The sequence below is a fragment of the Pirellulales bacterium genome (assembly GCA_035939775.1).
Taxonomy (GTDB): domain Bacteria; phylum Planctomycetota; class Planctomycetia; order Pirellulales; family DATAWG01; genus DASZFO01.
Genome location: DASZFO010000064.1, coordinates 1 through 57,671, shown reverse-complemented (window position 1 = coordinate 57,671; position 57,671 = coordinate 1). Strand labels below are relative to the sequence as shown.

General features: G+C 61.7%; 47 protein-coding genes (1 of these 47 running past the window's edge). 21 read left to right on the top strand and 26 right to left on the bottom strand.

Annotated features, from left to right (window positions below; all coding sequences use genetic code 11):
- On the bottom strand, positions 1-570 hold the 5' end (the start) of the coding sequence (locus VGY55_03345; protein ID HEV2968998.1) for a M20/M25/M40 family metallo-hydrolase. The gene continues 4,044 nt to the left of window position 1, outside the view; 570 of the gene's 4,614 nt are visible here — the first part of the coding sequence; its start codon is at positions 568-570; its stop codon lies off the left edge, out of view.
- Positions 571-815: 245 nt separating this feature from the next.
- Here VGY55_03345 and galE point away from each other — a divergent pair, with 245 nt between their 5' ends.
- The gene (galE, locus tag VGY55_03340; protein HEV2968997.1) at positions 816-1,823 is read left to right on the top strand and encodes a UDP-glucose 4-epimerase GalE; all 1,008 of its coding nucleotides are present in this window, start codon (positions 816-818) and stop codon (positions 1,821-1,823) included.
- Between the two features lie 46 nt (positions 1,824-1,869).
- Here galE and galK read toward each other — a convergent pair whose 3' ends face one another.
- The gene (galK, locus tag VGY55_03335) at positions 1,870-3,078 is read right to left on the bottom strand and encodes a galactokinase (GenBank protein ID HEV2968996.1); all 1,209 of its coding nucleotides are present in this window, start codon (positions 3,076-3,078) and stop codon (positions 1,870-1,872) included.
- Positions 3,079-3,241: 163 nt separating this feature from the next.
- Between galK and VGY55_03330 the strand changes: the two genes are divergently transcribed.
- Positions 3,242-4,141, top strand: a complete 900-nt coding sequence (locus VGY55_03330; protein ID HEV2968995.1) for a carbon-nitrogen hydrolase — start codon at positions 3,242-3,244, stop codon at positions 4,139-4,141.
- A 277-nt stretch (positions 4,142-4,418) separates the two neighbouring features.
- Here the strand turns inward: VGY55_03330 and VGY55_03325 are convergent, their stop codons facing one another.
- Complete coding sequence (locus tag VGY55_03325) at positions 4,419-4,658, bottom strand: hypothetical protein (protein ID HEV2968994.1); 240 nt, start codon at positions 4,656-4,658, stop codon at positions 4,419-4,421.
- A gap of 125 nt (positions 4,659-4,783) precedes the next feature.
- Between VGY55_03325 and VGY55_03320 the strand changes: the two genes are divergently transcribed.
- The 6 genes from VGY55_03320 (at position 4,784) to VGY55_03295 (ending at position 11,426) form a co-directional block, all read left to right on the top strand.
- Entirely contained in the window at positions 4,784-5,833 is a 1,050-nt protein-coding gene (locus VGY55_03320; GenBank protein HEV2968993.1) for an agmatine deiminase family protein, read from the top strand.
- A gap of 324 nt (positions 5,834-6,157) precedes the next feature.
- Positions 6,158-6,730 carry a DUF1559 domain-containing protein gene (locus VGY55_03315; protein HEV2968992.1) on the top strand — a complete coding sequence of 191 codons (573 nt, stop codon included), beginning with the start codon at positions 6,158-6,160 and terminating at the stop codon, positions 6,728-6,730.
- 117 nt (positions 6,731-6,847) lie between these two features.
- Complete coding sequence (locus VGY55_03310) at positions 6,848-8,590, top strand: DUF1559 domain-containing protein (GenBank protein HEV2968991.1); 1,743 nt, start codon at positions 6,848-6,850, stop codon at positions 8,588-8,590.
- Between the two features lie 158 nt (positions 8,591-8,748).
- The gene (locus VGY55_03305) at positions 8,749-9,264 is read left to right on the top strand and encodes a DUF4870 domain-containing protein (GenBank protein ID HEV2968990.1); all 516 of its coding nucleotides are present in this window, start codon (positions 8,749-8,751) and stop codon (positions 9,262-9,264) included.
- Between the two features lie 207 nt (positions 9,265-9,471).
- A complete protein-coding gene (locus tag VGY55_03300) occupies positions 9,472-10,953 on the top strand; it encodes a DEAD/DEAH box helicase (protein ID HEV2968989.1) in 1,482 nt (493 codons plus the stop codon).
- 140 nt (positions 10,954-11,093) lie between these two features.
- On the top strand, positions 11,094-11,426 hold the full coding sequence (locus VGY55_03295; protein ID HEV2968988.1) for a hypothetical protein: 333 nt from the start codon (positions 11,094-11,096) through the stop codon (positions 11,424-11,426).
- Between the two features lie 6 nt (positions 11,427-11,432).
- Here VGY55_03295 and VGY55_03290 read toward each other — a convergent pair whose 3' ends face one another.
- Positions 11,433-13,109, bottom strand: coding sequence for a SpoIIE family protein phosphatase (locus VGY55_03290; protein ID HEV2968987.1), 1,677 nt, complete (start codon positions 13,107-13,109; stop codon positions 11,433-11,435).
- A 1-nt stretch (position 13,110) separates the two neighbouring features.
- On the opposite strand from VGY55_03290, the gene VGY55_03285 reads away from it, so the two are divergent.
- The 4 genes from VGY55_03285 (at position 13,111) to VGY55_03270 (ending at position 18,905) form a co-directional block, all read left to right on the top strand.
- Positions 13,111-13,269, top strand: a complete 159-nt coding sequence (locus VGY55_03285; protein HEV2968986.1) for a hypothetical protein — start codon at positions 13,111-13,113, stop codon at positions 13,267-13,269.
- Positions 13,270-13,619: 350 nt separating this feature from the next.
- Positions 13,620-15,191 (top strand): citramalate synthase, encoded by a 1,572-nt coding sequence (gene cimA, locus VGY55_03280; GenBank protein HEV2968985.1) that lies wholly within the window; start codon positions 13,620-13,622, stop codon positions 15,189-15,191.
- Positions 15,192-15,215: 24 nt separating this feature from the next.
- Positions 15,216-15,647, top strand: coding sequence for an aspartyl protease family protein (locus VGY55_03275; GenBank protein HEV2968984.1), 432 nt, complete (start codon positions 15,216-15,218; stop codon positions 15,645-15,647).
- A 45-nt stretch (positions 15,648-15,692) separates the two neighbouring features.
- Entirely contained in the window at positions 15,693-18,905 is a 3,213-nt protein-coding gene (locus tag VGY55_03270) for a valine--tRNA ligase (protein HEV2968983.1), read from the top strand.
- A gap of 10 nt (positions 18,906-18,915) precedes the next feature.
- Here VGY55_03270 and VGY55_03265 read toward each other — a convergent pair whose 3' ends face one another.
- Positions 18,916-20,334, bottom strand: coding sequence for an aspartate aminotransferase family protein (locus VGY55_03265; protein ID HEV2968982.1), 1,419 nt, complete (start codon positions 20,332-20,334; stop codon positions 18,916-18,918).
- 64 nt (positions 20,335-20,398) lie between these two features.
- Complete coding sequence (locus VGY55_03260) at positions 20,399-22,006, bottom strand: FAD-dependent oxidoreductase (GenBank protein ID HEV2968981.1); 1,608 nt, start codon at positions 22,004-22,006, stop codon at positions 20,399-20,401.
- An 84-nt stretch (positions 22,007-22,090) separates the two neighbouring features.
- On the opposite strand from VGY55_03260, the gene VGY55_03255 reads away from it, so the two are divergent.
- Positions 22,091-23,728, top strand: a complete 1,638-nt coding sequence (locus VGY55_03255; GenBank protein ID HEV2968980.1) for a hypothetical protein — start codon at positions 22,091-22,093, stop codon at positions 23,726-23,728.
- A 26-nt stretch (positions 23,729-23,754) separates the two neighbouring features.
- On the opposite strand, the gene can is transcribed toward VGY55_03255, so the two are convergent.
- A complete protein-coding gene (gene can / locus VGY55_03250) occupies positions 23,755-24,402 on the bottom strand; it encodes a carbonate dehydratase (GenBank protein ID HEV2968979.1) in 648 nt (215 codons plus the stop codon).
- Positions 24,403-24,704: 302 nt separating this feature from the next.
- On the opposite strand from can, the gene VGY55_03245 reads away from it, so the two are divergent.
- From VGY55_03245 to VGY55_03230, 4 genes are all read left to right on the top strand, one after another.
- Positions 24,705-24,914: a hypothetical protein gene (locus VGY55_03245; GenBank protein ID HEV2968978.1), complete on the top strand. Its 210-nt coding sequence runs from the start codon at positions 24,705-24,707 to the stop codon at positions 24,912-24,914.
- Positions 24,915-24,992: 78 nt separating this feature from the next.
- Positions 24,993-27,533: a c-type cytochrome gene (locus VGY55_03240; protein HEV2968977.1), complete on the top strand. Its 2,541-nt coding sequence runs from the start codon at positions 24,993-24,995 to the stop codon at positions 27,531-27,533.
- Positions 27,534-27,540: 7 nt separating this feature from the next.
- Entirely contained in the window at positions 27,541-27,831 is a 291-nt protein-coding gene (locus VGY55_03235; GenBank protein HEV2968976.1) for a hypothetical protein, read from the top strand.
- A gap of 5 nt (positions 27,832-27,836) precedes the next feature.
- The gene (locus VGY55_03230; protein HEV2968975.1) at positions 27,837-28,364 is read left to right on the top strand and encodes a DUF1697 domain-containing protein; all 528 of its coding nucleotides are present in this window, start codon (positions 27,837-27,839) and stop codon (positions 28,362-28,364) included.
- Positions 28,365-28,496: 132 nt separating this feature from the next.
- Here VGY55_03230 and VGY55_03225 read toward each other — a convergent pair whose 3' ends face one another.
- The 16 genes from VGY55_03225 to VGY55_03150 form a co-directional block, all read right to left on the bottom strand.
- The gene (locus tag VGY55_03225; GenBank protein ID HEV2968974.1) at positions 28,497-30,455 is read right to left on the bottom strand and encodes an ATP-binding cassette domain-containing protein; all 1,959 of its coding nucleotides are present in this window, start codon (positions 30,453-30,455) and stop codon (positions 28,497-28,499) included.
- An 82-nt stretch (positions 30,456-30,537) separates the two neighbouring features.
- Positions 30,538-30,870, bottom strand: coding sequence for a hypothetical protein (locus VGY55_03220; protein HEV2968973.1), 333 nt, complete (start codon positions 30,868-30,870; stop codon positions 30,538-30,540).
- A 9-nt stretch (positions 30,871-30,879) separates the two neighbouring features.
- Positions 30,880-31,125, bottom strand: a complete 246-nt coding sequence (locus VGY55_03215; GenBank protein HEV2968972.1) for a hypothetical protein — start codon at positions 31,123-31,125, stop codon at positions 30,880-30,882.
- 86 nt (positions 31,126-31,211) lie between these two features.
- On the bottom strand, positions 31,212-32,714 hold the full coding sequence (locus tag VGY55_03210) for a hypothetical protein (protein HEV2968971.1): 1,503 nt from the start codon (positions 32,712-32,714) through the stop codon (positions 31,212-31,214).
- A 6-nt stretch (positions 32,715-32,720) separates the two neighbouring features.
- Positions 32,721-33,008 carry an acylphosphatase gene (locus VGY55_03205; protein ID HEV2968970.1) on the bottom strand — a complete coding sequence of 96 codons (288 nt, stop codon included), beginning with the start codon at positions 33,006-33,008 and terminating at the stop codon, positions 32,721-32,723.
- Between the two features lie 203 nt (positions 33,009-33,211).
- Complete coding sequence (locus VGY55_03200; protein ID HEV2968969.1) at positions 33,212-34,450, bottom strand: pitrilysin family protein; 1,239 nt, start codon at positions 34,448-34,450, stop codon at positions 33,212-33,214.
- A gap of 73 nt (positions 34,451-34,523) precedes the next feature.
- On the bottom strand, positions 34,524-35,753 hold the full coding sequence (locus tag VGY55_03195; protein HEV2968968.1) for a pitrilysin family protein: 1,230 nt from the start codon (positions 35,751-35,753) through the stop codon (positions 34,524-34,526).
- A gap of 25 nt (positions 35,754-35,778) precedes the next feature.
- A complete protein-coding gene (locus VGY55_03190) occupies positions 35,779-36,336 on the bottom strand; it encodes an N-acetyltransferase (protein ID HEV2968967.1) in 558 nt (185 codons plus the stop codon).
- Positions 36,337-36,834: 498 nt separating this feature from the next.
- Positions 36,835-39,678, bottom strand: coding sequence for a hypothetical protein (locus VGY55_03185; GenBank protein HEV2968966.1), 2,844 nt, complete (start codon positions 39,676-39,678; stop codon positions 36,835-36,837).
- Between the two features lie 108 nt (positions 39,679-39,786).
- Positions 39,787-40,518, bottom strand: coding sequence for an endonuclease/exonuclease/phosphatase family protein (locus tag VGY55_03180; protein ID HEV2968965.1), 732 nt, complete (start codon positions 40,516-40,518; stop codon positions 39,787-39,789).
- Positions 40,518-40,976: a YhcH/YjgK/YiaL family protein gene (locus VGY55_03175; GenBank protein HEV2968964.1), complete on the bottom strand. Its 459-nt coding sequence runs from the start codon at positions 40,974-40,976 to the stop codon at positions 40,518-40,520. The genes VGY55_03180 and VGY55_03175 overlap by 1 nt, the downstream gene beginning before the upstream one ends.
- 237 nt (positions 40,977-41,213) lie before the next feature.
- Positions 41,214-41,657: a hypothetical protein gene (locus VGY55_03170; protein HEV2968963.1), complete on the bottom strand. Its 444-nt coding sequence runs from the start codon at positions 41,655-41,657 to the stop codon at positions 41,214-41,216.
- Between the two features lie 288 nt (positions 41,658-41,945).
- On the bottom strand, positions 41,946-44,273 hold the full coding sequence (locus VGY55_03165) for a hypothetical protein (protein ID HEV2968962.1): 2,328 nt from the start codon (positions 44,271-44,273) through the stop codon (positions 41,946-41,948).
- Between the two features lie 141 nt (positions 44,274-44,414).
- Entirely contained in the window at positions 44,415-44,843 is a 429-nt protein-coding gene (locus VGY55_03160; GenBank protein HEV2968961.1) for a hypothetical protein, read from the bottom strand.
- A gap of 51 nt (positions 44,844-44,894) precedes the next feature.
- Positions 44,895-45,152 carry a hypothetical protein gene (locus VGY55_03155; GenBank protein ID HEV2968960.1) on the bottom strand — a complete coding sequence of 86 codons (258 nt, stop codon included), beginning with the start codon at positions 45,150-45,152 and terminating at the stop codon, positions 44,895-44,897.
- Between the two features lie 332 nt (positions 45,153-45,484).
- Positions 45,485-46,294 carry an inositol monophosphatase family protein gene (locus VGY55_03150; protein ID HEV2968959.1) on the bottom strand — a complete coding sequence of 270 codons (810 nt, stop codon included), beginning with the start codon at positions 46,292-46,294 and terminating at the stop codon, positions 45,485-45,487.
- Between the two features lie 466 nt (positions 46,295-46,760).
- Here VGY55_03150 and VGY55_03145 point away from each other — a divergent pair, with 466 nt between their 5' ends.
- Entirely contained in the window at positions 46,761-47,582 is an 822-nt protein-coding gene (locus VGY55_03145) for a hypothetical protein (GenBank protein HEV2968958.1), read from the top strand.
- Between the two features lie 15 nt (positions 47,583-47,597).
- Here the strand turns inward: VGY55_03145 and VGY55_03140 are convergent, their stop codons facing one another.
- Positions 47,598-50,195, bottom strand: coding sequence for an NPCBM/NEW2 domain-containing protein (locus VGY55_03140; protein ID HEV2968957.1), 2,598 nt, complete (start codon positions 50,193-50,195; stop codon positions 47,598-47,600).
- A gap of 295 nt (positions 50,196-50,490) precedes the next feature.
- On the opposite strand from VGY55_03140, the gene VGY55_03135 reads away from it, so the two are divergent.
- The 3 genes from VGY55_03135 (at position 50,491) to VGY55_03125 (ending at position 56,059) form a co-directional block, all read left to right on the top strand.
- Positions 50,491-51,765 (top strand): hypothetical protein, encoded by a 1,275-nt coding sequence (locus tag VGY55_03135; protein HEV2968956.1) that lies wholly within the window; start codon positions 50,491-50,493, stop codon positions 51,763-51,765.
- On the top strand, positions 51,765-55,265 hold the full coding sequence (locus tag VGY55_03130) for an AAA family ATPase (GenBank protein HEV2968955.1): 3,501 nt from the start codon (positions 51,765-51,767) through the stop codon (positions 55,263-55,265). Before VGY55_03135 ends, VGY55_03130 begins: the two co-directional genes overlap by 1 nt.
- Before the next feature lie 185 nt (positions 55,266-55,450).
- Positions 55,451-56,059: a DUF1559 domain-containing protein gene (locus tag VGY55_03125; GenBank protein HEV2968954.1), complete on the top strand. Its 609-nt coding sequence runs from the start codon at positions 55,451-55,453 to the stop codon at positions 56,057-56,059.
- Positions 56,060-56,159: 100 nt separating this feature from the next.
- Here the strand turns inward: VGY55_03125 and VGY55_03120 are convergent, their stop codons facing one another.
- Both VGY55_03120 and VGY55_03115 read right to left on the bottom strand, forming a co-directional pair.
- Positions 56,160-56,945, bottom strand: coding sequence for an SDR family NAD(P)-dependent oxidoreductase (locus VGY55_03120; GenBank protein ID HEV2968953.1), 786 nt, complete (start codon positions 56,943-56,945; stop codon positions 56,160-56,162).
- Between the two features lie 182 nt (positions 56,946-57,127).
- The coding region (locus VGY55_03115) for a hypothetical protein (protein HEV2968952.1) at positions 57,128-57,671 on the bottom strand (544 nt) is incomplete at its 5' end.

Genomic DNA, 57,671 nt, shown 5'->3' with positions numbered 1-57,671 from the left:
CAGCGAGCCGGCGGTTTCGCGCGACCATTCGACCTTCTGGTCGGGACTATTCACCGACAATAGTGAACTCGTGCTGTCGTAAATCGCCACCGCATGGCTCGCGCCATCGATCGAGCGAACCGACCAGGTGAAATAGGTCACGGGACGCGCCAACACGTCAAGAGCCTGCGGCAACGCGGGGGTCATGAACGTCAAGGTTACGTGAACGTGGCCGTCGTCGAAGTCGTAGATCGAACGAGTCGGCAAGACTTGCAGGCCGACTTGCGGTAGGGCTGGCACTTCCTTCGGATCATTGCCCATCAGACGGTAGGCTTTGCCGTCGACGCGAATCAGGCTCACCAGCGGGTGGCCGCGGTGAGTCCAATGCCGAGTGACGTCGTCGGTGAGTCGGTCGGCCTCCGACCAGATGCTCAGATAGGGATCGCTCGTGACCAGCGGCACGGCCGGCGGGCGAAACGCGCCGTCGCGCGGAGCGGATTCGCCGCGAATAACGTTCGCTTGCAGCAAAAACGTTAGATTGGCAAGAAGAAGTGCGATGGACGTCGAAAGAGTTGTTGAGTTCTTGTGCATGGACACAGGGTCTTTCCTTGCTAAGAGCGCCTAACAAATCCGGCGGGGACTGTCCGCCTTTTGCGCGGGCACCATCGCGGCGATGGTCGGCGGAGCAAAACGGGGACCGTCCCCTTCTCCCAGCCGGATTTGTTAGGCGCTCAAAACCTTGAATTCTCTGGTCCCGATGCTCTGTGCGCCGGGAATCGCGGAAACTATTATGACCGGAACGTGATGACACAACCAGTTGCCAGCTCGATCGGACCATGAAAATCCTCGTCACCGGCGGGGCCGGGTATATCGGCAGCGTTGTCGTTGAGCAGCTCATCGCCGACGGCGAATCGGTCGTCGTGTTCGACAATCTGTCGCAAGGGCATCGCGCCGCCGTGCATCCGCGGGCCACATTCGTCGAGGGAGATTTGACCGAGCGAGCTGCAATTGATGCCGCGCTGGCCGAGCATCGCCCCGACGCCGTGATGCACTTCGCGTCCCACACGCTGGTCGGCGAATCGATGCAGCAGCCGTTCTTGTATCTCGGTGCGAATGTCGTTGGCGGGCTTAACCTGCTCCAGAGCATGAGCGAGCACGGCGTACGGCGCTTCATCCTTTCGTCGACGGCGAACCTGTTTGACGCGCCGGAGCGGATTCCGATCGCCGAGGACGAGCGGATCGTGCCGGGCAGCCCGTATGGCGAATCGAAACATATTCTCGAGCGGATGCTCTACTGGCTCGATCGAGTTCAAGGGTTGCGCTATGCCGCCCTGCGATATTTCAACGCCGCGGGCGCGAGCGCCGATCGCGGGGAAGATCATCATCCGGAATTGCACTTGATCCCGATCGTGCTGCAAGTCGCCCTCGGACAGAGAAAGGACGTCACCATCTTCGGCGACGATTATGCCACGCCGGACGGCACTTGCGTGCGCGACTATATCCACGTGGTCGATCTGGCCCAGGCCCACGTCCTGGCGCTGCGGGCGCTCGATGGCGGCAGCCGCGTCTATAATCTAGGGAACGGCCAGGGCTTCAGCGTTCGCCAGGTGATCGAAACGGCTCGGCGGATCACGGGGCATCCCATTCCCGCTCGGACCGGTCCGCGGCGGCCCGGCGACCCGGCGGTGCTCGTGGCGGGCAGCGACAAGATTCGCCGCGAACTCGGCTGGCATCCGCGCTATCCGAAGCTCGAGCAGATTGTCGAGACGGCCTGGGCTTGGCACCGGCGACATCCCGACGGATACGGACGAAGTGGCAACGGACAAGTGGCAAGAGACAAGTAGCGGAATTCGCAAGAATTCCGATGCCCCTGCGCTGAATTCCGACGATTCAGCTTCCGTGAGTCAACGGCAAGACTCGCGCTCCTCCGGCGGGGCGCGTCGAGAAACTCGTGGCCTCGATGCCCGTTTGCTCGCGGTAAGATTGGCCGATCGAACGGGCCACGGCATCCACTGCGTCCGCTCGCACGAGGCTTACCGTGCAGCCGCCGAAGCCGCCGCCCGTCATCCGCGATCCAAGCACTCCTCGCTCCGGTCCAAGTGCAGCGGCAAAATCGACCAGCAGGTTCAATTCATCGCAGCTTACCTCGAAATCGTCGCGCAATGATGCATGACTGGCGTACATCGCCGCGCCCACCGCGGGCCAATCCTCCGCGGCGATCGCTCGGGCTGCCGCCGTCGTTCGCTCGATCTCGCCGACTACGTGCCGCGCGCGGCGGAAGATTTCCGGGCCGAGTTCGTTGCGCCGGCGGTTCAAGTCGTCTAGCGTCGCCTCGCGCAACGTCGGCATCCCGAGAATCCGGGCCGCCGTTTCGCACTCCGCGCGCCGCTTCCCGTATTCGCCGCCGGCCAGCGAATGCCTCACGTGGCTATTGATTGTAAGCACCGTCACTGCATGCTTCGCAAACGGAACGAACTCGAACTCCATCGAGCGGCAATCGAGCAGCATCGCATGATCGTGGCGGGCGCCGGCGACGATGAACTGGTCCATGATTCCGCACGGCACGCCGGCGAATTCGTGCTCGGCCCGCTGGCACAGCAGGGCCTTGGCCGCCGTTTCGAGCGACTCGCCGGCGATCGCTTCGGCAAGCGTCGCGGTGGCCACTTCCAAGGCCGCGCTGCTCGAAAGCCCTCCGCCGATCGGCACAGTCGACGCCACGAGCGCATCCAAGCCAGGAATCGCGAATCCCCGCGCCAAACAGCCGGCCAGCACGCCGCGCACATAATTGGACCACGGCGGCGCGCCGGGCGTCATTTGGGAATGCAAACGGAATGTGGTTTCCTCTTGGAAATCCGCGCTGGCCAGCCGGATTTCGCCCGAATGCTCCGGCGCGGCGTCGGCAGCGATCACGGTGAACCGCTCGATCGCCATTGGCAAGACGAAGCCCCCGTTATAATCGACGTGCTCGCCGATCAGGTTTACCCGCCCCGGCGCGGCGGCGATCCAACGCGGTGGTCGCCGAAATCGCTCGGCAAACCGCGCGGCCACATCTCGCGCGAGTTCATCGAGCGAGTGATTTTCTGAGGCTGAATTCGTCAATTCTCCCTCGTCCTAATCAATGCATTTCCTTGACGGCTGCACGGCGTCGAATAGAATGGCCTGCCCCCTTAGATCGCCTAACAAATCCGGCGGGGACTGTCCCCTTCTCCCCGCCGGATTTGTTAGGCGATCTGGCAGATTCCCGATTGTATCCCCGGATTCGATGAACGCCAAACCCACAGCAAGCTCGAACCCTTCGCCGGAGCGCGTGACGGTCGCGCTCGTGCAAATGAGCTGCGTGGCGCCGAAGCATGCGAACGTCGAAAAAGCTCTCGACCGGATTGCACAAGCCGCGGCGGCCGGTGCGAACGTCGTCTGCCTTCAGGAACTCTTCGCCGGACTCTATCCCTGCCAGAGCGAGGACCATCGCCGATTCGACGAAGCCGAGTCGATCCCCGGCCCAACGAGCGATCTCTTGGCCGCGGCGGCGCGCGAGCACGGAGTCGCGATCGTGGGCTCGCTCTTTGAGCGGCGCGCCCCGGGGCTATACCACAACACGGCCGTCCTGTTCGACGCCGACGGCAGCCTGGCGGGCATCTATCGCAAGATGCACATCCCCGACGATCCGCTTTATTACGAGAAATTCTATTTCACGCCCGGCGATCTGGGATTTCGAAGTTTTACGACGCGATTCGGCCCGATTGGCGCCTGTGTCTGCTGGGACCAATGGTATCCCGAGGCGGCGCGGCTCACGGCGCTGGCCGGGGCAAAGATTATTTTCTATCCGACGGCGATCGGCTGGCTAGCCGACGAGAAGGCGGAGTTCGGCGCGAGCCAGCATTCCGCCTGGGAGACGATGATGCGGAGCCACGCGATCGCCAACGGCCTGTTTGTAGCGGCCGCGAATCGGGTCGGGACTGAGGGTGGGATCGAGTTTTGGGGCGGATCGTTCGTTTGCGATCCAAATGGCAACGTGCTGGCTCGGGCATCGCACGACGCCGAGGAGACGCTGCTGGTCGAATGCGATCTGGCCCGGCTCGACGCTGTGCGCACCCATTGGCCTTTTCTCCGCGACCGCCGCATCGACGCCTATGGCGATCTCACCCGACGTTACTTGGACTGACGTCATTCATCCTTCGGCCCCGACTGCGCTCCGACGAGTTGTACGGCCAAGACATAGACTAATTGCTCTTCTGGATATACATCGAACAGGACCGCGAGATGCGGCTCAAACATGATTCGCGTTCGGCCAGAACGAGATTCGCCTTGCGACATCGGATTAGTGCGAAGGGCTGCATCGATTCGATCGGCTGCGCGAGTGATTGCTTCGCGATCGTTCGATTCGGTCCAAAGGCGCGCCAATTCCGTTTCGGCCGAGGATTTCCAAAGAGCCGACCAATTCATTTTCCCTTCAGGCGGCTCCAAATCTCATCGAGAGTTCGTCCACCCGGCTCATTGCGCCGGCGTTCCAATTCCTCGTCAGAGATTTGCGTTTCCGCCCAGGCGCGAAGCAACTGCCGGTGCAACTCCGCAGGCAGAAAATAGCCGAGGGTGCGGCCCGTTTCGTCGCACAATTCGATCTGTTCCCCCAAATTGCTGAACGTTGATCGAATTGACTTATCGATGACTACCTTCGTCATGGCGGGCGGCTCGAATACGGGGTTTTGAAAGAAACCTCTCTCAACAAGTATCATACTCGACAATCGATCCACCTACCAACGCGAGTTGAAAACCAATTTGTCCTAATCTGACCGCCCTCAGACCAATGAATGTCTCCTCTGGCCTCTCTCCTCTCGCCCCTGCCGCGCTCGGCTATCGAATGCCGGCCGAGTGGGAGCCGCACGCCGCCACCTGGCTCTCTTGGCCGCATAAGCTGGCGTCCTGGCCGGGAAAGTTCGAACCGATCCCGGCGCTTTATGCGCGGCTGGTGCGAACGCTGGCCGCCGCCGAGAAAGTCTGCGTTCTGGCGGGCGGGCATGCAAAGGCTCAAGCGAAAGTGATGCTCGCCGGTGCGCCAAACGTCGAACTGTATGACATCCCGACCGACGACGCCTGGCTGCGCGACAGCGGGCCGACGTTTCTCGTCGGCCCGCCCAGCGCCCCGCCCGCGCTCGTCGATTGGGGCTACAACGCCTGGGGCGGCAAGTATCCGCCGTATGAAAACGATGACGTGATTCCGCGGCTCATCGCTCGCCAGCTCGGCCACGTCTGTTACAAGCCGCGGATCATATTCGAAGGGGGCGCGATCGACACCGATGGCCGCGGCACGTTTCTTACCACCGAGCAATGTCTGTTGAACCCAAATCGCAATCCGCAGCTTTCCCGCGCCGACATCGAACGCTATCTAGCCGGCTATCTCGGTGCCCGCAAGGTGCTGTGGCTCGGCGGCGGAATTGTCGGCGACGACACCGACGGGCATATCGACGAGCTGGCCCGATTCGTCGCTCCGAAGACGGTCGTCGCGGCGGTCGAGGAGGACCCCAAGGACGAAAACTACGAGCCGCTCAAGGACAATCTCGCGCGTCTCAAGTCGCTCACCGATGCCGACGGCGCGCCGTTGGAGGTGATTCCGCTGCCGATGCCGCGGCCGCTCTCCTATGAAGCGCAGCGGCTGCCCGCCAGCTATTGCAATTTCTACATCGCCAACGGGCTGGTGATCGTGCCGCAATTCGGCGACCCGACCGATGGCCGCGCGGTCGAGGTGCTCGCGAAGCTCTTTCCCGATCGGCGAATCTGCCCGCTCCCGGCGATCGATCTCGTCTGGGGCCTGGGGGCATTTCACTGCATCACGCAGCAACAGCCGGCGCTTGCGTGAAGCGGCGGGATTACTTCTGGCGCCGCTAAACTCAAAAGAATCCGACGTTGCGATATGCTGGGATGCAATGTGACGAGACGTACGGAGAGTTCCATTTCCAGAAATTATTGACACGCCCGCCGGCCAGCGGTAGCTTGAACGCCGTTGCTGCCGGTACACTCGTCGAGTCCAACCATTTCTTTTCGCATCCATTCGGAAGGGAGCGGTCTCTTGTCGCGTCTTCGGATTTGGATGGCCTCATGTGTCTGCGCGGGAACATTGATTGGACCGGCAATCGCGGGATGCGCGTCGCGTCCGGCTACGAACGCCTTGGCAAAAAACAACATGCTCGTGATCAAGTTGGCGCTCCTGAATTATCAATCGATTTGGCGCGGATTTCCGCCGCGGTCGATCGAAGACAAGGACGGTAAGCCGCTGTTGAGCTGGCGCGTCGCAGTTCTTCCATATATGGAGGAAAAGAATCTGCATAGACAATTCCATTTGGATGAGCCGTGGGACGGCGAGCACAATAAGGCGCTGATCGAGAGAATACCTGCCGCGTTTGCCAATCCCAATCGGCCGCGCGACGGCAAAACGAACTATCTTTTACCGGTCGGCAATGGCACGCTGTTTGGCAGCGGGAAACGGATGAGAATCAAAGAGATTGCCGACGCCAGCAAGACCATAATGTTCGTCGAAGCCGACGAAGATCGAGCCGTGATCTGGACCAAGCCGAGCGACCTGGATGTCGATATGGATCATCCAAGTTGCGGGTTGGGACATTTTCGTTCCGACGGAATCCTTGTAGAAATGTGCGACGGCCCGGTGCGGACGCTCCGCCCTGGGGTTAGTGAAACGACACTCAAGGCGCTCTTCAACTATCAGGGGGATAAGGCGATCGATCCAAATGATTATTGATGTTGGCATTCCGTCGCCCTTGGCTTCGGGTTAATCGGTCTTTGCTGATCCCATTTGAAAGGCAGGTGAGCTGTGTCTTGCTTTCATTCCTGGCTGACGGCAATCGCTTGTTTTGGGATGTTGATCTCTCCTGCAAGCGTTTGCTTGGCGGACCATCCCGGCGCAACCGATCCGGCTGTGAAATCGCCGGAGGCACCCGAGCATCTCGATCTCACGTTCATACCCGCCGAGGCCGTCGCGGCGATTGTCGCGCATCCGGAGGCGGTGCTGACTGGGCCCGACGCGGAATGGCTGCCGATCGAGATCATCACCGCCGCAGGCATGAAACAGGCGGGGATCGATCCGCTGAAAGTGAAGGAGGCGGTTGTGATTTTCGCCTCGCCGACGAGCGGCACCGACCCGGATTTCGCCGCCGTGCTCCGCTTTTCGGAGCCGTACTCCAAGGCGGCCGTGACGGCAATCCTTCCTCCCGGCAAGGAGATGAACATCGACGGGAAAACGGTCGTCGAAGTGCTGGCGCCGCGCGCGATGTGGCTCTATTTGCCGGATGACAAAACGATCGTGATCGGCATGACGCCGCTGGTGCAAAAGATGCTGGCGGCCAAAGACGTGGATAGTCCGCTGATCCGCTTGCTGAAGAAGGTCGACGTCTCGTCGCACTTGACGGCCGTGTTTTCGATCGATGCCGTGCGCCCGATCATGAAGCAAGCGGTGGCGGCGGTGCCGCCGGTGCCCCCGCCGTTTCAGGATTTTCTGAAGTTGCCCGATCTTTTGTCTGCCATTCTGGTGCGAGTCAACATTGGAGCAAAGTTCAACGGGGAATTGACTCTGCGAAGCATCGATGAAACCTCCGCGCAAGAGACCGAGCGAATCGTCAAATTGGGTCTGGCGATGGCGCAGCAGGCCGTGATGGTCCAGATCGCCGTCACGGGAGGACAGAGCAGCGATCCGGTGCAACAAGCGTCGGCCAAATATGCGACGCGGATGGTCAACCAGATGTTCGCGCGCGTCAAGCCGGTCCGGCGCGGGCAAAATCTGAGCGTCTCGGTTGAGGCGAATTCGAGCGTCGGCTCGATCGGCGTGATGATGGGGCTTCTACTGCCGGCGATGGAGGCGGCGCGCGGGGCGGCCATTCGAGTCCAGTCGATGAACAACATGAAGCAGATCGGTTTGGCCATACTGAACTTCGAGTCCGTCAATCGGCGACTTCCGGCCCACGCCATCTTCGATAAGCAGGGCAAGCCGCTCTTGAGCTGGCGCGTGCAGATTCTACCCTTCATTGAACAAAACAACCTCTTTCAGCAATTCCGCCTCGACGAGCCGTGGGACAGCGAGCACAACAAGACCCTGATTTCGCAAATGCCTCTCATTTATGCGAAACCAAACCGCCCGAACGATGGCAAGACCCCGTTTCAAGTTCCCGTTGGCAAAGGTTTGGCGTTCGAGGGCGCGCAGGGACTTCGACTTCCTGACTTTTCGGACGGCACCAGCAACACGATTTTGCTGGTCGAAGTCAACGACGATCGAGCGGTCGAGTGGACCAAGCCGGATGATCTGGACGTGGACTTGAGCAAACCGCTTGACGGACTAGGCGACGCCGAGCCGAACGGCTTCGCCGTGCTGCTCGCCGACGGCAGCGCGAGAACGCTCTCCAAGTCGATCGACCCGGCGGTGCTCAAGGCGCTGTTCACCCGCGCCGGCGGTGAACCGATCAATCCCAATGACATCGAAGGGAGCGAAATTAAGCGTATCGAGAAGACCCGCGAAAGGCCCGACGGTGGCAAGACCATTGAAGGTGGCGAGAAGATCCTCGAGAAGCGTACCGATCGCAACTCCACCGATCCCAATGCCCGTCCCTAGGTTAGAGGCGAGATTCCCAGTTTTTTTGGAAATATCCGGTCGCGCCGGCCGAAATAAATGACGTAGGAATCAGGACCAGGAGGCCGCGGTGTAGAAACACCTCCGTTCGACTCTCGAGGTTCTTGTCCATCCGTCCACGGAACAATTCGAGGCCATCCATGGCACTAGCTGACGAAATTCACAAGCTCGATGAACTGCGCCAGCGCGGCGCGTTAACCGACGACGAATATACCAAGGCCAAAGCGCGGTTGCTCGATGGTTCCGCGCCGCAACCGGGCGTGCCTCCCGTGCAGACCGCCCCACTGTTCGGCGGCGCCTCGGGCCAACCGGTCGATATCGAGCAGCAAACCCGTCAATGGGCGATGCTCTTGCACATCTCCCTATTGGCCGGATTTGTCGTTCCATTCGGCGGGCTCGTCGTACCGATCATCATCTGGCAGCTCAAGAAGAACGAACTGCCGGGGATCGACGCTCACGGGAAGGTGGTCGTCAACTGGATCATCTCGGCGATCATCTACGCGATCGTTTCCGGGATCCTCTGTGTGGTTCTAATTGGCATTCCGATGCTGCTCGCCCTGGCGGTGCTCCATATCGTCTTCCCGATCATCGGTGCCGTGAAAGCCAACAACGGCGAACTTTGGAAATACCCGCTGTCGATCACGTTCCTGAGCTAGTCCGTCAACGGATGGACACCGGAAATCGCCGCAACAGTGTTGGCGGCTCTGATTTGCCCTGGACTTATTTCGGCGGCACGGTATAAAGGAGTTGTTGAATCCTTTCGGCGCAACAGGCCATTGGATAACGGCCAGGTCCAATGGTTTTCTCTGAACGCGCTTTGCGTTCATCGCATTCGGTCCTGGGACACTCCCACGAGATCGAACATGACTCTTGATATTGCGCGAAAAATGCCTGCTGAGAAGGGGACAGTCCCCTTTTATTCCGAGACAACCTCACCACCCTCACCCCGACCCTCTCCCATCAAGGGCGAGGGAGAGAATGACGGGGACAGTCCCCGGCTGTTTTCGGAATTCGGGCTTGCGCCCCCCATATTGCGCGCCGTTACTGCGGAAGGCTACACCGCTCCGACTCCGATTCAATTGCAGGCGATTCCCCACATCGTGGCCGGCCGCGATCTGCTCGGTTGTGCCCAGACGGGCACGGGCAAGACGGCGGCTTTTGCGCTGCCGATTCTGCATCGGCTGCTTGGCGCCGCAGTAGCACGGTCGGGAGACCGTGCTACAACAAGTAGAAAGCGCAACGTTCGCGTCTTAGTGCTTTCGCCGACGCGCGAACTGGCCGCGCAGATCGGCGATAGCTTTCGAGCGTATGGACGGCATACAGGCATGAGACACACGGTCGTCTTCGGCGGAGTCAGCCAACGGCCGCAGGTGCGCGACTTGCAACAGGGCGTTGACATCCTGATTGCGACGCCGGGCAGGTTGCTCGACCTGATGAATCAGGGGTTCATCGATCTCGCCGCAGTCGAGATTTTCGTGCTGGACGAGGCCGATCGGATGCTCGATATGGGGTTCCTGCCCGATCTGCGGCGCGTGATTGCCAAATTGCCGGCGCGTCGGCAGACCCTGTTGTTTTCCGCGACCATGCCGGAGCCAATTCAGCGGCTCGCCGACACGATTCTCCGAAACCCGGTCCAAGTTCGGATCGCGCCGGTTAAGGCGACCACCGACCTGATCGAGCAGTCCGTCTGCCACGTGACCAGTCTGCAGAAGCCACAAAAGCTCGCTGACTTCCTGACCTCGAATCCGGTCACGCGGGCGATCGTATTCACGCGCACCAAGCACAGGGCCGACCGCGTCACGCGGCAGTTGAATCAGGCAGGAGTTTCGGCCGCCGCAATACATGGCGACAAGACTCAGGCGGCCCGGCAGCGGGCGCTCGCCGGGTTCAAAGCGAATCGGAATGGGATGCAGGTGCTGGTGGCCACCGACGTCGCCGCGCGCGGGATCGACGTCGAGGGGGTCTCCCACGTGCTGAACTACGACTTGCCGCACGAGCCGGAAATGTACGTGCATCGAATTGGCCGAACGGGACGGGCAGGCGTCGCCGGCATTGCCGTTTCGTTCTGCGATCATGAGGAACGCACGCACTTGCATGCGATCGAGCGGCTTATCCGCCAGAAGCTGCGCGTCGACGCGAACCATCCGGCCAGTGCGATCGTTGCCCCAGCTCAGGAGCTGCCAGACGGGGCGAAGAGTTCACAGCAAAAGAGGCAGCCGCGCCGTGGCGGGACCGGGCGAGCCACCGCGAGCCGGATCAAACGAAAGCGGACGCACACGAGTCGCGCCGGCCGTCACCGAGACGAGCGGAAGCGTCGCGGCGGAATTGCGGCTAGCGAGCGTTAGTGCTTCGTCAGCATCTGGATGCGTATGGTAGCTGTTGCTTCCAGCCGCAGGTTTACGGGAGCAGGATGCTCCCGCCACGCAATTCTGCAGATTCGCGGATTTAAAGCCCGTTGCCCCGTTCAATCTGCTACGATGAGGGCATGCTAAAAACCATTGACCAGACTCATCTCGATGCGCTATGCCCTGAACTTCGGCAGTTGTTCAATGCCGAATTGGCGGCGGGCAACCACGCGGTAGAAACTCGCGGCGGCTGGCCAACGGCCGGTGCGCTGTTCGTGCTGCTTGGCGATCCTTTTCACGGCGATTCGGCGATGGCCGACTCGGCGCTGTTCTACACCGAGACGACCCCGCGCACCTGGAAGGCCCACTACTGTCACTTGGAGTCGAAGCAGATTCTGGCGTGTGGCTTCGGCGAGGCCGGATTTGCCGACGACGAAGCGGTTGAGTCGGCGGATTTACACTCGCGGCATTAGCTCGAATCATTCGCGCCCGAAGCAAACCAGGCACATGTCATCGCTTTGGGGGCGGCCGCTGACGAAGCGCTTCACGTCGGCGAGGATTTCCCGGCCGAGGTCGGAAACGTTTTCCACCGCGCGGCCCATTTGAGTGGACAGACGGTCCAGGCCATAAAGCTTGTTGTCGGGATTCATGGCCTCGCTGATGCCATCGGTGAACATCGTGAGAAAGTCGCCGCGGGCAAGCGGGTGCGTGATGGCGGTGTACTGGAAGTCTGCGTCGATCCCCAGCGGCGGCCCTCCGTCGTCGTCCCCTTCACCGACTGCTACGACTTTTCCGCTGCCGCGCCGCAAGAGGGGCGCCATGTGGCCGGCGTTGACGATGGTTGCCTCCTCGCGGGCCGGGTCGATGAGCGTGAGCACAAAGGTCACGAACTTGTCGTCCCAACCGGCCTTGCAAAACGACGCATTAACTCGGCTCACCGCTTCGGCCACCGACGGCTCGCTGGCCAGGCAGTAGCGGACCTCGGACGAAACGCGCGCCATCACCAGGGCCGCGGGAACTCCCTTGCCGGAAACGTCTGCCAGCACGATCGCCAGCCGACCACCGGGCAAAGGAATGTAGTCGTAAAAGTCTCCACCGACCTGATTCGCCGGCTCGTAGAAATCGAAGAAGCAATAGCCCTCGAGTATTGGCGGGGCGCTCGGCAAGAGGCTCTGCTGCACCTTGTGAGCCAGCTCGAGTTCCTTCTCCACCTCCCGTTGCTTGAGAGACCGCTCGTGGAGCTGAGCGTTTTCCAGTGCGAAGGCCGCCTGATTGGCCACACTCGCCAGCACGTCCAGATCGTCCTGCTGAAAGCGTGCCCGTTGGTCGATCGTGTCGATCTGAATCACCCCCAGCGCATCCCCCTCGCTATTCACCAACGGCGCGCACATCATCGAGCGAATGCGGAAATCGGCGATGCTCTGGCTCATCTCGAAGCGCGAATCGGCGGCCGCGTCCGCCGAAAGGATGGCTTGCTTGCCGTCGAGCACCGAGTTGACGATCGTGCGGCTGATGCGGATCATGTCTTCGCTATCGGCCCGCCGCTGCTTGACCGCCTTGATGAGCAGTTGGCCTGGGTTCGCCCCCCGGAGCACGACGAATCCCCGATCGGCCTGCACGAAGATTTTGAACAAACTTTCGAGCAGCTTCGGAAGGACGGAATCGACGGAGAGAGCGCTGCGAAGGTTCTCGGTGATTTCAATCACCGCCCGCAGCTTGACCTCGGGGTTCACGCTCACGCGCACGCCAGCGGTGCCGCTGCTGATGTCGAGCTTCGACATGATCGTCGATTTGCCGGTGTGCTCATCGGCGTCGTCGATGAGCATGGCGTCGGCCAGCGGCGCGATGCCGGGGACAGGAGCGCGGTCGCTCGGCTGATCGCGATAGAAGGCAAACGAGAGGTCGCAGATTTTCAGCCGGTCTCCATCCTGGAGTCGGTGGCGGGCCTGAATCGCCTGGCCATTGACGATCGTGCCGTTGCGGCTGCCCAGATCCTGGATGAAAAAATCGCCGTCGGTGCAGGTGATCTCAGCGTGCTGCCGGCTGACCGCGCCGGAATCGAGTACGATCTGGCAGTCGGGATGGCGGCCGAGAATGGCCTTGGGGCCATTGAGGGTATGCCGTTCCCCGGCGTTGTCTCCAGTGATTGATTGCAAAATGGCCATCGACAGCCCCGACAGCGCGAACAACACTAGTGGCTCAAGCAGCCGATTTTATGCCTTGCTTGTCGGGGCCGTCAACTACGCGCTCGACAAGGGCCGGATGGCGTCGTTGACAGTCGGCGGGTTGAAAGGTATGTTTGGAGTGAGATTGTAAATCGATTGACGAGGCTCTAATGAGCAAGCTGGCTGCCTCTATCGTAACGCATGCCCCAACCGACGCTGGCCCAGGCGGGCGAGCGGTCGGCGTACGAATTATTATTCGGGAGGTGCGGCCGTAAGGGCGCCGTGGCGAGTCGTTGTTTACCACAGCCCTGAGGTCGCCAGCGACCCCAGGGCTTTTTTGTTGGAGTGAGAGCTTTTTCATTGGAATGAGACGTCGGCCGATTTATCCCGTCGCGACGCACTCCCGCGGCGGTCGCGGCTAAACAGAGAACTAAGGAATCGCAGAGCGGACGGCACGTGGAGCGTGCCGGCGATCGAATCCCGAATACCGAGTCCCGTCCCATGCGAATCGAAATCTACGATACGACCCTCCGCGACGGCAGCCAGGGCGAAGGGGTGAACTTTTCGCTCGACGACAAGCTGCTCATTGCCCAGCGGCTCGACGAAATGTGCTTCGACTACGTCGAGGGGGGCTATCCGCTCTCGAACGAAAAGGACGCCCAGTTTTTCCAGCGCGTGAAGCAATTGAACCTGCGCCGCGCGCGGGTCTGCGCCTTCGGTATGACGCGGCGGAAAGGAGTGCGGGCTGAAGACGATCCGGGGATGAAAGCGCTGCTCGATTCCGGCGCCGAGACGATCACGCTCGTCGGCAAAACATCGGCCTTCCATGCCACCGAGGTACTGCGAGTCTCGCTCGACGAGAATCTCGCGATGATCGCCGACAGCGTTCGCTTCTTGCGGCAGGCGGGGCGCGAGGTGATCTACGATGCCGAGCACTTCTTCGACGGCTGGAAGAGCAATCCGGATTACGCCCGTCAGACCATCCAAACCGCCGCAGCGGCCGGCGCGCGGCTCGTTGTGCTCTGCGACACGAACGGAGGCAGCATGCCCGAAGAGATCGCCGCACTGACGAAGGAGGCGCATGCCGCTTTGCCGGTCCCAGTCGGCATCCATTGCCACAACGATTGTGAGATGGCGGTTGCCAATTCGCTCTCTGCGATCGACGCCGGAGCCGTGCACGTGCAAGGCACGATCAACGGCATCGGCGAGCGCTGCGGCAATGCCGATCTGATCTCGACGATCGCCAACCTGGCCGTGAAGAAGAAGGGCCACGAGGTGCTCGAACCCAACGGCATTCGCCGGCTCACCGAGCTGTCGCGCTATGTCTATGAAACGGCCAACATGAACTATCGGTCCAATCAGCCGTTCGTCGGCCAGAGTGCTTTCGCTCACAAGGGAGGCATGCACGTCCACGCGGTCGCTCGGGCCACCGCGAGCTACGAACATATCGATCCGGCGGTCGTCGGAAACGAGCGGCGGATTTTGGTGAGCGAGTTGTCGGGCCGCTCGAACATCATGGCCCTCACCAGCCGGCACAACATCCAAGATGACCGCCAATTGATGGACAAGATTCTGGCCCAAGTGGTGTCGCTGGAAAACGCGGGCTACCAATTCGAGGCGGCCGAGGCGTCGTTCGATCTGTTGGTCCGCCGCGCGGCCGGCACGTTCCGGCCGCATTTCGAGCGGATCAGCTACCACGTCGGTGTGGGACGCGACGAACGCGGATTGCAAACCGAAGCGACCGTCAAGCTGCGGGCCGGCGACCTGATGCGCCACGAGGTGGCCGAAGGAGACGGCCCGGTAAACGCCCTGGACGCCGCGATGCGGAAGGCGCTCGGGGGCCTGTTTCCCAAGCTGGTCGAAATGCACCTGGTCGATTATAAAGTCCGCGTGATCAATTCCGAGGCGGGCACGGCGGCGGGAGTCCGCGTCGTGATCGAAAGCCGCGATCAACATGATGTCTGGGGCACAGTGGGAGTGAGCGAAAACATCATCGAAGCAAGCTGGATCGCTCTGGTCGATGCGATTGAGTACAAGCTGTATAAAGACGAGAGCAAAGGGCAACCAAAGTAGCGAGTTGGTAAAGGAGGAAGATGTATGGCGACGACCACAATAAAGCTCAGATACCGGAGCACACCGAACATGGGCCGGATAATTACATCGGTCACCGTCGAAAACTTCGCCAGCCCGCAGTTTACGTTGCGGTGCGATGCACTCGTGGATACCGGTGCATCGCATCTGGTTCTGCCGAGTGCATGGAGAGAGCGTTTGGGAGAATTGCAGTTGCTTGAAAAAGTGGACGTTGAGGTTGCCGATCAATCGATCCTTCGGGGAGAAATCCGCGGCCCGGTGAAGGTCCAAATTGAGGGCTTCCGTGCCGTTTCCAGCGAAGTGTTGTTTCTCGACATGAAGCCGAAAGACGACCGATACGAGCCGCTGGTTGGCTATATTGTGCTGGAACAATCCCTGGCGGCAGTAGACATGGTCGGCCATCAGCTAATTCACGTGAAGTATTTCGATGCCAAGTGAATTCCTCCAGTCACCACTTTAGCTCCCACTCGCGCTCTTCCCGCCGTGTCCGAACTCCCCAAGCAATACGATCATCTCGCGGCCGAGCGACAGTGGTATCCGTTTTGGGAATCGCGCGGCTATTTCGCAAGCGATCCCGATCCGCGGCCACCAGGCGATCCGAAGCGCCGCGAGCCTTATACGATCGTCATCCCGCCGCCGAATGTCACCGGCGCACTGCACCTCGGCCATGCGCTCAACAATACTCTGCAAGACATTCTCATCCGCTCGAAGCGGATGCAGGGCTTTAACGCGCTCTGGATGCCGGGGACCGATCACGCCGGGATCGCCACGCAAGCAGTCGTCGAGCGGCGGCTGCTCTCGGAAGAAAAACTGAGCCGGCACGATTTGGGGCGCGAGGCGCTCGTGGCCCGCATCTGGTCGTGGAAGGAGGAGTACGAGGCCCGCATTCTCGCGCAGCTCAAGCAGATGGGTTGCAGTTGCGACTGGCGGCGGACGCGGTTCACGCTCGACGCCCAGTGCGCCCGGGCCGTGCGGCACACTTTCTTCCGCATGTTCAACGACGGGATGATCTATCGCGGCAAGCGGCTCGTGAATTGGGATACGTTCCTGCAAACGGCCGTGAGCGACGACGAGGTCTTCCACGAGACGGTGAAGGGACACTTTTGGCATTTCCGCTATCCTGCGATTGAGCCGCTGCCCGGCGAACCAACGCACGTGACGATCGCCACGACGCGGCCCGAGACGATGCTCGGCGACACCGCGGTGGCGGTGCATCCCGATCCGGCCGCGGCGCTCGACAAGGCAGAGCGTGAGCTGCGCGAGCGACTGGCTGCCTCGCCAGCGAAAGATAAACTCGACCTTCAAGCGCAAATCGACGACCTCGCCGATCGCCGCCACAGCATGTTGCCGCGATTGGAAAAACTGCGCGATATGGCGCGAGCCGGACGGAAACTGCGTTTGCCGCTGTTGAACCGCGAGATTCCGCTCATCGCCGACGAATGGGCCAAGCCGGAACTCGGCAGCGGCTGCGTGAAGATCACTCCGGCCCACGACGCGAACGACTATGACGTTTGGCAGCGGCACAAGGAAATCGGCGCGATCAATATCCTCAATCCGGATGGCACACTGAACGACGCCGCCGGGCCGTATAAAGGATTGAAGGTGCCCGAGGCCCGCAAGCGCGTCGTCGCGGATCTGGAAACAGCCGGTTTGATCGAGAAGATCGAAGACCGCGAAATCGACCTGGCTCATTCCGACCGCTCGAAGACGCCGATCGAGCCGTATCTGGCCGATCAATGGTTCGTGCGGATGGAGCAGCTTTCGCAATCGGCGATGGACGCCGTGACGAGCGGGCGAGTGAAGATTCATCCTGAGCGATATGCCAAGACGTATCTCGATTGGCTCGGCGAAAAGCGCGATTGGTGCATCGGGCGCCAATTGTGGTGGGGGCATCGCGTCCCAGTTTGGCGGTTGGCTAAGAATGCAAGCATCCCGCTCGGAGCGAGGCTTGGCCAACGAATCGAAACGCTTGCTTCCTGGGTGGCAAGTGATCGCGCCGCAGCCTCGTGGGGAACCAAGTCGTTCTTGGAAGTCGATTCGAAGAGTTGGTCGATCCGATTCGACCTGATTGAACCAAGCGACGAGGATGAAGAAATCCTTGTCTGCGTTCGAGATCAAGACGATTGTGAAGTCATTGAGTTGCTTGAGGCGGCCGGCTTCGAGCAGGATTCGGACGTGCTCGACACCTGGTTCAGTTCCGCATTATGGCCACATAGCACTTTGGGTTGGCCGGGTCCTACACTCCCCGACGAGCCAAGGGGACCCGGAAATCCGGATTGGAGTGAGCAGCGCTATTACTATCCGACGAGCGCCCTGTTGACCAGTCGCGGGATCATCACGCTGTGGGTCGCGCGGATGGTGCTAGCAGGGCTGTACAACATCGGCGAAGTGCCGTTTCGCGACGTGTATATTCATCCCACGATTCTCGACGGTTACGGCGAGACGATGTCGAAATCGAAGGGGAACGGGGTCGATCCGCTCGACGTGATCGGCAAATTCGGGGCGGATGCACTGCGGTTCGGGCTGGCGTTCATGGCGACCGAGACGCAAGACGTGCGGATGCCGGTCGAGTTCGAATGCCCGCACTGCCACAAGGCAATCGAACAGACGCAAAAGAATCGCGTGCTGCCGCGCGTGAAATGCCCGCATTGCGGCGCAGAGTTTTCGACGCAATGGGCGACCAAGCCGGAGGATGCCGCGCTGCCGCGCGCGCCGGTGATCAGCGAGCGCTTTGAGCTGGCCCGCAACTTTTGCAACAAGCTCTGGAATGCGGCCCGATTTACGCTCTTGAATCTCGACGGGTATACGCCGGAGCCGGTCGATATGTCGGCACTGGCGACGGAAGATTGCTGGATTCTGAGCCGGCTTTCGACAGTGACGGAGCAAGTGACCGCGGCACTCGAGAATTTCAAGTTCGCCCAGGCGGCGCGGCTGCTCTACGACTTTGCCTGGGATGAGTTTTGCAGCTACTACCTGGAGATGGTGAAGACGCGGCTCGCAGACGCTTCGTCGCGGCCGGTCGCGCAGCGAATCTTGGCCCATCTGCTTGATACGATCGTGCGGTTGCTGCATCCGATGGTGCCGTTTATCACGGAAGAGATTTGGCAGCGATTGGCGGAGGCGGCGCCCATCCGAGGCCTGATGGCCCCGGCTCGTTGTGCAGGGAGCGTGATGATTGCCGCTTGGCCGGAAGTCGAGCGCGGTCTGCAAGACGCCGAGATTGAAGCCCAGTTTGCGAAGTTTCAGGCGGTGCTCGCAGGCTTGGGCGAAGTGAGGAGTCGGCAGAGCATTCCGCCGAAGACGCCAATCCATTTCGCCGTGAAAACGGACGCGGCAACGAGGAAGCTGCTCGAACCCATGGCCCCATACTTCGCGTCGATGGCCGGCGCCACCGCGACGGCTTGGGGGCCGGAGGTCCAGCCGCCTGCCCGCTCGGCCAATGTTACGGCCGCCGGCTGTGAAGTGTTTGTCGATCTGGCGGAGCATATCGACATCGATGCCGAAATCGCCCGTAACGAGAAGGAAGCGGAAAAGCTGCGCCAGCAAATCGAAGCAAAAGAAAAAAAGCTATCGAACGAAAACTTCATCAGCCGCGCCCCGGCCGACGTGGTGCAAAAGGAGCGCGAGAGCCTCGCCGGGCTATACGACCGCCTAAAAAGCACTACGGTGGCGCTTGCGGAGTTAGAACGAGGGTAATGTTCCGCGTCTAATCGATCGTCGCGCCGTGAATGCCGCGCTCGACGGCAAGACAGATGCGGTCAAGTTCATCGAGCGTGATCGCCAGCGGCGGCATGATGACGATCACGTTGCCGAGCGGCCGCAGGAGGACGCCTTCGGATCTCGCGGCGTCGCAGACTCTCTGGCCCCGTTTTTCTTCCCAGCCGTATTGCTGCTTTGTCGCTACGTCGCGAACCAATTCGATGCCGGCGATCAGGCCGCGCTGGCGGACATTGCCGACGTGCGGGAGTTGGCCGATGTGGTCGAGGTGCTCCGCGAGGCGGGCGATCTTCGGCTGCAAACCGGCGAGCGTTTGTTCTTCTTCAAAGACATCGAGCGTGGCCAGCGCGGCCGCGGCGCCGAGCGGGTTGCCCCCGTAGGTGTGACCATGGAAGAAGGCCCTTCCTTCGGCATACGTGCCGAGAAATGCGCGCCAGATTTCGTCGGTCGTGAGGGTCGCAGCCAGCGGGAGATAGCCGCCGGTAAGTCCTTTGGCCAGACACAAGAAATCGGGCGACACGGATTCCTGCTCGCAGGCGAACATCGTGCCCGTGCGGCCGAAGGCTACAGCCACTTCATCGGCGATCAACAGCACGCCGTACCGCCGCGTCAGTTCGCGCACACCGCGCAAATAGCCGGGCGGGTGCATGATCATGCCGGCCGCGGCTTGCAATAGCGGTTCGATCACGACCGCCGCGATCTCGTCATGCCGGGCGGCGAGAAGTTGCTCCATCGGCGCTAGGTAGTGAGCCGCGGCCTGCTCGGGAAGCACGCCCGGCGGACGTCGATACGAGTCGGGGGCCGGCAGCCGAAGCACCTCGAACAACAGCGGGCGAAACATGGCATGAAACCGCTCGACCCCGCCGACGCTGACGCTCCCGAGCGTGTCGCCGTGATACGCCCCTTCGAGCGCGACGAACAGCCGCTTCCGCGGCTGCGGGCCTTTATCGATGTTCGGGCGGAAAGGGACAGTCCCCTTTTGCTGCGCGGACTCCGCAAACGGGGACAGTCCCTGCCGCTGCCGCCAATACTGAAACGCCATCTTGAGCGCCACCTCGACCGCCGTCGCCCCGTCGTCGGAGAAGAACACGTGGCCGAGCCCCGCCGGGGCCAGATCGACGAGCCGCTTGGCAAGCTCAATTGTTGTCGGATTTGACGAGCCGAGATTCGTGACGTGGGCGACCCGATCCAACTGCAGGCGGATGGCGGCATCGATCCGCGGATGGCGATGCCCGTGAATGTTGCACCACAGGCTGCTCGTGCCGTCGAGATACGCGCGGCCATCGATGTCGAACAGCGTGCACCCCTCGGCCCGCTCGATCACCAGCGGCTCGTACTCGGCCATCTGAGTGAAGGCGTGCCAAACCAACTCGCGGTCCCAGCGGCGGAGTTCGTCGTGAGTGGGCATGACAGGGCCGGGCGCGGTGCGTCTGCGCGGAGGACCGCTTGATGCACCCTACGGTTGCGCCGGTTCAAGGTTTCTTTGCCGGGACGTTCAACATTTGATGGTCCGCCAACAGACGGGCGCGCAGTTTCGCGTAATCGACTTGTTGCACCGGGGCGTCGGCGTCGATCGCCAGCGCGGCGGCAGTGCCGGCGCTTTGGCCAAGCACCATAAAGACCGGCTCCATGCGGATCGATCCGTAAGCGATGTGGCTGGCCGAAAGGCAAACGGGGACGAGCAAGTTCGAGCACTCGGCCTGTTTCGGCACGATCGAGCGATACGCAACAGGATACGGTCCCGGCACGTGCACCTGCACGTCTCCCTCATTCCTGACGATCGCCCGCGACTCGCCGGTCTTCGCGTCCTTATCCATGAGGAGGCAGCGCTGGCAATGGTGCGAATCCATATTGTATTCCGCCAGCCCGATCGAATCCTCGGCCACGATCTGGCCGCGGCAATTGTGCTCGGTCATCACGTAGTCGGCGACCATTCGCCGCCCCTCGCGAACGTACAACTGATGCGGCCAGCCGCCGGTCTCCTGAAAATCGGTCGGCGAGAGACCATACGCGCCGACCGCGCGGCGGATCGCTTCCGGCACGCGCTCGTCATGCGTAAGAAACCACATCATCCCTTGCTGATAGCTGATGTGATCCTGATAGATCGTCTCGCGCTCGGCGTAATCGGCCTCGGGCCAACGGTCGCTCGCGCCGATGTTGTCGGTTGAGAAGCCCCCTTGATTGTTGGAATCTCCCTCTTGAAGCTGCATGAAATCGGGGATCGCGGCCCCAGCGGCGATGTAGCGGGCCAAAAGCGTGTAACGCTCGGGATCGTAGTTTTGCGGCTTCGGAAACGGAATTCGATTCGGCCCTTTGCTCAGATACATGCGAAAGTTGTACGCCTGCACGTGCCGATCGCCGGAGCCGACCGTGCCAGGCCCGGCGGCAGAAATGCCTTCGAGCAACCCGCTGGCTGCATCGCACGGAGTGCGGTAGGGATCGACGGGAAAACGAAAGTTGTGGGCCGCGCTGCCCGCCGTGATGCCGTCGATCGTCTCGCGATAGAGCGAATTCGCCTCGCGGCCGACCGTAAACGAGACACCGGCCTTGGCGAGCAGATCGCCCTCGTATGTCGCGTCGATAAACACGCGGGCACGAAAGCGATTGCCGTTTTCCGTTTCGATTTCAGTAATCCGGTTTGCATCCTTCGCAACGGCCGTCAGGCGATGCTCCCGGAAAAGGCGAACCTCGTCCGCTTCGAGCATGTGCAGGAACTGAGCCTCCGCGGCGGCCGGCGAAAAATCGCGATCGCCGACCACTTTGTAGAACTCGCGCGAGATGCCGGCAGCGTGCTTGCCGCCGTCTGTTTTTGACAGTCCGCTCGCCGTCATCCCGCCTAAATGCCGGCCGAATTCGACAAGCACCGCCGCTTTACCCATCCGGCGAGCCTGGATCGCGGCAATGATCCCGGCGGGTGTCGCGCCGTAAACGCAAACATCGGCATCGATGGTTTGCGGCGGACCGGCTGCGGGAACGGTATAGTAATACTGCGGCTTGCGCGGCATCTCGGCGGCTTCGGCGCTCATCGCAAGCAAACCGAAGATCGAAACGGCAATGACGGGGACAAGAATTGGTTTCATGTCGTTGCGAACAACGCGGAAGAAATAAAGTGCGATTCCATATTGTAATCGGCGCTCTCGGATCTTGCGATTCCGTCCATTGAAATGATGCTGCTTCCGATCCGACGAGTCTTGTTGGCCGGCGCCCTCGCGCTCGCGCCGGCGATGCCCCTATTGGCGGCAACCAAACTCTGCATCCGACTCGATCCCGCGGTTTCGCGCGAATCGGGATACAGCGTGCGGATCAGGCACGATGATTCAAGCGGAAGGGAAATCGCGCCGGCCGTCGCCGGCGGTGGGGATTTCACCTGCATCGACCAATGGGATGACCGATTGGCGCCCGAGGAGGGCAAGAGAATTCGCGCCTATTACGTGGAAGTATTGAACGGCGAGCAAGCCGCAGCCGGTTTCAAGCTGGTTGTCGATATCCAACAAGCGATTCGATACCTCGATCATCAGCCTGGGACTCTCCGCGAACTGTCGAACGAGGAACGAGGCGAGATCGACGTCACGGTTCACTTTCCGCCTGCCCCGAAGTTGGCCACCGAATCGAAACAGCGATACCAGGAGGCCACGGGAACAACCTGCCCCGAATTGCTCGCTTCGGTCGATTCCTCTGCGACCCTTCCAGAGTGGCAGCCCGTTTTGCAGTCGGAGTTGCGTCCCGCTCGGGCGACCATCGGCGAGCGAAGCGACGTGTATTTTGCGTCGCTCGAATTGGCGCGATGTCTGCAAATCATCGGCAAAGACGAAGCGTTACCCGGTGCGAATTCCAGCCCGGCCGTCGTTCGGCGTTACGACAATTGGATGACTCGAAACTTCACGACGCTCGCCGACAAAACGCTCGCGCAGGTCGCGCTGCCGGGCACGCACGACAGCGGCGCCTACGACCTCAGCGACCGCAAATCTCCCGAGCGCAGCACCGCCGAGTGGCTGGCCGGGTTGGGCCTCAATATCACGAAGCCCTGGGCCAAAACGCAACGGCTCGATATCAAGGAGCAACTCGAAGGGGGCATCCGTTGGCTCGACATGCGAACGGCGTATGACGGGAGCGATTTTTACTTCCATCACGCCCTGCTCGGCCCGAAGACGCGAGACATGCTTCGCCAAATCCGGGCCTTTATCGAAGCGCCGGGCCACGAGCACGAGTTGATCGTCTTGGAATTCTGCAATTGGCAGGGATTGAACGACGCACCCAGCGAAGTTTGGGAAAAGTTGAGCGCGGCGATCCTTACGGAATTAGGCGCGGAGAATGTTTATCGGAAAGACGGCTCAAACAACGCTCAGAGTGAAGCCGCGGTCCTGAAGACTCGCTTGGTCGACCTCCTAACTGGCTCGAAAAGTCGCGTGATCGTGTTTTTCCAGGGACATACGGATCACGCGCCGTTCGCCTTCGATGCCAATGAGGCTTTCGGCGGTAGCTACGCGAACCGCGCTATCTGGACACAGGTCGAGGCGGACCAGAAGGCAAAGCTCGCGGCTCAAAAGCCGGGCAAGTTGTTTGTCTTGTCCTGGACCGTGACCGCCAATCAAGAGGTCATCGGCATCGATCTGGCCAACCGCGGCTCGGCCACGAACCCGTCGTTTGATCTCGAATACCTCACCCGCGGCGGCCAAGGCAGTGCGATGCGCGGCATCGAGCGCTGGCCGGGGCACGAGAAGATCAACGTGGTCATCTGCGACTTTTTCGACTCCTCGCCGATCGTGCCGCTTTGTTGCCGGCTCAATGGCATCCATCCTTGATGCGGAGCGGACAAAGCCGCCCTCTCTCAACTCGCTTGCCCAGTGAGGGCCGCTTCATAACTCTCGGACGCTCCCCTCTCGCCGACGAGGCAGATGCCCAGATCGCGGAGCAGGCCGTCGGCGACATCGTAGATCCAGCCGTGCACGGCCAACGATTGCCCGCGAGACCAAGCGTCGCGGACCACGGTGGTGTGTCCGACATTTCGCGTTTGCTCGATGACGTTCAGCTCGCAGAGCCGGTTGTGACGCTCTTGTTGGCTGCCGAGGAATTCGAGTTGGTGGCGATGTTGATTGCGAACGTCCTGCACGTGGCGCAGCCAATTGTCGATGAGGCCGAGCTTGTCGTCTCGGAGCGCCGCCAGCACGCCTCCGCAGCCATAGTGGCCGCAAACGATGATGTGCCGCACGCGGAGCACGTCCACCGCGTATTGTATGGTCGAGAGGCAGTTGAGATCGGCATGGACCACGACATTGGCTACATTGCGATGGACAAACATCTCACCGGGGGGCAGACCGACGATTTCATTGGCTGGCACGCGGCTATCCGAGCAGCCGATCCAGAGAAACTGCGGCTTCTGTTGGCGGCAGAGGCGGGCAAAAAACTCAGGGTCGTGGCGGGTCATCTCCGCCGCCCAGGCGCGGTTGCGCGCGAAGAGTTGGCTGAGGGCGCTCATAGGTAGTTCGGATTCTGGCGAAACGCTGTGTTGACGAAGGGGCAATTCGGATGGATCATCTTCACGGACGATAGCGGGGGCCACGCGCTGGCCGTTGCACCCTCGCCACCGGCCTTCACGGTCGGCCCCGCACCACAATCCAAGAATACCGTAACGCCAGCACGCTTGCAAACTTGGCGTCGGCGGACGAGAATCAAAACCGGCGAAAACGATCGCCTCCGGCAGACCAAAATGGACGCGGCAAGTCCATCGGTCCATTTGTCGCGGGACGGACCTCGAAACCTAAGGGGGAGGGAATCTATATGAGAAGGGGTTGGTTTTTCTTGTTCTTTGTGCTGGTCGTGATCATCGTTGTCGGCATTTACCGCGGTTGGTTCACCGTCAATAAGGAAAAAATCAAAGAGGATGAGCAAAGGGCGGTCGAGAAGATCAAGGAAGAGACCGGGAAGGCGAAAGCCGGTTTGGATCAGGAGTTGAACAAGGGCAAACCGGCCGAACCGGCCCCGAAATGAAGGCGTCGGCCGTTGTATTGTTACGCTCGTGCCGAAGCGTAGTTCAAGAACCGCACATCGTTCGTGGAGTCGCACCTTATGAGGCGGATTGCCGTCGGTTGTCTGTTGGCGTCGTTGACGATCGGTCTGCTCGTCGCGCGAGCCGTGCCGGAAGAAGCGAAGCAAACGGCCATCAAGCCGGTCACTGCCGTCGCCCAAACGGCCACGCCGGTCGAGGCCATCCAGACTTTGCCCGGCTTCAAAGTCGAGCGGCTCTACTCCGTGCCCGCGGACAAGGAGGGTTCTTGGGTCGCGCTCACTGTCGACAACAAAGGCCGACTGATTGCGTCCGATCAATACGGAGCACTTTATCGAATCACGCCATCACCGAACGGCGGCACGGGCGAAACCAAGGTTGAGCGGCTCAAAGCGGCAATCGGCGGGGCGCAAGGACTGCTCTACGCCTTCGACAGCCTCTATGTCGTCGTGAATGAGGGGCGCGAGATTGCGGCAAAGCCAAGCGGACTCTATCGCCTCCGCGACACCAAGGGGACCGATCAATTCGACAGCATCGAATTGCTGCGGCCGTTCAAAGGAAGCGGTGAGCACGGTCCGCATGCCGTCATCCTTGGGCCGGACGGCAAATCGTTATACGTCGTGGCCGGGAATTTTACGGCGACGCCGGATCCCGAAGTTTTTCGCGCGCCGAAAGTTTGGGGCGAAGATCAGTTGCTCCCGCGGATGCCCGATGGAAACGGATTCGCGGCCAACATTTTCGCACCGGCCGGTTGGGTCTGCCGGACCGATTCCGACGGCAAGACATGGGAGCTGACCAATATCGGTATGCGGAACTGCTACGACATCGCCTTCAATGCCGACGGCGAGCTGTTCACCTACGACAACGACATGGAATGGGACATCGGGCTGCCCTGGTATCGCCCGACCCGCGTTTGCCATCTCACGAACGGCTCGGATTCGGGTTGGCGGAACGGCTCGGGTAAGTTTCCCGTCTACTATCCGGATAACCTGCCCGCGGTCGTGGATATCGGCGTTGGAGCGCCGACCGGGATCGTGTTCGGCTATGGCACGAAGTACCCCGCCAAATACCAGCAGGCGCTCTACATTCTCGATTGGACCTACGGCGTGATTTATGCCGTTCACTTGGAGCCACATGGCTCGACCTACGAGGGAACTTTCGAGCGATTCATCTCCGGCCAGCCGCTGCCCGTAACGGATATCGTGGTCGGCAACGACGGGGCGCTTTATTTCGCGATCGGCGGGCGAAAGACACAGTCGGGGTTGTATCGCGTCACCTATTCAGGCACGGAATCCGTTGCGCCGGCCAAGCCGCAGTTGAATCCGAATGCGGAGCAGGCGCGGGCCCTGCGGCACCGCCTCGAAGCATTCCACGGCCATGAGGATCCCACTGCTGTTTCGGCCGCCTGGCCGAGCTTGGGCCATCGAGATCGTTTCATCCGCTGGGCGGCCCGCACGGCGATTGAAAGCCAGCCGGTGGCCGAATGGCAGGAGCAGGCGCTTAGCGAAAAGGATCCGCAGGCCTTGTTGACGGCGATGGTGGCGCTGGCTCGTTGCGGCGACAAATCGCTCCAGCCGCGGATGGTCGCGGCATTGGACCGCTTGAATTGGAATCAGCTCAGCCAGCCGCAGCAGTTGGAATTGCTGCGAGCTTATGGACTGGCGTTCGCGCGGATGGGGAAGCCCTCGGCTTCGATCGCGGCGCCGGTTATTTCAAAGCTCGATCCGCTCTTCCCATCGACCGAAGTCGCGTTCAACCGCGAGCTGAGTGCGCTGCTAGTTTATTTGGAAGCGCCGAATTCTGTTTCGCGGACGGTCAAGCTGCTGGAAACATCTCCCGTGCAGGAAGAGCAGATTTGGTGCGCCTACGTGCTGCGGACTGCCCAGAGCGGCTGGGCATCGCTAGACGAGCGCAAAGCGTATTTCAATTGGTTCCATCGCGCGACCGAGTTAAAAGGGGGCCATAGCTTCGCCCCCTATCTCCGGCACATGAAGGAAGAAGCGATCGGCCATTTGAGCGCCGACGACAAACTGGCGCTGGCCGAAGTGCTGAAAGACATGCCGGCCGCTGCCGGCCCGGTGCTGCCGCCGCGTCCGTTCGTGAAGAATTACACGATGGATGAACTGCTGCCGGTCGTGCAAGCCGGCTTGAAGGGGCGGAACTTCGACCGGGGCCGCACGACGTTCGCCGCGGCGATGTGCTTCCATTGCCATCGCTTTCAAGGAGAAGGAAGTTCCGGCGGGCCCGATCTGACGGGCGTCGCCGGCCGTTTTAACGCTCACGACCTCTTGGAATCGATCATCGATCCGAGCAAGGTGATCGCCGACCAATACAAGGCCAGCATCTTCACGCTCGACGACGGCCGCGAAGTCGCCGGCCGGATCGTCAACCTCCACGGCGACGGCATCTCGATCGCCCAAAACCTCCTTGCTCCGGACGATCAGGTGACAATCAACCGCCATCACATCGAATCGATCCGCCCCTCCCCGATCTCGCCGATGCCGACCGGACTGTTGAGCACATTGAACCAAGACGAGGTGCTCGACCTGATCGCATTTCTCTTTTCGGGTGGCGACAAGAACCACAAGATGTTCCAAAAGTGAATGACGAATGGTTTGCGAGCATCTGAAGGCACTCGAGCAAGCAATCAGGGCTCGCGGCATCAGCGAAACATACCGCGGACAAGCCTGGACGGACAATTGCCGGGAGTGGGTCTATTTCGATTGCTTCATCGACACGGAAGCGGTACGGAGCCGCGTAGCGCTTGACGATTGCGTCGAAGACCATGTGCATCGAGGCACGCACGACGGCCAAGAGCGCGGCTTCTACTGCTCGAAATGCCATGACGGCGTAATGGGCCGATACGAACCGGCGCGGGAAGCCGTCATTTTCGGGGGCTGAAGTCCATGGCCTTGATCGTATTCTTGCGAGGCGTGAACGTCGGCGGGCACAAGGCGTTCAAGCCCAGCGTTCTCGCCAAGGATCTGGCGGCGCTCGACGTGGTGAGCGTCGGCGCGGCAGGAACGTTTGTGATCCGCAAGAGGGTCGGCCAAGCGGCACTGCGGGCCGAATTCTTGAAGAGACTGTCGTTTGTACCCGAACTCATGGTCTGTCAAGCGCGCGAGGTGCTCGAACTCGCGGCCAGCGAGCCGTTCGAGGTTGAATCGGTCGGCGATGACGTAGTTCGCTACGTGAGCGTGTTGGCAAAACGCCTGCGCACATCGGTTCGGCTTCCCATCTGCCGACCGGCAGGCGACGAGTGGCAGGTGAAAGCCATCGCGATCCGCGGCCGCTTTGCGCTGAGTCTTCACCGGCGGCTCGGGCGGACGCTCGTCTATCCCAACGAGGTCGTCGAGAAGTGCCTCGGCGTGCCCGCCACCACGCGCAAGTGGAACACGATCGCGGCCGTTTGCGAAATCTTGAAACGCGCCTAGTGGAGCTTTAAAACTGTTTTGACACGTAGGGTGCCATGCCCACGGCTCGGCGTGGGCATGAGCCGCAACGAGGCATGGCCACTCAGGGCAGTGGCCATGGCACCCGTCGATTCGGCATTGCCGTCCGTGCTGTTACCAATCGCCGCTGACCTGATTGCGGAATTCGTTGAACCGCACGTAGTTCAAATGGCGATACAACTCAGACTGTTCGAGCAGCTCGCCATGGCTGCCGTCGGCGTGCAGCTTTCCTTCGTGGAACAATAAGATCCGTTCGACGGATCGCAAGGTGGCGAGGCGGCGTGCCAACACGATCAGCGTCCGGCCGGCAGCCAGCCGGCCCGTGGCCGCGTTAAGCGTGTCCTCGGTCGTCGCGTCGTAGCGATCGGCTGTTTCACCCAGGATCGCCACCGCCGGATCATGAATCAGAATCCGAGCGACGCCCAGCAGCATCGCCTCGGGCGCCGAGAGATGCAGGCCATGCTCGCCCACGACGGTGTCGAAGCCGTGCGGCAGTTTCTGGATGAAATCGTAGGCCAGCGCCTGCCGAGCCGCCTCGATCACTTCGCGGGCTGAATACCGCGGATCGCCGCCGGAAATGTTCTCGCTAACTGTTCCCGTCGCCAGGATTCGCCCCGGCAGTAACAACCCGACGTGCCCGCGCAGCGAAGCGAGCGTTCCCCGGCCAATTTCTTGCCCATCGAACAGCACTCTTCCCGCCGTCGGATCGTAAAACCGGGGCAGCAGCCCGGCCACGGCGAACGGCGTTTCTCGGTCGGAGGCAATCACCGCCGTGCGGCTGCCGCAAGGGATCGTGAGCGACACGTCGTCGAGCAGCTTCATGCCGGCGGCATCCGAGAGCCGAACGTTCACCAGCGCCAGTTGCTTCATCGGCGGAGTGATCGGCTTCGCCTCGGGCACCTGCCCCACGCTTGGCTGGCGATCGAGATACCCCATGATGTCGGCCGCCGCGCGATCGGCCTCGGGCAATTCTTGCAGCAATCGTTGCAAGAGCCGCAACGGAAAGACCATCGAAACCACGGACGCTCCCAATACAACCGTCCCAGCGAACAGCACTCGCGGCGGATCTCTGAGCACATTCAACCCGGCGAGCAAGAGAATCAACCACGCCCCGAAAAGTACGAACATCAGCACTGCCGGCTCGTTCACCGCGGGGCTTATGTGCTGTCGAACCGAGGCAGCGTGGCAATGCTGCAATCGCTCCGGAACTGATCCGCCGGGCAAAACGGTGGCCGGGGCGAAGTTGCCCAGCGACCGCGCCTGCTGCAAGTCTTCGACGAGCGTATCGCATTGTTGAGCGGCCACGTCGGCCCAAAACGTCCCGCGCCGCTTCGAGCTGTTTCGCAGCCCTTCGAGCATCAGCCGGCTTAGAACGGCCAACAGGATCGCGGCCAGAGTGAGCCAGAAGTCGACGTACATCGCGGTGACGGCCAACAACAGCAACAGCACGACCGCAAGCGGCACGGCCCGCGACCAGCGCACCAATCCTCTGGCGAGCGCCTCGACACGATCGACGAACAGTTCCACGACGCTTTGCCTTTGTCCTAGCAACAGGTCACCCGCCCCAAGTTGAACCGATTGTTGATAGAGCGCGAGCCGCAATCGCTGCACGGCATTTCGGGTCGAAACGCGTGCGGACCGTTCGAGCAAATACAAGGCGACCGCCAGCAATAGCGAAAGGCACCATCCCGTGACGACGATTGCCGGCACGCAAGAGTCGTTGCGCTGCAAGGCGGGCCAACTCGCATACAGACCGTCGCTAATCTTCCCGAGCCAAGTGCCGTGCAACCGCCAAACGGCCGGCAATAGCCCGCGGCCGTCATACCGGACCTGCTCGCCGACCGAGGCGTCAGGGCTGCCAGAGAGCCGCTCGATCTCTTGAAGTTGCTCCTTCGCGCGAGCATCGATCGACAGATTGCCGCGACTGGTCGCCAGATCAGCGATCGCGCCCAAGGCCACGATCAGCAGCACCATCAGCGCCGCCGCCAGCAGGCTCGACCCATAAACGGCCAGCCGCATTCCCAGCGGCGGCGGCCCGAAGCGACGGGCCCGATGAAACGAATTCCAATGCATAGTGAGAGACCGAAAGTGACAGGAAAAGTCGGGCCCGCGGATGAAGTGTCGGCATCTCTTCGAGATTGAGACCGTGCGATGATCAGGGTGTACGGTGCAGTTCGTAGCCAACTGCCGCGGCGAGGCGATCCAAGACATCAGACCGCAAAGTACGTTCGCCGGTCAGGAAATCGTCGAGCATGATTGGCGTGAGGCCCGCCAGGGCTCCAACCTCGGCCAACGAATGCTCGCTGGCGTGGATCGCGCGGCGGAGTTCGCCACTGAGGGTGGGCTCTTCCCGCGCTTCTTTTCGCATCTGATCTCGTGACTGAAGCTCCGGCAACTCCGCGGCGATCTGAGCGCGGTATCGCTGCAAGCGATCGTGCTCGGACTCGGTGAGTGGGCGAGTGAATCGCTTGATTTGTCGTTGGGTCATGCGCACACCTCAATCGGGCTCGGGAACCATGTACGCGGTCACCGGAAGAATCGTCAACTCGTCCAATTCTTCGTAAACCGCAATGATGTATCGGCCGTCCGAAGTGTGGCCCCAGGCGGCCGGAAGGTTCGACGAACGACTAATACCCTTGGACGTCGGGTTGCAAACGACATGCTCGAAGTCATCCTGGGCAATACCGTGCTCAGCAAGATGCTCCATAATGTCGTCAGTCCAGAGGAATTCGTAATAGGGCATATTGCCGAAACCCCCGGCAAGTCTGTTACAGACTCAATTCTACCACCGAGCGAGGGACCCATGCGATAGGAGCGACCTACCAGTTCTCACGCCAAATCCCGGTCCTCAAACAGCACCAGCGCCAGCAGCATGGCGACGGTGCTATACAGCAGGCAATAGCCCAGGGTGGCGTAGAGATAGATCGCCGGCACGGGATTGCCGGTCGAGACGGTGGCCTCGATGTCGAAATGGTCGAGCACCGGAAAGACGGCGGCGATCAAGCGGCCGACGAAGCGGATGATGCCGTACGTGTCGCCGATCCGCGACATGACGAGCATGGGGACCAAGTGCCCGACGACGTAAACCGACGAGCAGACGATCAGGTTCGCCAGCATCGGGAGCCGGGTCGAGAGGGCCACGCCGACGGCGGCCAGCATTACCGTCTCGAAGAAGGCCAGCAACAGGCCCGGAACGGAACTCATCATCGGCTGGAAGCAACTCTGCCAGATCGGCTCGAGCTGCGCGCTCTCGCGGGCGTCGTAGACCACTTTATAGGAGACGGTCACGAGAAACAGCGCCCCGAGAAACAGGAACATAAGGGCGGCCGGGAGCGTGACGCCGAGGAATTTTCCGAGAATGAACTGCCGCCGGCCAATCGGCTTGGAGAGAACGGTCATCGCCGTGCGCCCCTCGAGTTCGCTCGAGATCGATTCGCTGGCCGTCCAGATCGCCACGATGATCGCCAGCACCTTGATGAGCGTCACGTCGGAGAGCTTGAGCATCTTGACGTCTTCGCCGAACGTGTTGTAGGGGATGAACACCGCCATCACGATCGCGAAGGCCCCCAGCGCCATCACTACCTGAAACAACGGCTGGACCATGACCTCTCGCGCCGTGGCCAGGCCGATCGCCGAGATCTTCGGGCAGAGCAACTTGAAGAGCAAAAAGAACGCGACCAGCCCGACGAGTGCGGCCGCGGTGTTCGGAATCGCGGCGACCTCGGGATACTCTTCGGTCGTCGTGCCGGTGAACTGGATTTGGGCCGGTTTGTCGCTGAGGTTCTTCACTGCCAGGATCGAACTGTCGCCATAAAACAGGTTGTTCTCATGCTCGGCCCGCTTCCATTCATACGGTTCCTTGTGCACCAATTCGATCCGCGATTCCTTGGCTTCCTTGATGATGCCATATTCGACGAGGGTTAGCGTGAGGTCCTGGTCGCTTTCAATCTTGAGCGTTTTCAACTCCGACGGGCGAATGTCGAGTTCGACCCGCTGATCTTTCGCGCCGGGGATGATCGTCTCCGATATATCCAGTAGTCCGGCCGTTGGGAGCCGACGGAGCGACCGCAGCAGATCGCGGACTGGTACGACGGGCGAGGCCGCCACCGCACCGACCGCGAGGATCACGGCCAAAAGCAGAACCGGCGTAAGGAACCCTTCGCGCGGGCTGTCGTTGAGAAACATGCCCGCTTTGCGCGAGACGAGCCGAATTAGACCGTACGCCACGGCAAGGATAAGCAAGCCCGCGAAGGCCCCGGCGCCGATCAACCACGGCGGCGTGAGCCAGGTTGAAAGCGCGGCCAATGGAAGCGGCAGGACAGGGAGATTCATCATGCTTTAGTACCGCACATCAAAGCCCTGAAACTCGCCGCTGGCGGGTCCGGTGGTGGTGTTCGCATCCCGGATATAACGCCCCATTTCGACTTGGATTCGCTGAAGTAAACGATCGAGTTCGGCGGCTCGCCCTTCGGCGACGACAAGCACCCGGCCGTCGGGAAGATTCTGCACATACCCATTCACGTCGAAATGGCCGGCGATCCGCGCGGCCGTGTAGCGAAAGCCCACGCCCTGGACCTGGCCGCGAAAATGCACCACCCGCCGCTCACGCGACTCGCCACCGCTCACCGCACGCTCTCCTCTCGGCCGTTCGGTCGAAGGTGAAGCGTCCAGTATACGGGCGAACGAGCGCCGATTCCAGCGGCCGGATACCTTGGCTCGTAGCTGACTCGCAAGAATTCATGTGCCCCACGTGCGACCAGCGAATTCCGCTACGGACCTTCCTACGCAGCCGGATAAAGCGGAGTTCGCCGCCCGATCAATTCCACCGATCAATTCGGCGGCGGGAGACGGTCGAGTGGGCCGATGGCCACGGAAGTCGAGCGGCTGAGCGGGTACTTGGCCAAGACAGTCGCAAGCTGCTCCAAGGTGATCGCTTCGACCGCGTCCAGATCGTCCGACACGCTGCGATAAGCCCGCCGATGCGTCCAATTCGTGCCGACTGAGAATAGCCGGCCCCGCGGCCGTTCGCTCCCCAACACCACCCGCGAGTTGATCTTGCTCTTGGCCTGAGCCAACTCGGGGGCGGTGAAGCCGTCTTGCTCGGCTTGGCGGTAGATGTCGAGCACGCGCTGCAGGTTTTTCGCGGCGAATTCGGGATCGCAGCTCAGATACGTCAAGAATGCTCCCGCGCCCATGTACTCGTAATGGTGCAAGCTGGCATTCTCCGCCAATCCCGGATCGACCAACTCCCAATACAGCCGGCTGCCGGAATCGTCGCCTAGGATGGTGGTGAGCAGCTTGGCGGCATAGCGGTCGTCGTCGGTCGCGGACGGGGCGTCCGACATTTCGAGCAAATACTCCTGCGTGGCCGAAGGCTTGGCGATCACTTCGAATCCCGATTTCGTTGCGACCCGCGAAATCTCACGCGGGGCATCTACCTGTTCCCAGCCGCCGCAAACTTTTTCCGTGGTGCCGACCAAGGCGTCGAAGTCGATCCGCCCGGCCGCCGCGAGCACGATATTGGCCGGCGAATAGCGGCGGGCAAAATACTTCCGCATCGCCTCGACCGGCAGCGCCGCGATGCTCTCGGCCGTTCCCAGCACGCTATGGCCGAGCGGGTGCCGGCCAAAATGGGCGGCCCGGCATTTATCGTCCGCCCCGAACGGCGGCTGGTCTTCGTACATCTTGATCTCTTCGATGATCACTTGCTTCTCGGTGTCGAAATCCTCCTTCCGCAGCGCCGGGCGGAGGATGTCGCCGAGGAGCTGCACGATTGGCTCCTGAAACTCAGGCAGCACCGCGGCGTAATAGACCGTGCTCTCTTCGCTGGTGAAGGCGTTGTAATGCGCCCCCATTTCGTCGAACTCGCGGTTCACGTCCTCGGCGCTGCGTTTGGCCGTTCCCTTGAACATCATGTGCTCGAGGAAATGGCTCACGCCGGCCACATCGGCTGTTTCATCGCGAGCGCCCGTCTGAACGAAGAAGCCCAAGGCCGAGGAATGAGCCTCGGCGTTGCACTCGGCGACGATTTCCAGCCCGTTGCCGAGCGTTGTGTTGCGGAATTCCACTTGGACCCCCTATGACTGGATGTTCATCGCAATTGGGTGGCGCTGGCCAGCGAAGTCGGCCAGTGCCGGCAAGTTAAACCGCAAGCGCTCGCGGTCCGAGGGTGACGATCGTAAAATCGCTCGGCGGATGGGCGGCGAGATAAGCGTTGATCGAATCGCATGTCAGAGCGTCGACCAACTGACCGATCTCGTCCAGCGTGCGCACCCGCCCAAGGTGATACCAATCGCGGGCGATCGACGAGCTGCGCGAAGAACTCGATTCTTGCTGCATCACGAGCGAACTCTTCACGCGTGCCTTGAGCCGGGACAATTCGTTGGGTTCGATTCCCGCCGCGAGCCGCTTGAGTTCGCCGAGCGTCACGTCGAGCGTTTCTTGTGCCCGTTCGGCCGTCGTCCCGGCATAGCAGAGCACGCTCGCTCGATCGCGGAGCGTATGATACGAGGCGTAGACCGTGTAGCAGAGGCCACGCTTCTCGCGAACCTCAGTGAACAACCGCGAACTCATCCCGCCGCTCAGCACGCCGACGGCGCCCGAGGCCTGAAAGTAATCGGGGTGGCGATACGGCACGCTGTCGTAGGCGATGCCGACGTGCGTCTGATTCCCCTCATGCGCGACGTGATCGACCCTCGCGCCGAGCGGCCCCGGCTCGATCTCGGGACGATCGAGCGGCTCCCAATCGCCGAGCAAGCCGCCGATTAAGTCGACGAGCCGCTTCCAATCAATCCGGCCGGCAACGCCGAGAATCACGCCGTTGGGGCGATAGAGGCGGGCGTATTGCCGCCGAATTTCCTCGATGCTGATCGCTTCGAGCGATTGCATTTCCCCTTCGCTCGGCTTGCCCAAGGGGTCGGGATAATGCCGCCGCCGAAGCTCGAGCATGACCTTGTGTCCCGGCTCGTCTTCGATGGCCCGGAGTTCCTGAATCGCTACCAGGCGGCCGGCCTCGAGTTGGTCGGCTGGAAGGTGGGCCGAACGGAGCAGATCGGCATAAATCGTCAGAGCGGCGGGGAGGTTCTTCGCGAGCGTTGCGCCGCTAAAGCTGGTGTGCATCGTCGAGACGGATTCGCCGCGCTGCACGCCGAGGTTCTCGAGGTCTTCGATAAACCGCCGGCTGTCGCGGCTCCCGGCCCCGCGGAGCGACATTTCACACACGAGCGTGCCGAGTCCGCCGCGATCGGGAGGGTCGTAGGCGGCGCCGGCCGGAACCAGCACCGTAAAGGCTGCCGATTCCAGTGATTGCATTGGCTCGGCGACCAATACCAATCCGTTGGCGAACTGACGCGTTTGGATGTCTTGCGACACGAGGAGCGGGGGTCAGGGGTGGAGGTCAGGAGTACGCAACCTCCACTACCTTATAGATGGTGCGGACTTTCTGAAACCCCATCCGCCGATAGAGGCGGATCGCCCCGTCGTTTTGCGATGTCACCTCAAGAAACACCTGTCGCAGCCCGGCGCTTTGAAAACCTTGCAAAGCCTTGAGCATCAGCGCTCGACCCAGCCCCTGATCGCGGTACTCCGGCACGACCCCTAGATTCTGCACGGCCCCCATCCCGTTGCGATCGATGATCCCTTGGATCGTTCCACAATACTCCGGTTCGCCATTGGGGAAGGTGCGGGCCACCAGCCAAGTCGCGGCGGGCAAAAACCCAGGTTTTTCGGCAATCTCGCTCATCAGCCGAATGCAGCCGGGCAGTTCTCCCAGGCAGGGAAATACATTGGCATCGATCTCGAAACGGAAGCTCGAATACTTTGTTTCAGCATGGGTTTCCAGAAGCGACTCGTCCCAGCGAACGAAGGAAAAGTCTGGGGGCAGAGCCGCATTGGAGAAATCACGACCGGCCAAGTCGATTTCCATCCGGAAGCGTTTGAAATAGGTCAGACCCATCTGACGAAGCCTTGCGAAGGCTCCCACGGAAACGAGCGCAAATACCGGCTCTGGGGCGTCGAAATTATGCAAATCGAGTGCCAAGAGTAATCTATCGGGTGGGTGTGCGGGGGTCAACTTTTTTTTGGAAAGAATCGCAACGAGCCGGGTGGCGTCAGCTCTCGGATGTCCGTATGCGGCGTCAACTTTCTTGTGGTGCGAATCGCGGCCTGAAGCCGCCATTTAAAGCCAATTCTTTGATCGGCCGCCGCCATCCCGCCGCGGCGACTTTTCGCCTGTCGCCGTAAGAACCGGCAGATCATGCCTTTTGGACGCTCATTGCGCTTTGTACCAGGTGCCACTGGCCAGCAACGTCGGCCAGTGCCGAGTCACCATTCGAGACGCGATCGTGCGGTCATCTCAGCTCGCGGGCCCGCACTGGCCGACTTCGCTGGCCAGTGCCACACTCTAAGCTCGCCAACGCCACACTGTTCCGCTGCCAGTGAGGCATGCAGGCCGTTACGGAGCGATCTTGCCTTCGCGATTACGGCGCTGCATTTGGAGTTGAGCGTCGAATGAGAGCTTGCCTTGCTCCACGGCCAATTCCGCGTCCAGCCCGCGAAACCAGTCGAGCGGCGGCGATTGAAATCCGTCGGGCGGAGAACCGCCAGCGGAGAGGGGGACAGTCCCCTTTTGTTCCCGACCATCTTGCGATAGTGCCCGCCCCACAAAAGGGGACAGTCCCCGGCGGTTCTCGCCCTTCATCGCCGTGGAAGTCCAGATCGGAAACTCCCCTTCGGGCTTCACGAGTTCAAAATGGCCGCCGACGGGTGAGACGAGATTAGCATCCAGCAGCCGCTCGCCGATGGTCATCGCCTGCTCCGGCGCGACGCCGAGTTGCGTGGTCAGCGAGTGCAGAAAGCGCGAGTTTCCCTCGGCGATTTGTCGGGCCCGCGAGTAGCCGTGCGAATTGCTGAACTCAGCGAGCTTCGATTGCGTCACGTCTCCGACGTGCAGCCACAATTGGGCCGGCCTCTCGGAATCGACGATCTTCAACTGCGGGGTCACGGCCGCGAGAGTTTCCCGTTGCGGTGCGGCGACGGTGATCGGTCCGATCTGTCGCTCCCACATGAGTCTCGTCTGAACGTAACCATCCGGATCGTGTGGCTGATCAGCCCGCCCGAGGCCGAGCAGCCCCAGGATGCCCGGCGTCGGCCAGGCGCCGACATAGAACGGGATCGAACTCAACAAACCGCCGCGCGGCTCCGCAGGGCCATTGCGCGCATCGAATGGCTCGGCATTACGGACACCGACGAATAGGTGATACGGCCCGCCTTGCGCCACGCCGCCGGGAATGATCGACTGAAACAGCGACAAAACGCTTCCCGACACGAAACCTTCGACGGTCAGCACGTCACTGGGAATCGGGGCGAGCCGCTGCCGCTCGGCTGGTCCAAGCAAACGCATCGCCAGCGAATAGTGTTGCGGCGCGAGCGGGAGCATCCGCACCGCAATGCCGACTCGCTCGCGATCGTTTTCGACCCCAAGCTGTTTTACCGAGGCGACGATCGGGTCCATTCGGCCAAGCTGGCTTTGAAACGATTCGGCGAAGCGGGCGTATGCAGCCGTCTCGGCACGGGTCACGCCGCGCAGGTTCACGTCCGGCACCGGGACGAACGAGCCTTCCGCCCCGCGGAGCGAATCGCTCGCCTGGCCATCCTGTTCGAGAACTAGCCGGCTGCCGTCTGGCCGCTCAAGAACGCCTTTCGGCAAGTAGCCGCCGGCGACGAGCTGCTCGAGCGTCGCGCTCGGCGCCCCTTCGGCCTGAGCGGCGAGGCGGGCCATCTCGACGAGATTGATTTCGGTGGCCGATCGCAGCCGCCGCGTCATTTCAATCTGATAGGCGGGACTGGCCAACTGCCGAAAGAATTCCTCCGAGAGAAACGCGAACACGGTGTCGTTGCGGTCCTCCGGCAAGATCGTCCGGCCGTAACGAAAATCGGCCGCGTCGGCCAGCGCTCCCTTGCCGCTGCCAGCCGCGAAGAATCGCTCGACCACCGCTCGCGAGGTGGTCACCAAATGGAAATCGCCATCGATGGCATAGAACGACCGCACGCGATTGTCGGGCGTGGACAGGAACGACACCGTGTGGCCGGAGACTTCGACTTTCTGGTCGGTGCAGCCCGGTTCGTTCTTCAGGGCCTCTTCTCGCTGCCGATTGAAGTCGGATGAGAGGCCGAAATTGTTGCGGGCCTGGAATAGCATTCCAATCGCAGCCCCTTCGCGGAAGAACGTGTCGTCGCCGATCAGGGCCACGTCGGCAATCACGGTCGGCCCGAGCAGCGCGGAGAGCGGCGTCTCATGCAAGGAAAGCTGCCGCTCGAGCCGCGCGTTCATGTTGTAATTCACTCCGCGGGCCGTCATCAGGTTCCGCAAATCGCCCCCCCACTCGTCAAGCCGCCGGCGAAACCATTGATAGTTGTCGAAGCTGCCGAACCGGAGATATAGGCACTCGGCGGGAACGTGCGCGGCGATCGGCTCGATCCTTAGTTCGCGCGGCGGCGGCACTTCCTCGAGCGCCGTCATCTGAACCGGCTGCGGAACCGGCTGGTCGGCGGCTTCGGGGTTCGATCCGCTGCCGAGCATGATCTCGCGTTCCATCGCGGCCCGGGTCGCCTCGGTTCCAGCTAAGAGCCCGGCGGCCTGGCCGATGTCGGATTGCCGCCCACCAAGCAGCGACCGATTCGGCTCCTCGGGCGCCGGCAGCGAAAGCCGACGCGAGAGCATCGCCGCGAGATATGTGTCGACTAAATGCGGATACTCATCATTGCGGTTCGTCCGAATCGGGATCGGCAGGATTTGACCAGCCAAATCGGCCAAGGGGCGCGAACGGGTTGCGTATTCCCGCCACCATTCGCCGAGCAAGCGGGCGTGCAGACTTGCGTCGTTTTGCGGCGCGATCTGCCGCTCGATGGCTGTCGGAGCATAAAGCGTGAGTTCGAGCGGCGAGTCTCCTTTGAACAGGAAATAGACCGTCACACTCTGCGGACGGTCCAGGAAGTCGCGCAACAGTCCTCGAAGCGGTGCTTGTCCAAAGGTCGAATAAAGCGCTCGACCATTCTTCTCGGCGAGCGTAAATTCGTCCTCGGGCACTGAAGGAGCGCCGACTCCGCGCGGCAGCGCGACCGTCAACTTGCCGACGCCGAAGGGGCTTCCCGCTGCCGCGACGATCTCCTCCTGTGCCGGCTGAGCGCGAAGTTGCAACAGCCGCGGGCGCTGTGCGACGGCTGAAGCGGCACACAGCGACACGGCAACCCCCACCGCCGCGCCGACAAGTCGATTCAATGCAACGCCTCGAAACATCACGATAGCCCTCCTTGATCGGTCGGATAACCGCCTGCCGGTTTTCGATTCCCCAATCCAAAATCCAAAATCGAGAATCCAAAATCGAGAATCGTCTATCGCTTCATGCTACGGCCCTGCCAGCGCGGAATCCAGGTGAAAGTCGACAACCAGCGGCAGATGGTCCGACGCTCGCCGCGCGAGCCACGAGTGAATGATGCGCACGTGGCGAACAAAAACCGTGCCGCGAACGAACATTTTGTCGAGCGATCCCAATGGTAAATAAGCAGGAAACGAGCGGAACCGCGAGGCCGGCGCCGTCATGTGCGCGAAACCCAAATGCCCGAGAGCCGCGCGCGGCAGCGTATTCCGCCAATCGTTGTAATCACCGACCAGGATCGTCGGCAACGCGGCCGACTCGCGGAACAGATGATGCCCCAGCAAATGCCCGATCTGCCAATGCCGTTCTCGCTCCGCCAGCCCGAGGTGCAGGTTGACCAAATGCAGCGGGCCCTCGGGAGTTTGGACGACGGCCAACTGCGCCCCGCGGGGCTTCTTCGCCTTCAGCCGCAGGGAAATCTGATGCTTGCTCGTTAGCGGCCAGCGCGACAAGATTAGATTGCCGTACGCGCCGCGGCGCAGATGCACGTTCGGCTGATAGAGGACGGCGGCCGACTTGAAATACTCGGCCAACAGCCGCGGCTGATCGTCGAACCCCGACCGCCGCACGTGGCGATCGACTTCTTGCAGACAAACTAAATCCGGATTCTCCGTCTCGATCACGTCGATAATCCGATCGAGCCGATAGCGGCGATCCCGGCCGCCGATCCCTTTGTGCATGTTGTAGCTCAGCACTCGCATCAAAGCGCCCAATCCACAGCCACCTTGACGACCACCTTCAACACCTCCCCGTCGCCCGCCAGCGGCGCGTGCGCGTCGCTCGGATAGAAGATGGCGAACCGGCCAGGATGCAGATCGAGCCAACTCTCGGGCCGGTCCGCAAAGAACTGTATGTCGCGGGTCGAGTCGAACGGCGCTTCCGGCGCGGCGCAGTCGGCCAACGGCCGCCAGCCGATCGATTCCTGTCCCGAGAGGCAGCATTGAATGTCGATGAATTTCCGGTGAACCTCGAGCTTCGCCGCTTGCCGCCCGCGTCCGGAGTCGTGGGCGACGAGGGCAAAGAGTCGGTTGCCTTCCAACTCGTGCCGTCCTTCAAGAAGCTGGCCCGGCGAGACGGACCGCAAGTACGCGAAGGCGGCCGAAAAACCGCGATGCAGCGCGAAATACGGCTCGGCGGCGGCCAGTGCGTCGAGAATCATGGTGCAAGTCTCCGCCGCGAGCATAGCCGACGCGGCGGCCCAAGATCAACCGGCCTGAGCCTATCCGACAACCGCCGGGGACTGTCCCCCTTTTGCGCAGTCCGCGGAGCAAAACGGGGACTGTCCCCTTTGCCCTGGCGGTTCTCGGATAGGTTCCTGGCAACGCAAGACAAGAGCCGCTGGCGTCCCAGCGACTCTTGCAGTCGCTCGGCGTTGTGGCCGAGCGGGTCAGCACGCTCAATTGATGGCGGTGGTCTTCCAGAATTGGGCCGCGTAGGTGGTCTTCAGGCCCGCGGCCGTCAGAGCGTTTTGTGCTACGTCGAATCCACCCCAGTCGGTGCTGATCGTGGACGAGGTGACGACGAACCGGCCGCCGGATTGCTGTTGTCCCTTGGGGTCGGTGAAGTACAGGTCGTACACGTAAACATTCGCCGTCTGTGGCGGCGCTTGCACGGCGACGCAACTGCCGCCGTTGCAAGCGGCTGCGCCGCCAATGAATACGCCACACGACGGATGGTAACATCCATAGTACCCACATCCGCCGTGGTGGTAGTGATGGCAATGGCTGTAACACGTCGTCGGACAACCGGCTTGCGCCGAACCGGCTCCTACGAACGCGAAGCACCCGATCGCCGCGATGCTGGCGGCGACAATGGTCGAGAACCTGCCGAGTCGAGACATAATTCACTCCTGCTGTAGCGTACAGCGTTGCAATGTGCGGGCGGGTTGCGATGTGCAGCCCTGCCGACAGGAGATTGCCAAATCTCGTTCGCGCCGGACAAGATTCTTCGCGTAGGAAGGGACTGCATTTCTGATTGCGTCCGCGATTCGCCGGCCGCGCAAGTTTTATTGACACGAACGATGGGACCGAGTTAGATTTCGAGATGGAAGCCCGCTCCGGACCGGCGGGTTTTTCAAGCCCTGTAACGCCCCGCGCTGCAGCCTCCTGCACGCGGGGCTTTCTTTTCGTCAATAAAGTACGACGAGTTCGCGGGGCTTGGCTTGATTGGCGAAACGAATCCAGAGCAAGTGATCGCCGGAGGAGTATTTGAACGACTTGGAATCCAGCGGCTGGCCGGCGAGAGTGATCGAGCGTGGCTCTTTCGGCGAATGGAGTAGGACGATGGCCGGGGTGTCGCCGACTCCCTCGACCGTCAATGTGAACGATGCGCCATCGCCTTCGCGCGGCACCGCCTTGCAGGCCGACGCCAGGAGCTGCGGCGCGGCGACCTTGGTAGCCATGAGATCGCGCAAGAAGTATCGCGAACCGGGAGCGAGTTCGATCGTCTCCTGGACTCGCAGCTCCGGATCGAACAGGTTGATCCAGCGTCCCAGCAGCAGCTTCGTTTCGCCGCCGATCGATTCATCCAAGCCGGCCGCGATGACATAAGGTCCACGACGAAGCAGCAGAAAATTCGTCTCGCGCCAGGCGATGCTGGCACTCGCGGCGGCCTTCTTGACGGTTTCGATCAGTCGGGCTTCCCCTTTCGCGCTCGCAGCAAGCCCGGCCGGATCCTCGCGCAGCCAAATCACGCGACCGTTTCCGACCGTGGCCAGTTTGCCTTCTTGCAGCGAAGCCGCTTCAGTTGCGTTCAGTCCAAATTGCTCGAACAGGTGCTCGCGAGGCGTCGCGTAGTTGTAGCCTTTCCGAGAACCGCCCACAGAGAGGGGGACAGTCCCCTTTTTTTCCGCCACACCCTCACCCCCGTTCGACAAGCTCACGGCAGGCCGGCCCTCTCCCGTCAAGGGAGAGGGAGAAGTCGTGGACGGTCCCCGGCGGTTCTCGTCGCTGTTCCACCATTCGTGAACGCGATTGTAAGGATCGCCATCGTCGTCGCACACGATCAGCACTCCGCCATGCTTCACCCAATCGACCAACGGCGCATGAACCCGGGGGTCGAGCGGCTTCATGCCGTGATAGGAGAGGAGCAGCACGCGGAATCCGTCGAGATAGTTCGGGACCGTGACGTTTTCAAGCTGGACGGGCGCGATCGGCATTCCGCGCTTCAACAAGGGCAACGCCAGGCCGTAGACGTTGCTCAGGTGCAGGTCGCTCGAACCCGGCTCGCCGCGCTCGAACATCAGCGAATCGCTCACGAGCAGTCCGATCCCCGCCGTACCGCAGTCCCACGCCACCGCCGGCTGATTCATGTCGTTGAGCGAGTTGATGACCGTTTGCACCTCGGTGGCGTAGGCCGGCGGAATCGGTTCGCGAACCTCCGGATTGCCGGCGGCTGGGTAATGCCCGGCGAAGACCCGCTCGGGCCAGGGGCTCACCTCATAGCGCCAAACCTCCGGCTGCAAGAGCGAGGCGGTGAGCGTCGATTCCCAATTCCGCCGGTAGTCGTCCCAACTGTGCCGGGGATTGTCTTCAACTGGGTCGTTCAGATACCAAACGGTCCGCCCGGTGGCGCGGACCAGGTTTTGAGCCGCCCCGTATTCGAGAAACGCCGTCTCGAACGTCCGTTCGCGAAGCTGCCCGCGAAACACGTTGGGAGTGCGCGCGGTGCCGGTCCAGACCTGGGCAATATAACCATCGCAGCCGGCCAGCCGCGCGAGGCTCGATTCCGGGCTCACGATGTGCCATTGAGCGTAGTTGAGCAGGCTGTGCGTGGGGACGTAGCAGCGCACATGGCGGCCGGTGCGGCGATTGTAATCCTGCACGTAGTTGAAGATCTGCTGAAGCGTTCGTCGGTAGAGATAGTATTTGAGCTTCGCCGATCGCCATTGGGCATCGACCGACGTCTCGGGTGACTGCCAATCTTCGCCGTAGTAACTGCGCCATTCTTTCTGGAATGCTTTGGAGTAGCCTGCGCGGACCCAAAACTCCGGCTCTTCGAGGTGAATCGCCTCAGCGCCCGCATCCAGCGCTCGCTGCACTCCGGCACAAAGAAACTTGCCGTAACCCTCCGTGGGACACATGTAAGGAATGTCGCGGTTGTGAAGGATTTTGTTCCCGTCGCGGTCGGTCTGAGCTTCGTCGTCGTGGCTCGCGCCGTCGAACCGGCCGTCGAGATACTCGCGATAGTTGCCCCAAGCCGCGCCCGTCATCACGTGGACGCGATAACCGTGCTCGCGCCACGATTGGATTCGCTCGGGCAATCTGCGATCGATGCCGTATACAATCGCGACGTCGGATCGTAAATCCGCGGCGTCGCTATAGGCATGACTTGTCTGAAAACAAGTGCGCTCGAGATTCTGCAACGGATCGCGGGGCACTTCCGGCTCCGCCCCCGCGGCAAGCAACGAACGCCACAGCAGCACGGCAAACACCAGCCAGAACGGCGATTTAGGCATGAATAGCTTATATGCCGGGCCAGCAGCGCAATCAAGCGGCTGCGGCATACAAGCGATCGAAAGAAAAAGGGCTCAAAAGTTTTGGCCCCTCTTTCCGCTTTCTTTTCCCTTATCCCTCTTTTCCCCGCCTACGGCGCATGGTCAGGCGTCTGACTCCGCGTAGTGCGCTGACATCATGATAGACTCGCACTCGGTTATCTCTGACGCCTGCTGCTTCTCTCGTGAGCAGCCATACGCGCCCAATACAAGTTCCTCATGCGCTAGCCGATACCAGACTCTGCCAAAATCTTTGCCAATTAGATAGCTGAATCCGCCGAACATCGATCCGCCATCGGCAATCTGTGTGGCGTCGAATGGCGCACTCATCCCGGCACGAGAGACAAACTTTTGTGCCAGCGACAAGCAAGCCTCAGGTGTCGCTGCGCCGCGCAGATCGTGACGGTAGACTTGCGATATCTGAAGGCAACCGATGCCTGAATCTCGCCGTGCGAGAATCATATTGCCCATCGAACGGAACATCCATGCCTGCGGCGCCTCAAGCCGGAGTCCATCTATTAGCAAACTTCCCATGGCAGCACATGAATCGACCAGGACGATTTATTATCGATGGCTTGGCCAGGATTAAGCCGTGCGTTCGCGCGTCCCGGGCAGCACACCGGCAACACTTCCCATTGCGGATAGCAACATGGCTCCGGCGACAATCAGGAGACGATATTCGCTCACGGCTCGAGCGCCGGCAATCATTCCAGCCTGTTGGGCCGCCGCGACGCTTTCCGGATGGTGTGAGCCGGCGATGCCGCCGGCGACGGCCCCTATCAGGAAGCAAGCGACGAAGTAAAGCACGACAAACCATAGAAATGCAAATAATACCTTCTTCATTGCAGAGTCCTCAATTTGGAGAGGGAAGCGCGAGTGGGCGAGCGCGCGTTGCGGTGGTTATTGCGATCTCTGGCGCTGAGATCGAGTGTCGGCACCCGTATTGAAAAGCTAGCACACCGCGGCGGGCGACGAGCGGGGGTGTAGAGCATTAGAGACAAGCGGTATGTCCAATTGTCCCGGTCTGACCCGCGTGACCGCCACGGCCCGCACAGCATGGCTTCGCGAGCGTAAGAAACGCAGAAGTCTGGCGGCGCTCACCCGCTTTTGGTATTGCCTTTAATGCTGCGATTGCTGTCGGTCCGCGACCCGTGTTTCTGTCCGACGGAATCGCTTCAGCCGACGATCGCCCGCAATTGCCGGTGAAGGTGCTCGGTCGCGGCGCTAATGAATTGCGGGCGATCGAGGTGGAAAGGGGCGCCATCTAAGCCCGTGATTAGGCCGCCGGCTTCTCGGATCAGGAGCGATCCGGCGGCGACGTCCCAAATCTTCGTCTCGCGGGCCCAATAGGCGTCGAATCGGCCGGCGGCGACGTAGCAGAGGTTCAAGGCCGCCGATCCCGTCCGGCGGACCGACTGGCAGGCGACGATCACCTCGGCGAAGTCCTTCAGCACGCGCGAGCCGGGTTCGACCTTGGGCGGAAAACTGGCCGCGACCAACGCGTGAGACAATTCGGTCGCTTGGCTCACGGCCAATCGCCGACCGTTCAAAAACGCCCCGCCGCCCTGGACGGCGGTGAAGCATTCCCCGGCCACCGGATTGAATACGCAGCCGACCAGCACTTCGCCAGCTTGTTCCAAGGCGATGGAAACCGCGAACTCCGGCACATGATGAACGTAATTGGTCGTTCCGTCGAGCGGATCGACAATCCAACGGTAACGGCCGTTCAACTGGCCGGCTGGGCGGGCGGAATCGCGCGCTTGGCCGGCGATTGCCGGTAGAACTGGATCCTCCTCGCTCAAGAAATCGTGGTCGGGAAACGCCGTCAGGAGGATGCTGCGCACGACCTCCTGGGAAGCGATGTCGGCCTCCGTCACCAGGTCGGACGGCGCCTTTTCGCGGACGCTGAACCGATCTGCCCATTCCAGCAGCACGGCCCCTCCGGCTCGGGCCGCCTGTTCGCAAATCGCTAGGAAATCGGGCATTAGGTTGCTTCCGGGCCGAGTTGAGTTTCGCTTCGATTATAATGCTGGCCGGACGCAATGCGAGGCGAACAAGGGCAAGTCTCTGTTGACGGAATCGATTTGCACCGTACTATGCCGGCCGCCATGACCTGGGCTGCGACAATATCCACTAGCCCGGTGGCCATTCACGATCCGTCTCGAATCTCGCTCGCGGCGATCAAACCCGGCCGAGCAAAATAATTTTGACAATTTTTTCGCAAGATGCTGGACACTGGCATCGAAGCTGGTATCATCAGGGGTGTTGCGAGTTGAAGGGTTTCAAGCGAGTGAAGAGATCGGCGAATTTGGGCCGATCGAGTGCGAACGCCTTATAACATTATTCGTCGCCAAGCTTGGCCTCTTCTCTGTTCCGGCCCCGCCGTTTCACGCAAGTGGACGGCGGGGTTTTTTCGTTGAGTGACCTTCTCGCGGAGCCGGCAAACGCGCGATGCAATCCTCTCCCTGGCGAATCGACGGCCACACGGCGCGGCTTGAGTCCGCGACGTTTCGAGCCGAGATCGATCTGCTGAATCCGTCGGCCGGTGTCAGCCGTCTCGAGGTGCGCGGCGCGGCAATAAGCGATGGCGCGTTATTTCGCGTCAAGCTGCCTCCGTTCTCTTCGGCTTACTCGGTCGGAGAGGTGTCCACGTCCGGTGCGTCGGGTCAATCTGCCCACGAGCGGTCGCTCGACTTCTTTTCGCGCGGCAATGATCTTGTCGCCGTCTATGGCGAGGCGGCGGGCAATCCATTCCGCGCGCAGATCTATTGGCGGCTCTTGCCCGCGCTGCCGTTCGACTCGGCCGACAACACGAATCAGTCGATCGCCGCCCTGGAATTGATCCTGTCGATTCAAACCAGCTTGCTCGATAGCGATCCGGCTCTGGCGGTCGAGACAAACCTCGCGACGAACAAGATTAGCCAACTTACCGAAAGCAATAATTGTCGCTTTGTTGATCTGCCGATCCCCAGCGCTTCCGAGTTGGTCAACGCCAACCTCGCAACGGGATGCTTCGTATTTCGTCCGGCGAATGCTCGCATGGTTTACATCGAGATGGTCCACCCGGCCGACTTCCGTCACTCGACGCTCGAACGCGTTGGCCAGAGCGGCACGTTGCGCCTGGCTCACCGCCTCTTCGCCGAGCGCCTGGAAAAAGGCGTCATCCTCCGCTCGCGGATTCGGGGGATCTTTGCCGCCGCCGAAACCGATCTCGCGGCGATCTCGCGGGCTTATCAGGAATTCGCCGAATCCGAGCCGCCGCTCACGGCCTAGGCACGACGCTTGCCGTTAGTTGCCGACCGAAATTGGTGGGGCTTGCCGCGGGCAACGCTCGAAATCTTGCTGAGTTCGCGCGAGATAGATGTGGTCGAAAAGCGCGTAGTCGCCGTCGGGACTGGCGAGAGTGATGCCATTCAGCTCGCCGCCGCCGAAGTCCTGATAGAGATCGCGAACGACCAGCGTCCATTGCTCCGGCGCGCGATCTGCCAGGCGGATGGCGCGCAGCTCGGGCGGCGTCTGCGGCGGATTGCCGGCGAAATACCGCGAGTGCATGGTCGTGCCGCCGCGCGCGGCATTCGCGCCGCCGGCCAAGTCCAGCTCGAGTTGCTGAAGATCGACGTGACCCGATTGCTCGCGCTGCTCCAAGTTCTGAAGCGTTCCGGCTTGCGCCGGCGAGAGCGTATGCTCCTTTTGCAGCGCTTGCAATGCGTCGAGCTGCTTCCGTCCCTGTGCCAACGAATTGTTCAATCGCTTGATCTGCTTCAATAGCTGCGTGCGGTCTTCGCGCTGCGGGCCGAGATCGGCGCCGAGAACAGAATCCAGATCCACGGCAATCTGCGACCCGCCCTTCTTTCGCCAGGCGAAGCAGATATAGCGGTATTCGCCGAATCGCGGGTTTTCGCGGATCGGTAGACTCAGGTTCGTCAGCGTGACCTGCGTTTTTTCGCCGGCGACCTTGATGCTGGTGTCGCCGGAGAAACGGTCGAGCGGGACGACGCTGCTGCGTCCGTCGCCCGTATTCGGCCCGTCGCTCGATTTCAATTGAATCGGCGGCTGGGGCGCATCTTCGAACACTTCCGCCAGGCTCGGCAGCTTATCGACGATCGCCATCGACCGCCAATCCACGAATGATTTGTCTCCTCGCGAAACAAATCGCACCTCCAGCGCAATGGGACGGTTGTGGAATCGATCGACCGGCACGGCCAGCGGCGTGGTCGGTCCCCAGCGGGCCGGCACGTCGAAATCGCCGACTTGCTTTCCGTCGATGCGGACGATCATTTGGGTGGGCGAGGTTTGCCCGCCGTCCGGATTGCGGCTGGCGTAGAACAGCAACCAGTTCTGATCGGATTCCAATTGCAGATTGCGGGTGAGCGTGAGCGAGGCGTCTTGCGGACGGAACTCGAAGTGAAATCGCCGATCGTAAGGGTTCGCGCCGTCCCAGCGACTGAGCCAGGTCATCTTTTCCTTGCCGCCGCCGGCAACAGTCCACCCGTCCCAGCCCGGCAGCAAGCGATCCAAGCGGTCGTGAACCTCCGTGCGGAGCGAGCCGAGATCGAGATTCACCTGCGGCTCGAGCCAATCGACCACGTCGCGAATGTCGAATGGATCGGCCCCCTCGGGACGGTCGGCGTGGGCCGGATGTGCGACCAGGATCAACTCCGCTCCGGCCGACCCGCCCACCGGCAACGTGCCCGTGTCGACCGTCTCGTCGGAGCCGATCAAGTGTTTGCTGCGAAATAGCGGCTCGCCCTCTGCCTGGTTGGCGTAAACGATCGCTCGCGCGCAGCCTCCCTTGCCGACGACCTGATCCAAGCCGACGCGGCTCCGGAATGATTGGACGCATGCCGGCAATGGGAAGTGCATCTCCGTGTAGGCGTGCATCCCCAAACCCCAACCCGCTTCTTGCCCGCCACTTTGCAGTGGGCCTCCCTGCACGTTTCGATCGATCTGCGGCCGCCAGCCGGCTGCTAGGGCCGATCGCAATTTGATGTCGCTCGGTTCGACGAGCGACAGCGGCACCTGATGCGGCCCGAAGAATCGCCGCGTCAGCACCCGCGGATAGCGAACCCAAAGCGGATCGAGCGACCAGGCCGGTTGCACGCAGGGGAGCCAGCTTTCGGGATTGTTTGGATCGCCCCAAAACATCGGCTGAACGCGGTCGGCCGACGCAGTGACCTTCAGCCCGTCGAGCGTTTCCAATCTCGTCAGGCGTTCTTTGCAATCGGGCGTGAGCAGCGCCACTTGTTCGAAATAGGCGTCCCACCAATCCAGCCGCGGCATGTGCAATTCGGCCAGATCGGCGAAGCGCACTTCGCGCCGCTCGCTCTCCGTCAGCACCGAGACACCCGTGGCATTGAACCGGATGGCGCGAAACGAAAGCTGCCGGCCATCCTTGAAGAAGAGCGTGGCCGGCTCGTATTGGTCGCTCGATCGCCGCTCCCAGACGATCCGGCGCAACCATCGGGTTAGCACGCGCACACTCGACGATGGCTGCATGCCATCGAGGAACGTCAAAGGAATCGTCGGCTCGACGATCAGATGCGCCGGCAACTCCCCTTCTTCGAGCGTCGAGTTGCTGCCGCAGCCGCTCACCCGCCCCGGCAGGCAATCGCCGCCGAACATTTCGACAAACGCGGCCGGCTGCGTCGCCTGCTCAGGTGTCTCCTTCTTGAGCCAGCGGATTTGATTGGATTGATCGAACAGCGGCTTGCCGTTGAGCCGCGGCTGATTGCTGTTCGCCCAGTCGGTTAGATGCCCACCCGTGATCCGGTTGCCGTCGGTGAAGACGGCCGTATAGTGCATGTCTTCCGCCAAGATCGAACTGGCTGCCAGCATCGTCGCGCCAAAGCTGACCGCTAGGCAAAAGACTACAGCGAACTTAGGCATGCTCGATCGGAGAATCGGGGAATTGGCGGGTAAGCGAGGAATGATCGTGCGGCTGCGAGGCAGATTGTGTTGTCGAGCCACCGACCACTTCATCTTAATTGGCCGCTCCAAGGCAGTACAAGCGGACTGCTAGCATCTGCAAGCCCAAACGGCATAGCACGATCTCCCGTGCTCCGCTAAACTCCCCAATTGTCGCGGCACGGCTGCGTCGTTTGCCGCACTCGGCCCGGAGCGCCGCGGAGGGCGTTCCCTGCAGACACGGTGCAGTCATCGTCCATTGCGCAGGGAGGCGTATATGCTGAGCAAGCCGTTTCGATTTCTTCAGGCGTCGGGTTTTCATCTGGAACAGCCCCCTTATGGGTTGACGGAAGTTCCCGATCATCTGGCCGAATTGCTCGCCGACGCTCCCTACCGCGCGGCGACGCGAGTCTTCGATCTGGCGATTTCCGAAACGGTCGATTTCGTTCTGCTGGCGGGCAACCTGGTGCATCCCAATCGCTCCGGCCCACGGGGCCTGGCATTCTTGTATGAGCAGTTCGCGCGCCTGGCCGAGCGCGGCATCGCCGTTTACTGGGCGGCCAGCGAGACCGATTGTCGTCCACAATGGCCGCCGAGCTTGGTTTGGCCGCGAAACGTGCATGTTTTTTCTGGGCACCGCGTCGAGCGATTGGTCCACTCTCGCGATGGAATTCCCATTTGTCAGATTTCTGGTCGCAGCTTCGATGAAACCGTCTCCGACGGAACGGGCGAGACCGCTGCGGTGTTTCTCGACGAATTCGCCGCGGGCGCCGACGACCAGTTCACGATTGCGGTGGTGCCGCGCGAGTTGGACTTCACTGCGCTAGCCGCACATTCGGTGCACTATTGGGCCCTCGGTGGCGCCGCGAACGGCGCAACGCCGCTCGCGCTCTCAAATCCGCAGCGCGTGGCCCACGTTGCCGGTAGCCCTCAAGGACGCTGCCCCGCGCAAATCGGCCCGCACGGCTGCACGCTCGTAAAGGTTGACGAGGCGTCGCAGTTTCAATTGGTTCCCGTGGCGACCGACGTGGTTCGATGGCATCAGGAGCGGATTATCGTCGCCGCCGGCACGTCGCGCGACGAGTTGGACCCTCTATTCCATGAACGATTGAAAGCGCTCACGGCCGCGACGCCCGACCGTACGCTGCTAATCCATTGGACCATCTCCGGCGACGGGCCGCTGCTGAAGGAAGCCCGCCGGACCGCCTTGCCGGCCGAATTGATATCGAGCTTGCGCGTCGAATACGGCTTTCGTGCGCCGGCAGCCTGGACCTTATCGATCGAAATTGAGCCGCCAGCATTGCCCGACGAATGGTTCGAGCAAGAAACATTGCTGGGCGAGTTCTTGCGGGCTGTGCGGAGCCGAGAGATTTCGGACGCCGAGCCGCTGGACGTGCAGCCCTATCTTTCGGAGAAGCAACGGGCCGGAACATGGGCCGGTTTGGCGACGATCGTCGAGCCGGCCGTGCGCCGCTCGATCTTGCGAAAGGCCGCGCTCTTGGGGTCCGAGCTGCTTCGTCCCGACGACGCCGGTGCAAAGGAACTCGCGTGATGAAATTCGACGATCTGAAGATTGACGGTTTCGGCGTGTGGAGCGGCCTCGAATTGCAGGAGCTTTCCGCCGGATTGAACGTGTTCTACGGTCCGAACGAGGCCGGCAAGACGACGCTGCTGCAGTTCGCGCGCGCGATGCTGTATGGATTCTCGCCCGAGCGACGAGCGCGGTATCTGCCGCCGGTGCACGGTGGCCGTGGCAGCGGCTCGCTCGGCATCACGAGTCCGGCAGGCCGGTTTCGCGTGAGCCGCATCGATCGCCCGAACGTGCCGTTGGGCGAGGTCACGGTCGCCGCCGCCGATGGCACGATCCAAGGCGATCCGCAGTTGCGAGACCTGCTGGCGGACGTGGACGAGAGCGTTTTCAATAATGTGTTTGCCGTCGGCCTTGGCGAAATGCAGGAACTTGGAACACTCGATGGAACGGCGGTCGCCCGACTGCTCTACGATCTTTCCACCGGCTTGGACCGCGTGTCGCTGGGCGAAGTGATGCGCGAACTCGAATCGTCGCGCATGCGGCTCCTTTCGCCCGACGATCGTCCGTCGCAAATCGGTGAGCTGGTGGCGAAGCGCGGCAAGCTGCGAGGCGAACTGGATGAACTCAGCACGTTGACGGCACGGCATTGGCGGTTGGCCGGCGATCGAGATCGTCTCGCGCAGGAGATTGCCCGCGCGGAAACCGAAGCCGCGGAAGCGGAGCGCGAAGCACGCGTCGTCGAGTTGGCCGCTTCGCTCGAGCCGAAGTGGCAGGCCCGCGCCGCGCTCGACGAGCAGATCGCCGCGGTGGGCCCGCCGAGTAGTTTGCCTCCGAATGCGCTGGCGCGGATGGATCGGCTGAAAGAACGGCTCCATGGCTGCCGCCGGATGTTGAAGCGGATCGGCCGCAGATGGAAGGAGCAGCGCAATCAGCTCGCTAGCCTCCAAGTCAACGAGCCCCTCTGGAAGCAATCTCCGCGGATTTTGGCCTTGGCGGAAAATGAGTCGTGGATCGTCGCCGCCGAGCAACAGCTACGCGACGCCGAGGCGGCCGTTGCGAAAGTCGAGCAACGGGAAACCGGGGCTGGCAAGAGCGCCGCTTCGCCGGGCTCGAGCGTCGCGAAACTGCCAGCAGGCGTTTCCCATAAAGCGATTGCCGCGCTGCGCGCCCCGGCCGCCGATCTGCGGACCAAAAGCCGTGCGGCGCGCGAAGCCAAGCAGGCGGTCGGTCAATTCCATGAGCAGGCGACCGATCACCATGAGACCGTGGAAAAAGCGTTGCTCGCGGCCGGCCAGACCGATTTGCCCGCCGCGCTCGAAAGGGCGGGCAATCTGACCTCGCAGCTCCGCCGCCGCGTGCAACTCGACGACCGCCTGGATCGCATGGTTCGGCATCGGGCCGACTTGGAAGAGCAGAGCCACGAGCTGCTCGAACGGCAGATTCTGCCGGGGTGGATTCTGGCCAGCCTCGGTGGCGTGTTCGTGCTGGGCGTGCTGCTGGTGGTGATCGGACTGTTCTTGCCGACGAAAATCTTCGGCTCGTTCGGCGGGACCCTCGCCGTGCTGGGCATTCTCGCTTTCGGGGCGGCCGCAGCCGCGAAGTGGCTCTTGGAAAAATCGGCGGCGCGGCAGCTCGACTCGTGCCGCAAGCAGCTTACGATGCTCGAAGCCCAAACCAAGCAAGCTCAGCAAGAGCGCGACACGCTCGACGAGCAATTGCCCAAAGGGGGCGGCAATCTCACGGTGCGCCTCCAAGCGGCCGAAGCCGATCTGGCAAAGCTCGAAGACCTGATGCCGCACGACGCCAAACGCGCCACCGCTGGGCAAGAGGCCGGCTCCGCCGAAAAGCGGGCGGCCGAAGCTCGCGATGAACTCAAGGCGGCCCACCGCCGCTGGCAAGCGGCACTGATTGCCGCCGGCTTGCCGAAGAATCTCGCACCCAAACAGATTGGCCAACTCATTCGCCATAGCTCGATGACAAACGATTCCCAGCGCCGGTTGCGCGAAGCGTGCGACGAGCGCGATCGCCGGAAGCGCGAGCTGGCTGCCTTCGCCGCGCGAATCGAGCCGCTGTTTGTTGACGCGGAGTTGTTGCCCGACAGTGCATCACCCGTCGAGCAGATTCGTCAACTGCGGCGCCAGGCAGCGGAACAGGAGAAGCTGGTCGCGCGCCGCGATTCGATCCGCCGGCGACTTCGCAAGCTGCGGCGAGGGCGGAAGAAATACCGGCTGACACTCAGTCGCCTCAAGCGGCGGCGCTCGACGCTCTTGCATTGGGCGGGAGTTAGCGACGAAGCGGAATTTGCCCGCCGCGCCGCCGAACGCGGCCAAGTCGACCAATTGCACCGCCGCCGCAACGCTCTCGACCGGGAGTTGAAGGATGCCTGCGCGGGCGTTTGCGCCGACGCGGAGTTGACCGGCTTGCTTGGCGGCGCCGCTCGGCAGCAGTTTCCCCAGCATCGCGCGGACGCCGCCGAGCGCTTGCAAACGGCTCGCCGTGCACTGAACAGCCTCTTCGAGCAACGCGGCCAGTTTAATGAGCAGTTGCGGGCGCTCGCGGACGATCACGGCATCGGCCGCAAACAGTTGGAGTTGAGCGTGATTGAAGAGCGATTGAAAGAGGCTGTATCGCGGTGGCAGGTGCTCGCCACGACACGAATGATATTGGAATCCATCAAGAACGATTACGAGCGAAACCGTCAGCCCGAGACGCTCCGCGAGGCCTCCGCCTATTTGGCCCGGATGACCGGGGGGCGGTATCGCCGCGTCTGGACGCCGTTGGGCGAAGACGTGCTGCGGGTGGATGATTCGACGGGCCACGCCTTGCCGATCGAAGTGCTCAGCCGCGGCACGCGCGAGCAGTTGTTCTTGAGCCTGCGGATGGCGTTGGTCGGCTCGTATGCCCGCCGCGGGGCTTCGATGCCGCTGGTGCTCGACGACGTGCTGGTGAATTTCGACATGGACCGGGCGCGGGCGGCGGCCGCCGTGCTCCGCGACTTCGCCGCCGATGGGCATCAGCTCCTCGTCTTCACTTGCCACGAGCATTTGGCCGCGATGTTCAAATCGCTCGACGTTCGCGTGCGCCGCTTGCCGAGCAATGCCGATCTTTCGGAGTTGCCGGAGCCGCACGCGGAGTTGGAAGCCGCGCCGGCGGAACCGCCGAAGCGACGGCGGTCCCGGCCCAAGCCGGAACCCGTCGTTGCACCCGTTGCGATCGCACCGGAGCCACCGCGGCGCGAGGCGCCGCCGGCCGCTCTGCCGATCGCCACGGAGATCGTCGCCCGTGAGCCGATTGTTCCGAGCGTGATCGTCGAGCCGATGAAACCTCCCGTGCGACGGCCGGCGGTCGTTCTCCAACATCGGGCCGATCCGGCGCATAAGCGGATCATCTTGGGCCGCATTCGCCGCGGCTGGTCGGCCGAGGAATTCGAGGGCGAACTCGAAGACCGCGTCGCCGGCGTCTTCGCGGCCGACGGGCACGTCGCCGAGGAAGACCTCAACGGCGACACTTCGGACATTTGATTCTGCGCCGTCGTTCGCCGGCTTCGCCAGGAAACGCGTTGCATGAACGGCCCTGCCATACGATCGCCGCTGAATTCCCTTCAAGGTCCGATGAGCATTCATTCTCAGTTGCCAGAATGTTAGACTGATGGACATTCTGAGATTCGTTCGATTCCCGGCCCATCACACACGGGGAAGCATGGGGCATGATCCAGGGAATTGCAAAGCCGTCTGATTCGCGGCGAGGGGCCACGCTGATCGAAACCCTTGTCGTGCTATTCATTATTGCAGCGCTGCTCGCCATTCTACTGCCAGCGGTTCAACGAGCGCGAGAGGCGGCGATGAATGCCGTATGCAAGAACAACCTTCACCAACTCGCGTCGGCAATGGCGCACCTTTTGGAGGCGAGAAAGAAATTACCCGACCCTCCTCAGCCGAACGCCGTGAGCGGATGGGCGATCGCAATCCTGCCGTTTATGGAGGACAGATTGCTCGCTGCTCAATTGACAGGTAACCCGAACGTCAATCAGCAATCTCTCTTGCCGATTATTGGTCGCCGACCACGGATAATGAGCTGCCCATTTGCTTGGGAAGGAGACAGTAACGTCCCGTCCGTTCCAGCGAGCCATTACGCATTCTTGCCCCAACCGCCTTACTCGTTCCTTTTGGGCGACGTTACGCTCAAGTCCCGCATTGCTTGGGTGCAAAGTCCCGAAGTAGATTTATTGTCGCAACCTGCTGGCGAAGGACCGCATTCAGGAGGCTATCACATTGCGAGTAGTAGTGGCGGCGTTACGTTTTATCCAGGCAACTAGTTGCCGAATGGTTGGCTGCCGAGAAGTTTGCATCGCCATGAATGCGAAGGCAGAGCCTTCGCGGCAGTGCATTCCGAGGCGGAGCCTCGGAGCGAGGATGTCAGCCGTATCGCGCGAGGATTCGCCGGACGACGCCGGGGAAGAGGCGGTTCAACGCGCAGATCAGGCGGCCAAGCGAATTGGGAATAGTCTCGTGGCGGCCCTTGCGGATGGCTCGCACGGTGGCTCGAGCGACCGCGTCAGCCGAAACTCCCCGTTGCTCCGGCCAGAGCGTGCCGCTGGTGCGCTCGACGACGTGCTCGGAAAATTCGGTCTCGGTCGTGCCGGGGCTCACCAAGAGCACGTCGATGCCAAGCTTGGACAGCTCCGCCCGCAGCGAATCCGTGAAACCGCGCAGAGCGAACTTGGTCGCGCAGTATTCGCTGGTTCGCGGCGTGGCGAAATGACCGAGGATCGAGCCGATGTTGACGACAATCGGCCGATCGCCTTGCTTTAGGAGCGGCAAGGCCTCGCGGGTCAATTCGACCGCGGCAAAGAAATTGACCTCAAACAGCCGCCGCAGCCGCGCGGGATCCGCCTCATCGAAGCGGCCGTAGGCGCCGATCCCGGCGTTGTTCACGAGGATATCGAGACCGCCGAATCGCTCTTGTGCTCGGTCGAGCGCGGCTCGTCGCACGGCCAGATCGGTCACGTCGCCGGTTACGCATTCCACTTGTCCGCCCGCTGCGGAAATCTCGGCGGCAACTCGTTTGAGTTGTTCCTCACGCCGCGCGATCAGCACGACACGCGATCCTTGTCGGGCCAATTCAATTGCAATCGCCCGGCCGATCCCTCCGGAGGCGCCCGTGATGAGTGATCGAGAACCAGGGATGGTGCGATGAGCCACGGGAAATCAATGGTAGGTGCGGGGTGCCATGCCCACGGCTCTGCGTGGGCATGTTTTTTGTGGACGCGATGTCAACTGAACAAGCCCACGCGAGCGATCGCGTGAATTGGCGAGAGATACTCCGTTGGCGCTCGCGTGAGCATGGCACCCGCGCAGGCTAAAGCCTGAACTCCAACGGATCGTTACCTCGGCGGAATCTTGCGGCGGACGTGGCCGTTCTTGCTCGGGTGGGGCGGGCCATTGTCGACGTGTACGTTTTCCGCGTGGCCGTTCGCGCTTTGCCCGTTGTTGCTCTGCCCATTCAATCGCGGGCGGATCGCCGTCGCCTCCTCGCGGATGCGGCCGAGATGGTTCTCGGCGATCCGGCAGTGGATCACGACGCGGCTGTCCTGATAGCTCTTGGAGAGCACCTCGCCATGCGCGGCGAGGAACGCCTGCAGCCGCCCGTTTTCCACGCCTGTCTCGACGTCGACATCCACGAATCCGCGACTGATGGCGTCGCTCACCGCCCCGGCCAGTTGCGGCAACCCGGTGCCGCTTCGCGCGCTGATCGCCAGAGCGTTCGGGTAGCGAACCAGCAGACCATTCAAATTCCGCGGTTCCGCGGCATCGACCTTATTGAGCACCAGGATCGTGTCTTTGGCCTCGATCCCCAGCTCCTCGAGCACGTCGTAAACGGCGGCGATCTGATCGCCGGCCGCCGGATTGCTCGCGTCGGCCACGTGC

Bases quoted from the DNA above. Each gene is read 5' to 3' on its own strand.
- VGY55_03165 (HEV2968962.1), bottom strand. From the start codon at position 44,273: ATGCCTAAATCGCCGTTCTGGCTGGTGTTTGCCGTGCTGCTGTGGCGT.
- VGY55_03155 (HEV2968960.1), bottom strand. From the start codon at position 45,152: ATGAAGAAGGTATTATTTGCATTTCTATGGTTTGTCGTGCTTTACTTC.
- VGY55_03145 (HEV2968958.1), top strand. From the start codon at position 46,761: ATGCAATCCTCTCCCTGGCGAATCGACGGCCACACGGCGCGGCTTGAG.
- VGY55_03180 (HEV2968965.1), bottom strand. From the start codon at position 40,518: ATGCGAGTGCTGAGCTACAACATGCACAAAGGGATCGGCGGCCGGGAT.
- VGY55_03140 (HEV2968957.1), bottom strand. From the start codon at position 50,195: ATGCCTAAGTTCGCTGTAGTCTTTTGCCTAGCGGTCAGCTTTGGCGCG.
- VGY55_03185 (HEV2968966.1), bottom strand. From the start codon at position 39,678: ATGTTTCGAGGCGTTGCATTGAATCGACTTGTCGGCGCGGCGGTGGGG.
- cimA (HEV2968985.1), top strand. From the start codon at position 13,620: ATGCGAATCGAAATCTACGATACGACCCTCCGCGACGGCAGCCAGGGC.
- VGY55_03305 (HEV2968990.1), top strand. From the start codon at position 8,749: ATGGCACTAGCTGACGAAATTCACAAGCTCGATGAACTGCGCCAGCGC.
- VGY55_03310 (HEV2968991.1), top strand. From the start codon at position 6,848: ATGTTGATCTCTCCTGCAAGCGTTTGCTTGGCGGACCATCCCGGCGCA.
- VGY55_03235 (HEV2968976.1), top strand. From the start codon at position 27,541: ATGGTTTGCGAGCATCTGAAGGCACTCGAGCAAGCAATCAGGGCTCGC.
- galE (HEV2968997.1), top strand. From the start codon at position 816: ATGAAAATCCTCGTCACCGGCGGGGCCGGGTATATCGGCAGCGTTGTC.
- VGY55_03260 (HEV2968981.1), bottom strand. From the start codon at position 22,006: ATGAAACCAATTCTTGTCCCCGTCATTGCCGTTTCGATCTTCGGTTTG.
- VGY55_03295 (HEV2968988.1), top strand. From the start codon at position 11,094: ATGCTAAAAACCATTGACCAGACTCATCTCGATGCGCTATGCCCTGAA.
- VGY55_03160 (HEV2968961.1), bottom strand. From the start codon at position 44,843: ATGGGAAGTTTGCTAATAGATGGACTCCGGCTTGAGGCGCCGCAGGCA.
- VGY55_03265 (HEV2968982.1), bottom strand. From the start codon at position 20,334: ATGCCCACTCACGACGAACTCCGCCGCTGGGACCGCGAGTTGGTTTGG.
- VGY55_03220 (HEV2968973.1), bottom strand. From the start codon at position 30,870: ATGACCCAACGACAAATCAAGCGATTCACTCGCCCACTCACCGAGTCC.
- VGY55_03210 (HEV2968971.1), bottom strand. From the start codon at position 32,714: ATGAATCTCCCTGTCCTGCCGCTTCCATTGGCCGCGCTTTCAACCTGG.
- VGY55_03240 (HEV2968977.1), top strand. From the start codon at position 24,993: ATGAGGCGGATTGCCGTCGGTTGTCTGTTGGCGTCGTTGACGATCGGT.
- VGY55_03215 (HEV2968972.1), bottom strand. From the start codon at position 31,125: ATGCCCTATTACGAATTCCTCTGGACTGACGACATTATGGAGCATCTT.
- VGY55_03225 (HEV2968974.1), bottom strand. From the start codon at position 30,455: ATGCATTGGAATTCGTTTCATCGGGCCCGTCGCTTCGGGCCGCCGCCG.
- VGY55_03320 (HEV2968993.1), top strand. From the start codon at position 4,784: ATGAATGTCTCCTCTGGCCTCTCTCCTCTCGCCCCTGCCGCGCTCGGC.
- VGY55_03125 (HEV2968954.1), top strand. From the start codon at position 55,451: ATGATCCAGGGAATTGCAAAGCCGTCTGATTCGCGGCGAGGGGCCACG.
- VGY55_03285 (HEV2968986.1), top strand. From the start codon at position 13,111: ATGGCCATCGACAGCCCCGACAGCGCGAACAACACTAGTGGCTCAAGC.
- VGY55_03255 (HEV2968980.1), top strand. From the start codon at position 22,091: ATGATGCTGCTTCCGATCCGACGAGTCTTGTTGGCCGGCGCCCTCGCG.
- VGY55_03190 (HEV2968967.1), bottom strand. From the start codon at position 36,336: ATGGGTCTGACCTATTTCAAACGCTTCCGGATGGAAATCGACTTGGCC.
- VGY55_03135 (HEV2968956.1), top strand. From the start codon at position 50,491: ATGCTGAGCAAGCCGTTTCGATTTCTTCAGGCGTCGGGTTTTCATCTG.
- VGY55_03130 (HEV2968955.1), top strand. From the start codon at position 51,765: ATGAAATTCGACGATCTGAAGATTGACGGTTTCGGCGTGTGGAGCGGC.
- VGY55_03175 (HEV2968964.1), bottom strand. From the start codon at position 40,976: ATGATTCTCGACGCACTGGCCGCCGCCGAGCCGTATTTCGCGCTGCAT.
- can (HEV2968979.1), bottom strand. From the start codon at position 24,402: ATGAGCGCCCTCAGCCAACTCTTCGCGCGCAACCGCGCCTGGGCGGCG.
- VGY55_03315 (HEV2968992.1), top strand. From the start codon at position 6,158: ATGCTCGTGATCAAGTTGGCGCTCCTGAATTATCAATCGATTTGGCGC.
- VGY55_03230 (HEV2968975.1), top strand. From the start codon at position 27,837: ATGGCCTTGATCGTATTCTTGCGAGGCGTGAACGTCGGCGGGCACAAG.
- VGY55_03330 (HEV2968995.1), top strand. From the start codon at position 3,242: ATGAACGCCAAACCCACAGCAAGCTCGAACCCTTCGCCGGAGCGCGTG.
- VGY55_03325 (HEV2968994.1), bottom strand. From the start codon at position 4,658: ATGACGAAGGTAGTCATCGATAAGTCAATTCGATCAACGTTCAGCAAT.
- VGY55_03150 (HEV2968959.1), bottom strand. From the start codon at position 46,294: ATGCCCGATTTCCTAGCGATTTGCGAACAGGCGGCCCGAGCCGGAGGG.
- VGY55_03170 (HEV2968963.1), bottom strand. From the start codon at position 41,657: ATGTCTCGACTCGGCAGGTTCTCGACCATTGTCGCCGCCAGCATCGCG.
- VGY55_03300 (HEV2968989.1), top strand. From the start codon at position 9,472: ATGACTCTTGATATTGCGCGAAAAATGCCTGCTGAGAAGGGGACAGTC.
- VGY55_03275 (HEV2968984.1), top strand. From the start codon at position 15,216: ATGGCGACGACCACAATAAAGCTCAGATACCGGAGCACACCGAACATG.
- VGY55_03245 (HEV2968978.1), top strand. From the start codon at position 24,705: ATGAGAAGGGGTTGGTTTTTCTTGTTCTTTGTGCTGGTCGTGATCATC.